The following is a 57,671-nucleotide window of genomic DNA, read 5'->3' on the forward strand; positions in this document are numbered from 1 at the left end:
GCGCCCGGGCAGGTCCGCCCGGCGGTTTTTTCTTTTGCGGCGCTGTGCGGGGGGGCGGGGGGGCCGGGCCCCCCCGTCCTGGCGTCGGGGGGGGGGGGGGGGGGCCCCCCCGCCCCCCCCCACCCCGGCCCTCGCTCATGTGAGGCAGGCCCCGGCCACGCCCCCGGTCGCCCTTCATGCGGTTGTCATGCGCGTGCCGCGCATCGTTCAGCGGTCGGGTCGCCCCGCCGGTGAGCCTCCCTCTGTCCGCGAGGCCACCGACGCAAGGGAGTTCGCCCATGACCGGACCAGCGCTGCCCGATCGCCGACGCCTTCTCGCGGCGGGCGCCGCGGTACTCGGTGCCGGCGCCACCGCTCAGTTATGGCGGCCGCGGTCCGCGCGCGCCGCCGAACCCCCGTTGCCCGACGGCGTGTTCAGCCGCGGGGTCGCCTCCGGGGACCCGCTGCCCGACGGCATCGTGCTGTGGACCCGGCTCGCCCCCGACCCGCTGAACGGCGGCGGCATGCCCGCGCGGGCGGTCCTGGTGGAGTGGGAGATCGCCGAGGACGAGCGGTGCCGCACCGCCGTACGGCGCGGCACCGCCCAGGCGCTGCCGGCGCGCGGACACACCGTCCACGTCGACGTCCGCGGACTGGGTGCCGGCCGCACGTACTGGTATCGCTTCCGGGCCGGCGGCCAGGTCTCACCCACCGGGCGCACCCGGACGGCTCCCCCGCGGACCGCTCCGGCGGACACCTGCGCATCGCGCTCGCCTCCTGCCAGAACTGGCAGAACGGCTACTTCACGCCGTACGCCGACATGCTCGACCAGGACCCGGACATCGTCCTGTTCGTCGGCGACTACATCTACGAGTCCCGGCCCTCCGCCACGGCGGTGCGCCGCCATGAGGGCAGCGACGAACCGTACAGCCTGGTCCAGTACCGCAACCGCCACGCGCAGTACCGCACCGACCCGCACCTCGCCGCGATGCACGCCGCCGCCCCCTGGGTGGTGACCTTCGACGACCATGAGGTGGACAACGACTACGCGGGCGAGGTCCCGCAGGACCCCGACAAACAGTCCCACGACGCCTTCACGGCCCGGCTGGCCGCCGCCTGCCAGGCGTACTACGAGCACATGCCGCTGCGGACGAGCGCGATCCCCACGGGTGCGCACATCCAGGTGTACCGGCGCCTGGAGTTCGGCCGCCTGGCCCGGCTCAACGTCCTGGACACCCGGCAGTTCCGCAGCAACCAGGCGACCGGCCAGGAGGGGTGCCCAGGACCCCTCGATGACCATGCTCGGCGCCCGGCAGAGGAAGTGGCTGCTGGACGGACTGCACCGCTCGCCGGCCCACTGGAACCTGGTCGCCTCGCTGATCATGATGGCCGAGACCGACCTGCAGGCCGGCCCGGGCGAGCTGTGGTTCTACGACGCCTGGGACGGCTACCAGACCGAACGCAACGCCCTGCTGAGGGAGTTCGCGAGGGTCCGCAACCCGGTGGTGCTCTCCGGCGACCGCCATCTGACGATGATCAGCGAACTCAGGCGGAACTTCGCCGACCCCGGCTCCGCCGTGGTGGGCGCCGAGTTCGTCGGCACCTCGATCTCCAGCGGCGGTGACCAGGACCTGGACGCCTTCCACCGCGAGTGGGATCCCCGGATCGCGGACAACCCGCACTGGAAGCTGATCGACGCCCACCGCGGCTACCACCTCTTCGACATCCGCCCCGACGGCATCGACACGAGGGTGCGGGTCCCGGAGACCGTGCTGCGACCGGAGGCCGCCTCCAGCACCTTCGCCCGGCTGCGGGTCGAGTCGGGTGTGCCCGGCGTGCGGCTGCTGTGAGCCGCGGCACATGAAGCCGTACGACAGGAGCCCGGGACGCGTCCGTGTCCCGGGCTTCTCTCACCTTCGTCTCAGGGAAACCTCTTACCCTTTCCTCGACCCCTGTCCGCCGACAGGGCGGTCCGCCCCGCGCGCGGTCACCGAACGCTGCGGCGCGCATGCCCTCGGTGAGCAGTCCCTGTTCCCGCCCGTCGTGACCGGAATGCAACACGGGGAAAGCGCGGCGATATCGCGCGAGAAACGTGTGGAGTCACTCACAGCAAATCCGGACAATTCGACCTGACCTCTCGGTAATGACGGAGGGTGAAAGGTAAATAACAGGTTGCGCGCACATATGCATCAGGCGGCGCTCACCTTGCACTTCGCTTACCGAAAGTGGGACCATTCGAAGGTTCCCTGAAGCCCCGAGGTAGGTCACCTGTGTCTGAGCGCATAGCCAAGCCCCGTACCACCGCAGTGATCCTGGCTGGTGGCACCGGTCAGCGCGTGGGTCTGTCGATTCCGAAGCAGCTGCTGAAGATCGCCGGCAAGGCGGTGATCGAGCACACGCTGACCACCTTCGAGAGCGCCGACTCCATCGACGACATCATCGTGCTGATGGCTCCGGGCTATGTGGCGGACGTCGAGAAGATCGTCGCCAAGGCGGGCTTCACCAAGGTGACGCACATCATCGAGGGCGGCTCGACCCGCAACGAGACCACCGAGCGCGCCATCACCCTGCTCGGCGAGGGCCTGGCCGAGGGCGAGGACCGCAACGTCCTGTTCCACGACGCCGTACGCCCCCTGCTGTCGCAGCGGGTCATCGACGACTGCGTCGCGGCCCTGGACCGCTACCAGGCTGTGGACGTCGCCATCCCCTCCGCGGACACCATCATCGTCACCCGCACACACGGCGAGGACGGCGAGTTCATCACCGAGATCCCGGACCGCTCCCGGCTGCGTCGCGGCCAGACCCCGCAGGCGTTCAAGCTGTCCACGATCCGCCGCGCCTACGAGGTCGCCGCCGGCGACCCCAACTTCCAGGCCACCGACGACTGCAGCGTCGTACTCAAGTACCTGCCGGACGTGCCGATCCACGTCGTGGCGGGTGACGAGTACAACATGAAGGTCACTCAGCCCGTCGACGTCTTCATCGCCGACAAGCTGTTCCAACTCGCCTCCACCACCGCGCCGGAGCAGAACGGCGAGGAGGTCTACCGGGAGCTCCTCACCGGCAAGACCGTCGTCGTCTTCGGCGGCTCGTACGGCATCGGTCAGGACATCGCCGAGCTGGCCCGCTCCTACGGCGCCACGGTGTACGCGCTGGGCCGATCCACCACCGGCACCCATGTCGAGAACCCGGAGGAGGTCGACGACGCGCTGTCCAAGGCGTACGCCGAGACCGGGCGCATCGACTACGTCGTCAACACCGCCGGCGTGCTGCGCATCGGCAAGCTCGCGGAGACCGACAACGCCACCATCGAGGAAGCGCTGAAGGTCAACTACCTGGCCCCGGTGCAGATCGCCCGCTCCTCCTACAAGTACCTCGCCGAGAGCGGTGGCCAGCTGCTGCTCTACACCTCCAGCAGCTACACGCGTGGCCGCGCCGAGTACAGCCTGTACTCCTCGACCAAGGCCGCCATGGTGAACCTCACCCAGGCCCTGTCCGACGAGTGGGCCGCCGACGGCATCCGCGTCAACTGCATCAACCCGGAGCGCACCGCCACCCCGATGCGCACCAAGGCCTTCGGCCAGGAGCCCTCGGGCTCGCTGCTGTCCTCCGAGGCCGTGGCGCGCGCCTCGCTCGACGTCCTGGTCTCCGAACTCACCGGCCATGTCATCGACGTGCGCCAGCAGGACCCGACGGCCGGTGCGGGCAGGGCTACCGGCTTCGACGCGGCCCTGGCCGCCGTCCTGGACCGTCAGGACGGCGTGGCGTAATCAGCGGTTCACCGGTGTTCCGGAACTCAGGCCTCTGTGATGGCGCGGCGAACGCGCGGGCACAGGGGCCTGAGCCGTAGAACTCCGGACCGGAAACACCGGAGACATTCCGTTCGGGATTTCTTCCGGTGGCCTTTTCCGGGACCTTCCCCGAGCCTCATTCCGAGTCTCTTTCCGAACCGCTTTCCCCAGTCCTTTCCATCTCTTTCCCGCTGCTTTTCGAAGCGGTTCATCCGTACCTCCACCGGCACTCCCCTCCAAGAGCAGGTTCCTCCGTGATTTCCACCGCTATACGCGTTGCCCGGGTGGGCAGTGCGGCCGAGCTGGCCGCGGCGGCCCTCATGATGCTGGGCTACCCCGCGCTCATGCTGGCCGCGCTCCTCCCGAGCGTCGGTGCCTTCGCGGCCGCGGCCGCAGTGACGTACCTGGCGGACCACTATCTGCACCGGCGCGGCAGTTATCTGATCAGTCGCCTCAGCAAGGTGCGGGCCGGTCTGTCCATCCGGTTCCTGATCCGGCAGCTGCTGCTGGTCCTGCTCCTGGCCCGGGCCCCCCTCGCGGACCTGGTCTTCTATGTGGCGATCGGGTGCTTCATCGCCTTCTACGCCTTCCAGGCCCCGCACGGCGCCCTGGTGACGCTGATCCGCAACCGCCGCCGGATGCCGGTCGCCACCCGCAACGTGGACCTCGGCTCGCGGATCCGCATCCCGGACGCCCCGCCGCGGGGGCTGCTCGACCGCGCCGCGGAGAAGATGCTCCACCTCGACCTGGTGGCGGTCGCCGGTCTGCTCGTCACGGCGGCCACGGGCACATCCGTCTACGGCTTCGTGGGCGCCGCGGTCACCCTGGCGCTGGCCTTCCTCTACGTCGCCGCGCTCGTCCCCTATGTACGCGGCAAGAAGACCCCGCCCAAAGCGGAGCGGGTGCTCGCGGCCGTCGACAGCTGGCTGCGCGAGTACCGCCCGGAGACGGTGCTGTACTTCTCGGGGTCCAAGGACTCCGCGTACCAGGTCAACATGTGGCTGCAGACGATGGAGCAGCTGGAGACCCGCCCGCTGATCCTCCTGCGCGAGCGCGTCATCCTGCAGAACCTCGCGCCCACCACGGTCCCCGTCATCTGCGTGCCCGGAGGAGTGAACCTGATGAACATGGACCTGTCCTCCGTGCAGGTCGCGCTGTACGCGGCGAACGTCGGCAAGAACATCCACATGCTGCGCGTGCCGACGATGAAGCACGTCTTCATCGGCCACGGCGACAGCGACAAGCTCGCCAGCGTCAACCCGTTCAGCAAGGTGTACGACGAGGTGTGGACCGCCGGCCGCGCGGGCCGCGACCGCTACGCCATCGCCGACGTCGGGGTCCGCGACGACGACATCGTCGAGGTCGGCCGTCCGCAGCTCGCGCCCATCCAGCCCGCGGGGGGCGTGCCCGAGGACCGCATCCCGACGATCCTCTACGCCCCCACCTGGGAGGGCTGGGACGACAACCCGGGCAACACCTCGATCCTGCTGGCCGGCGAGAACATCGTGCGCACCCTGATCCAGGCCGACCCGCCGGTCCGCGTCCTGTACAAGCCGCACCCGTTCACCGGCACCCGCAGCGCCAAGGCGGCCGCAGCCCACCGGCGGATCACCGCCCTGGTCGAGAAGGCCGCCGCGGAGCGCGCCGCCGACCCGCGCTTCGCGACGGACGCCGCCGCCCAGACGCAGGCCAAGGCCGAGCTGGTGCGCATCGAGGCCCGCCTCGCCGAGCTGGCCGGGTCCACCGGGGACAAGGGCGACGAGGCCGAGGCGACCCGCGACGGTGTGGTCGACGTCGCGCGGCACGAGGAGATCGCCCGGCTGCGCGACGAGTGGAACGACGCCTACTGGCGCTCCTTCGGCAGCTGGGAGCACCGCGTCATCACGGGTGCCGAGCCGCGCCTGTACGACTGCTTCAACGTCTCCGAGGCGATGGTCTCGGACATCTCCAGCGTCGTCTCCGACTTCATCGCGAGCGGCAAGCCGTACGCCGTCACCGACTCCGCGGAGCTGGGCGTCGAGGAGTTCAAGCTGCAGAACACCGCGGTGCGCGCGGCCGTGATCCTGTCGAACTCGGCGCGCGAGCTGCCCGAGCTGCTGGCCGCCGTGCGCGCGCCGGAGGCCGACCCGCTGGCCGCCGACCGCCAGGATCTCAAGCAGTATCTCCTCGGGCCGGACGAGCCCACGTCCATGGAGCAGTTCAACTCCGCGGTGCACCAGCTGGCGCAGAAGGCCGAGGCCCGCAACCGCGGCCAGGAGGCCGGCACCCGGGCGGCCGTCGCCGGGAACGCGAACGCGGTGCCCGGCCAGCGCACCGCCGGCCAGGCGAGCGACGCGGTCAAGGGCTGACCGCGACGGGACACGGGGCCCGGTGACCGAGGACTCCTCGGTCACCGGGCCCTTTCCTGTTTCTTACCGAAGCCGCATACGGTGTTTTCTGTATGTTCACCATGTGATCTGCGCCACGAAACCTTCGGGCAAAGGCAACCCCTGTGCGCCGGCGGCTGTCTTGTCGGCAAGCGATCGATGCGATACGGGGATATCCCGTGACGAGGGGGAAGCGTGACCGTTGCGCAGCCTGATGTGAGTGTGATCATCGGGGCGTACGAGGCGATGCCGTACCTGGTCGACTGTCTGCGGTCCGTAGAGGACCAGACCCTCGACCCCGCACGCATCGAGGTGATCGCGGTCGACGACGGTTCGACGGACGGCACCGCGGACTACCTGGACGAGTTCGCCGAGCGGGCCCCCATGACGGTCACCGTCATCCATCAGAAGAACTCCGGCGGCCCCAGCGGTCCCCGCAACGTCGCCCTCGGCGAGGCGCGCGGACGGTACGTCTTCTTCCTCGACGCGGACGACCGGCTCGGCACCGAGGCGCTGGAGCGCATGGTCACCATGGCCGACGAGCAGGGGACGGACGTCGTCCTCGGCAAGGTCGTGGGCGTCAACCGCACCGCCCCGAAGTCGATGTGGGGCAAGACCCTGCCGCGCACCGACGTCTTCTCGTCGCAGATCAAGTTCACGCTGAGCGCGCAGAAGCTCTTCCGCCACGAGCTGCTCACCCGGCACGGCATGCGGTTCGACGAGACGCTCAAGACCGGCGAGGACGCGCTGTTCACGATGGAGGCGTACCTCCGCGCGGACGGCATCTCCGTGATCTCCGACTACACCTGCTACTACCTGGTCGGACGCGACGACGGCAAGCACGTCACCAAGAGCGGCAGCTACACCCTGCGCTTCGACTCCGCCCGCGCCCTCATGCGGCTGATCGCCGACATGGTGCCCGCCGGACCGCGCCGCGACTCCCTGATGCTGCGCCCCTTCCTCATCACTCTGCTTCCGCAGTTCGGCCCCGGCTTCCTGACGGACAGCGAGGAGGTCCGCGCCCACAAGCTGGAGCTGGCCAAGCCGCTGATGGACGCGCACTGGCACGAGGGCATCGCCCGCCGGCTCAAGGTCAACGAGCGGCTGCGGCTGCACCTGGTGGCGCGGGGCCGGGCCGATCTGCTCGCCGACGTCGTGCAGTTCGTGAAGGCGAAGAAGGCCCCCACCGCGCACCTGGACGCCCGCGTCGGCAAGGCGTATCTCGCCTACCCGCACTTCCGCGACCGCGCGGCCGGGCTCCCGGACGACTGGTTCGTGCCGACGACCCGCGAGACGGTCACCATCGAGGCGTTCAAGGCGACGACGTCGGTCGCCTTCCCGCGGCTGCGCAAGGCCGCCCGGAAGGTGCTCAAGGTGCGCCGCGCGGCCTGAGGTCCGAGACCGGCTGTGAGCCCCCGGTCACTCCCCGGTGGTCCGCCCACTGGACCGGTGAGCGATGCCCGGCCCCCTTCGCGTAGATTGCGGGGCGGGGCAGCCGCATCGACGTGAGGGAACCGAGGGCAAGGTGGCAGGGGCAAGGCAGGCCGTGAGCGAGGCCCACAGGATCGTCGTCAAGGTGGGCTCTTCCTCACTGACCACGGCCGCGGGCGGGCTCGACGCCGACCGGGTCGACGCCCTCGTCGACGTCCTCGCCAGACACCGAAAGCAGGGTGTGGCCCAAAAGACCGCGGTCGAAGGCGGCGGCGGGAGACGGGTGGGCGGGGGAGAGAAGGAGATCGTCCTCGTCTCCTCCGGCGCCATCGCGGCCGGCCTCGCCCCCCTCGGGCTGCGCCGCCGCCCCCGGGACCTGGCCCGGCAGCAGGCCGCCGCCAGCGTCGGCCAGGGCCTCCTGGTGGCCCGCTACACGGCCTCCTGCGCCCGCCACGGCATCCGCGTCGGCCAGGTGCTGCTCACCTCCGACGACACCAGCCGCCGCGCCCATCACCGCAACGCCTCCCGCACCCTCGACAAGCTCCTCGCGATGGGCGCCCTGCCGATCGTCAACGAGAACGACACGGTCGCCACGGACGAGATCCGCTTCGGCGACAACGACCGGCTCGCCGCGCTCGTCGCCCACCTCGTCCACGCCGACCTGCTGGTCCTGCTGTCGGACGTGGACGGTGTCTACGACGGGGACCCGAGCAGGCCCGGCACCTCGCGGATAGCTCAGGTGAGGGGACCGGAGGACCTGGCGCACGTGGAGATCGGCAGCGCGGGCAAGGCGGGCGTCGGCACCGGAGGCATGGTCACCAAGGTCGAGGCGGCCCGGATCGCGGCGGCGGCCGGCATCCCCGTGGTGCTCACCTCCGCCGTGCACGCCGCCGACGCCCTCGCGGGCCGCGACACCGGCACCTACTTCCACCCGACCGGCAAGCGCTCCGCCGACCGGCTGCTGTGGCTGCAGCACGCCTCCACCCCGCAGGGCGCGCTCACGCTCGACGACGGGGCCGTGCGCGCGGTCGTCGAACGCCGCACCTCCCTGCTGCCGGCCGGCATCGCGGCGGTCGAGGGCGAGTTCACCGCCGGAGACCCCGTGGAACTGCGTGACAGCCAGGGGCGGGCGGTGGCGCGCGGGCTCGTGAATTTCGACGCCAAGGAGATCCCCCGGCTGATCGGCCGCTCGACGCGGGAACTGGCACGCGAATTGGGCCCCGCCTACGAACGCGAGGTCGTCCACCGGGACGACCTGGTCCTCCTGCACCCCTAACGGCTCGAAAAGCCCGCCTCGCGGGCCGGTCCGGTGGGGGACGTTCCGTAAAACCGCCCCGCGGACCCGTGCGGCCTGCTCAACTTTGTCTCGGGAACCCATTCCGCACGAGCACGGACACGAGCACTGCAAAGGAGGCCGTCGTGAGACGAGTGCGCCCTGGAGCGGCGACGTCCCGCGGTCGTGGTACCTCCGGCACCGTTCGCAGCGGTGCCCCCCGTGCGGCGGGCGAGGAGCGCGCACTGACCAGCGTCGCGGCCGGTCACGCCTGCGACGAGCCCGGCGATGTCCCCCGCCTGTGGCACGTCACGCTCAGCCTCGCCGGGGACGAGGCGCCGCTGACCGAGGTACGGCGCGCCCTGGAACAGCTCGCCCACGACCACCCCTTCCTGCTGACCAGCCGCTACGCGGGCGACCACGCGGAGATCCGCTACTGGGAGGAGGCCCGCGACCTCCACGACGCCGCCGCGGTCGCACTGCGGCTGTGGGGCGAGCACCGCCGCAGCGCGGGACTCCCGCCCTGGGAGATCGTCGGCCTGGAGGTCATCGACCGCGACACCTACCACCAGCGGGTCGCCGAGGGGCAGGGACCGCCACGGGCGACACCGGTCGGAGTTCACCCGTTTTGAGTGCGTCTCGGGGTGTAAGACGTCCGTCGGTCGGCCGCGCCCGGCGCACTACCCTTCCCTCATGACCACGCTCTCGCCGTACGACTCCATGTCCCCGGTCGCCCAGACCGCCTACCGGGCCCGGGCCGCCGCCGCCGACCTCGCTCCGCTGCCGCGCGCGGAGAAGGACGACGCGCTGCTCGCGGTCGCGGACGCTCTGGAGGTCCGTACGAGCGAGATCGTCGAGGCGAACGCCAAGGACATCGCCAAGGCCCGCGAGGCCGGCACCAGCGAGGCGATCATCGACCGGCTGACCCTCACGCCCGAGCGGATCCGCGCCATCGCCTCCGATGTGCGGGACGTCGCCGCCCTGCCCGACCCGGTCGGCGAGGTCGTCCGCGGCTCCACCCTCCCCAACGGCATCGACCTGCGCCAGGTCCGCGTTCCGCTCGGCGTCGTCGGCATCATCTACGAGGCCCGGCCGAACGTGACCGTCGACGCCGCCGCCCTGTGCCTGAAGTCCGGGAACGCGGTGCTGCTGCGCGGCTCGTCCTCCGCGTACGAGTCGAACACCGCCCTCGTGCGGGTCCTGCGTGACGCGGTGGGCGGTGCGGGGCTGCCCGCCGATGCCGTCCAGCTCGTCCCCGGTGAGAGCCGCGAGTCGGTGCACGAGCTGATGCGCGCCCGCGGACTGGTCGACGTGCTCATCCCGCGTGGCGGCGCCTCCCTGATCCGCACGGTGGTGGAGGAGTCCACGGTGCCGGTGATCGAGACCGGCACCGGCAACTGCCACGTCTACGTCGACGCCCAGGCCGACATCGACATGGCGATCGAGATCCTGATCAACTCCAAGGCCCAGCGGGTGAGCGTGTGCAACTCCGCCGAGACGCTCCTCGTCCACCAGGACATCGCCCCCGAGTTCCTGCCGCGCGCCCTGGACGCCCTCGCGGACGCCGGGGTCACCGTGCACGCCGACGCGCGGGTGATGGCCTACGCCAAGGACTCCCGGGCCACGGTGGTGGAGGCCACGCCGGAGGACTGGGACACCGAGTACCTCTCGTACGACATCGCCGCCGCGGTCGTGGACTCGCTGGACAAGGCCGTGCAGCACATCCGGCTGTGGAGCTCCGGTCACACCGAGGCGATCGTCACCACCTCGCAGCAGGCCGCTCGCCTGTTCACCCGACTGGTCGACTCGACCACGGTCGCCGTGAACGCCTCGACGCGCTTCACCGACGGCGGCCAGTTCGGCTTCGGCGCGGAGATCGGCATCTCCACGCAGAAGCTGCACGCCAGGGGCCCGATGGGCCTGCCGGAGCTGACCAGCACCAAGTACATCGTCACCGGCGACGGGCATGTACGGCGCTGAGCGGACGCTCAGCCAGGGGCCGTTCGTCGCCCCTGGCAACCACCTGTGAATCCCGTCTCGCCAGGCGGTTGAATTTCCTTACCGTCTGCCCAAATTGACCCCTCAGGTCTACTCTGGATCCGTGCCGGAGGACGTGGGGGGCACGCCGTTCGCTGACGGCCGGGAGCCCGACGACGACCGCGACCGCGGAGGTATGGACGAAGAGTTCGCCTCCGTGGTCTTCGACGAGGCCTTCGTCCGGGCGGCCGTGGTCCACGAACCGACGGCCGTGGAGAGACTCCTGGCCGCCGCACAGGCCCGCGCGGAGGCCCAGGAGACCGAGGCACGCCGGGCGCACAGCCGGGGCACCCACCCTGACGACGGATTCGGCCCCGACGGGGACGGCGTCTTCGGCCACCACCGGGAACTGGACGACCTGGACGACGCGGAGTTCCTGGAGGGCCGCTACGGCCCCTCGGGCGTCTGGGGCAGGCCGTACGGCAAGGCCGCCCGCTGGCACCGTCCGGTCGCCTGGATACTCGCCCTCGTGATGGGCATAGGCATGGTCGCGCTGGCCTTCACCGCGGTCTACCGGGGCGGTTCCGCGGGCCGACAGGAGGTCCCGCCGACCGCCCCGACGGGTCTGGAGCAGGGCCAGGGCACCAGCGTCGGCCCGGGCCCCTCGATCTCCGCGGAGAGCTCGCCCCCGGCCTTCTCGGCCGTACCGCGGACGCCCTGAGGTCCGCTCGGATTCCGTTCGAAAAACCTGGTGAGAACCTGTCAGAAGTTGTCGTGTACCAGGGCGTTTACCGGGGCTCCAGGAGACCTACTCTGAAAGTATGGGCGGGCCTGGAGACCCACCTGAGGGGACGCCCGAGGGTGCTCCCGGCGGTGGCGAGGACGAGTACCGATCCGTCGTGTTCGACGAGTCGTTCGTCCGTGCTGCCCGCCTCCAGGAGTACTCCGCCCAGGAGCGCATGGCCGACCACGCCCCGGCCGTACGCCGCCGCCCGGCGCTGCACCGCGGGCTGCCCCGGCAGGCGCTGATCCTCGTCCTGCTGATCGCGCTCGCCTTCGGCACCGCCGTCTACATGGGAGTGCGCCACCCCTCCCAGGTACCCAAGGCCCAGCTCGTCGAACAGCTGCGGATGACGGTGATACCGCTGGCCCCCCAGTCCGCCGTGCCCGGCGCCGTGAACCCCGAGGCCCTGTACGACCACAGCCCCGCCGCCCAGTTCCGCACCGGCGCCGAGGGCTTCACCCTGCCCCCCGTCCGGCGCACCGCGCACTTCTCCGAGAGCCAGGTCGTCGCCGCCGTCACCATCGCGAAGGACTACCTCGTGGCGTCCTCGCTCGACCCGGACGTCCTCACCGGCGACACCGTGCGGGGGGTGCGCCTCCTGGTCGCCCCCCAGCAGCTCGACCAGTTCGACCAGAGCTTCTACCGCCCCGCCGCGGACGGGAGGCACTCGCCCACCGGCTGGCTCGTCCGCTTCGACCCCGCGCATGTGCAGCTGGCCGACCACCGGATCCGCGTCCAGGGCACGCTGCAGGCGGTGGAGCCCAGCTCCGACGCCCTGGAAGTCACCGCCGACCACACTCTCGTCTACGCGCTGAAGCCGGCCGGCGCGGATGCGAGGGCGAAGGCCTCGCTGGTCACCGTGCGACGCGAGCTGACCTTCCGCTTCGACCGCGACGACCTGCGGACGCACCAGGCCGAGCTGCTCACCTCGTACGTCCAGGCGGGCCCGCTCGCCTGCGGCGGGGACACCGCGGACCACCTCAGCCCGCTGCTCGCGGGCCAGACCGCCAAGGCGGGGGCACCGCCCGGTACGAACCCGTACGAGACGGACAGTGCCACGGCCCTGTGCGGCACCCTGTCCTCCAGCGCGCAGCCGAGCGTCTGACGCCCGGAGAGACCCGGCGGGCGGCCGGGAGCCGCCGCCGGGCCCCGGCGGGTGCCACAGGGACCCCAGCGGGCGGCCAGAGCCCTGGGCGGCCGCCAGAGGCCGCGCTCGGCCCGCGCGGGCCGCTCAGCCCTTGGCGTTCCCGGTGTCGTCGTCCGGGTGGCTGTCGCCCGGGCGGCTGTCGTCGGGGCCGCCGTCCTCGTCACGCTGGTCGCTGTGGTCGCCGTGGTCGCGCGGGGTGTCCTTGGGGGCGCCGCTCGCGAAGCCCGTGAAGCCGCGCTTCACTCGGCCCCCGAGGTCGCCCGCGCCGCCCGCCAGGTCGCTGACCAGCTTCATCAGCGGGTCCTTGGACTGCTTCACATCGTTCGCGTAGTGGGCGGCCGACTGGCGGAAGGAGTCCGACACCGAGGTGTCCTTGTCCTCGCCGCGCCGGTCGTAGTGACCGTCCATGATCCGCTGGTGGTCACGGGACTCGGCCCACTTCTTCAGCTCGGCCGCACGGACCGCCGCGAAGGGATGCGTACGCGGCAGGACGTTCAGGATCTTCAGCACGGAGTCGCGCAGATCGCCCCCGGCCTCGTACTCCTCGGCCTGCTCCAGGAAGGCGTCCACGTTCATCTCGTGCAGATGGTTGCCGCCCGCGATCTTCATCAGCCCGCGCATCGAGGCCTGAAGATCCTGCCCGACCAGGAGCCCGGCCCGGTCGGCCGACAGCTCCGACTTGCGGAACCACTCCCGCAACGCGGTCACGATCGCCATGATCGCGAGGTTGCCCAGCGGGATCCACGCGACCCGGACCGCGAGATTGGTGAGGAACAGCAGGATGGTCCGGTAGACGGAGTGGCCGGAGAGGGCGTGCCCCACCTCGTGGCCCACGACCGCCCGCATCTCCTCCTCGTCCAGGAGCTCCACGAGTCCGGTGGTCACGACGATGATCGGCTCGTCCAGGCCGATGCACATCGCGTTCGGCTGCGGGTCCTGCGTCACGTACATCGGCGGGACCTTGTCCACGTCGAGGATGTAACAGGCGTCCCGCAGCATGTCGTCGAGGTGGGCGAACTGCGCGTCCGAGACCCGCACCGAGTCGGAGAGGAACAGCAGCCGCAGGCTCCGCTCGGGCAGCAGACCGCTGAGCACCTTGAAGACCGTGTCGAAGCCGCTCAGCTTGCGCAGGGCCACCAGGGCCGAGCGGTCCGCCGGGTGTTCGTACGTGCGTGAGGAGATTCCCGGAAAACGCCGGCGCCGCCTGCTCGGCACGGTGCCGTGCCCCTGGCCGGACGCGTTCTGCCCAAGACCGTCGTCGGACATGTGTTCCCCCATGTATCTGATGGCCGGATGGATCGCGGGTCCCTCGCGGATCGCGACCGAGCGACGAGCGAGGACCCTATGTGCCCCCGAAGCGGAGTCCAGCCTAGGCGGAGATACCGTGGCAGGGCAGCACACGTAAGGAGCGATCCCATGGAGCACATGTCCGCCGCCTGGCTCACCGAGGCCGCGCAGGCCGCCGATCGACAGGGCGCGGGCGATCTGCTCCGTGTCGTGCTGATCGTGATGGTCCTCGGCTGCGTCCTGACCGCGTGGTTCCTGCTGCGCGGCTACAAGCGCAAGTGACGGCCCGCGGGCGCACGGCCACCGACCGGCCGTGCCCCGCCCGGCGCCGGAGCCGGCCCGACCGGAGCCGGCCTGCCTCTGAGCCGGCCCTGAACGGCGGAGTCGGCCTGAACGGCGGAGTCGGCGTGATCGACGCGACGGCGCCCGCATACGATGAGCCGACGTCTTTATCCCGCCCACACCGGATAGGTTCTGCTGAAGATGAGCTTCCACAGCACCGCTGCCCAGTTGGCCACCCTCGCAGAGGGCGAGACCGAGCGCCACGCGAGCATCAGCCCCTTCATGACGGGCGGCGCCGCCCTCGTCATCCTGCTGCTGCTGCTGTGGATCACCACCCGCTTCAACCGCGACCGCTGAGTCCGGCACCGGGCCCGGCCCCGGCCGCCCGCGGGGGCCTGTCGGCCGGGACCTGTCGGCCGGGCCGGTAGGGTCTGCACGCATGGGAGAGCACCACATGCCCACCGGTCCGGCGAAGGGCACACGAACCGGCCCCGGCAGCGGCCCGTCCAACCCGGGCAAACGCCGGCTCGGCGTCATGGGCGGAACGTTTGACCCGATCCACCACGGGCACCTGGTCGCGGCCAGTGAGGTCGCCGCGCAGTTCCACCTCGACGAGGTGGTGTTCGTGCCCACCGGGCAGCCGTGGCAGAAGACCGACCGCACGGTCTCCGCGGCCGAGGACCGCTATCTGATGACGGTCATCGCGACCGTCGAGAACCCTCAGTTCTCGGTGAGCCGCATCGACATCGACCGCGGCGGCCCCACCTACACCACGGACACCCTGCGCGATCTGAAGGCCCTCAACCCGGACACCGACATCTTCTTCATCACCGGTGCCGACGCGCTGAGCCAGATCCTCACCTGGCGCTACACGGACGAGTTGTTCTCCCTGGCGCACTTCATCGGCGTCACCCGCCCCGGCCACACCCTGGCCGACCCCGGCCTGCCCGAGGGCGGCGTCTCGCTGGTCGAGGTTCCCGCGCTCGCCATCTCGTCCACAGATTGCCGTGCGAGAGTCGCCAAGGGCGAACCCGTCTGGTATCTGGTGCCGGACGGTGTGGTGCGCTACATCGACAAACGGCAGCTGTACCGCGGCGAGTGAGCCGAGAGGGGCACCGGTGAACGACCGATACGACGGGTACGCGGGCGGCGACCAGTACGAACTCGTCGGCTACGACGAGTTCGGGCAGCCTGTGTACCAGCAGGTGCCGACACAGCGCACCGCGCAGGGCTACGACCCCTACGGCACGCAGCAGCACCAGCAGCCCCCGGGCCAGCAACAGCCCCAGGGCTACGGCTACGACCCCTACGCGAGCGGTCCTCAGCAGCCCCGGCCGCCGTATCACCAGGGTCAGCAGCACTCCCCTTACGACACCGACACCGGCACGCAGCCGCCCACCGCGTCGTACGACTCCTACGCCCCGTACGACACCCCCACGGCCGGCGGCTACGATCCGTACGGCCGGCCCTCAACCAGCGGACAGCAGCCGCGTGTTGCCGAGCAGACGGCCTACATCCCCCAGCAGGCGGGCCCGGCCGACAGCGGTCCGGGACACGACGGCGACCCGGCGGGTGCCACCAAACGCGGTGCCGCGGGACGTTCCGGGACCGCCCCGAAGGATCCGCACGGCGACCGCGACGCGAGCAACGAGCAGTTCGCCTTCGCCGAGGAACCCGACGGCGACCCCGAAGACGTCATCGACTGGCTGAAGTTCACCGAGAACCGCACCGAGCGCCGCGAGGAGGCCAAGCGCCGCGCCCGCAGCCGGGTCGTCGCCCTGGTCGTGGTCGTCGCCCTGGCCGCCGTCGGCGGTGTCGGCTACCTCTGGTACGCGGGCCGGCTGCCCGGCACCTCCTCCGGCGGCAAGTCCGCCACGACCACGGCCACCGGCGCCCAGAACCGTGACGTGCTCGTCGTCCATCTGCACAACACCAAGGGCGGCGGCACCTCCACCGCGCTGCTCGTCGACAACACCACCCTCAAGCAGGGCGCCACCGTCCTGCTGCCCAACTCCCTCGGGCTGACCTCCGACGACGGCTCCACGACCACCCTCGCCAAGTCGGTCTCCGACGACGGCTCCTCCGGCACCAGCGACGCCATCGACTCCGCCCTGGGCACCAAGATCGAGGGCTCCTGGCGGCTCGACACCCCCTACCTCAACAACCTCGTCGAGCTGGTCGGCAACATCGATGTCACCACCGACGCCGACGTCCCCGACCCGGACAGCAAGAAGAAGGGCGGCTCCCCCCTCGTCCACAAGGGGCAGGACCAGACCCTCAGCGGCAAGATGGCCGTCGCCTACGCCACCTACCGCGCCCCCGGCGAGGCCCAGGACGCCCAGCTGGAGCGGTTCGGGCAGGTGATGCAGGGCGTGCTGCGCAAGCTGTCCTCGGACCCGCAGGCCGCGACGACCACCGTGCAGACGCTCGCCCAGATCCTCGACCCGCCACTGACCGACAAGGACCTCGGCAGCTTCCTCGCCAAGCTCGCCGACCGCGCCAAGGAGGGCGCCTACAAGACCGCGCTGCTGCCGGTCCGGTCAGACGGCACCGTCAACGACAGCGACACCGTGGTCAAGACACTGCTCGGCGGCACCGTGAAGAGCCCCCAGGCCGGCGACGCCGTGCGAGTCGGCATCCAGAACGCCACCGGCTCCAAGGCCACCGCGGAACAGGCCCGCGTCGCCCTCGTCAACGGCGGTTACACCTTCGTCGACGGCGGTACCGGAGCCGTCCAGACCGCGTCCCGGGTCACCTACGCCGACGACGGCGACAAGGAGAACGCGATCGAGGTCGCCAAGACCCTGGGCCTGCCCACCAGCGCCGTACAGAAGGGCAAGGTCACCTCGAACGCCGAGGTCTCCGTCGTCCTCGGGCAGAACTACAAGGCGAGCTCGTGACAGGGGCCACACACCGGGCGCGGGGTGTGCCCCGTTAATCACATGCGGTGGCGTCGGCGGTCCGTGAGACCCTTGAGGTATTACTGACCGCCGACCGAAAGCCTTGTAGTGACCGCCACGGACCGCTCTCTGGAACTCATCAACGCCGCCGCTCAGGCGGCCGCCGACAAGCTCGCGCACGACATCATCGCCTACGACGTCAGCGATGTGCTGTCGATCACCGACGCCTTCCTGCTGGCCTCCGCGCCCAACGACCGCCAGGTCAAGTCCATCGTCGACGAGATCGAGGAGCGGCTCCTCAAGGAACTCGGCGTCAAGCCGGTGCGCCGTGAGGGCGACCGCGAGGCCCGCTGGGTCCTGCTGGACTACGTCGACATCGTCGTGCACGTACAGCACAGCGAGGAGCGCGTCTTCTACGCCCTGGAGCGGCTGTGGAAGGACTGCCCCGAGCTGGAGCTGCCCGCCGAAGCCCAGGCCACCCGCGGCAAGGCCGAGGAGCACGCCCGGCTGCAGGCCGCCGGGGACGCCGCCGCGCTGAACGCCGAGCTGGGCGGGGAGCTGCGGTGACCGGCCCGGGCGCCGAGACCGGGAGGAAGGGCAGCGGCCGCCGCCTCATCCTGTGGCGCCACGGCCAGACGTCGTGGAACGTGGAGCGCCGTTTCCAGGGCTCCACGGACGTCGAGCTCACCGAGACCGGCGTCGGCCAGGCCCGCCGCTCCGCCCGCCTGCTCGCCTCCCTGAAGCCGGACGCCATCATCGCGTCCGACCTCAGGCGCGCCGCCGACACGGCCGCCGAGCTGGCCGCGCTCACCGGCCTGGAGGTCACCGCCGACGAGGGCCTGCGCGAGACGTACGCGGGCGTCTGGCAGGGGCTGACCCACGAGGAGATCATCGCCCGCTACGGCGACGAGTACGCCGCCTGGAAGCGTGGTGAGCCCGTCCGCCGGGGCGGCGGCGAACTGGAGACCGAGGTCGCCGACCGCGCCGCCCCCGTGGTGCTGCGGCACGCCGAGAAGCTCCCCGAGGACGGCACTCTCGTCGTGGTGAGCCACGGCGGCACGATCCGCACCACCATCGGCCGTCTCCTCGGTCTGGAGGCCCGCCACTGGGAGAGCCTCGGCGGTCTCTCCAACTGCTGCTGGTCGGTCCTCGGCGAGGGTGTGCGCGGCTGGCGACTTCTGGAGCACAACGCGGGCACCCTGCCGGAACCGGTCCTCGGCGACGACGACTGACACCGCCTCACCGGGCGCGGGACGCGGATTTCACTTTCTGGCAGGTCGCAGGCTAAAGTTCTTCTTGTTCGCCCCGCCGAGCGGGACGAAACACCGAGCGGCTTCGCCGCCGGGTAATGAGGGGCTATAGCTCAGTTGGTAGAGCGCCTGCATGGCATGCAGGAGGTCAGGAGTTCAATTCTCCTTAGCTCCACGGATCGGCACTCCTGAGTGCCAGAGATCGACAGAAGATCCCGTCCCACGAGGGGCGGGATTTTTTCTTGCCGGATTTCCGGCCACCCGTCACGTCCCGCTGTGTCCGGCCTCACACCGACCGGGGTCTGATCCGGCGTCACCTCATCGGTGCGGCGGAAAGGGACGCGACGGGCGGCCGGCCTGGCCGGCTCCCGGGCCGCGGCCCTCGGCACACCGTTCTCGAACTGCTTGAGTCACTTGGGGCCTCCGGGGCGTATACCTCTACAGACGCGCTCCTCCTGTGCACGTACACGCTGGCCCTGGCGGTCACGTCGGGGGCCGTGTCCGGACTGGTACGAAGGCGTCGCTGACCGTATTGGCCCGGCCGTGGCAGAATCAAACGGCCGGAAGGGGGCGCGGCCCGACGGGAGGGAGTAGCGATGCCTGCGAGCATCCGCGGGGAGGTCCACGATCTCCCCGCAGTGGCGGTGACACGTCGGAATGCGACCCTCCTCGACTGCCCTTACTGCGGCTCGGCCCATGTCGCCCAGGTCCTCGGCGACAACGGTGGCATCTCGTACGTGTGCACGGCCTGCGGCCACAGCTGGAGCTGATCGATGGGTGCACACAGGCGGAAGTGCGACTGGTGTGGCAGCGGCACACCGATTGTCCGGGACATGGAGCCGGTCAACCCGGACTACCAGTACTGGTGTGAGGAATGCGCGCGGGCGCTGATCATAAAAGGCGACCCGATCGAGACCTATCGGGAGCTGGAGGGCGAGCCGATCTACGGCCGCCTCCTCGACGAGCACTGCACGCTCAAACGGTTCTACTCGTTCGCCACGGCTTGACCCGGGGCGCGCCCGGCAACGGCCGCCGGCCCGCGTTCGCGCGCCCCACGGAAACGATTTGGTGTTCCACCCGGTGGACCGTGTAATGTTGGCGTCGCCGCCAGGGAGACCGGGCGGCACGGTGAAGACCCGGTTCCGCCGGGTGGCCACGAGGGGCTATAGCTCAGTTGGTAGAGCGCCTGCATGGCATGCAGGAGGTCAGGAGTTCAATTCTCCTTAGCTCCACAGGAGTTGAAGGCGGTCCATCCTCAGGATGGGCCGCCTTCGTCGTATGGACCGCCACCGGCCTCGTCGGAAGCGCCGCCTTCGCCCTGGGAGCCCGTGGAACGCCGACGGCGGGCCGCCCCTGAGAGGGGTGGCCCGCCGTCAGTGTCTTCGCGGTCGTACGCGGTCGTACGCGGTCGTACGCGGTCGTACGCGGCCGCGTCGGCCTCAGCGGCCGAGGGCCCGGCGTCCGCGGCCCTGCGACAGCACCGGGAGGTTGTTGCGGGACGGCGCCGACCGGGTGTCCTCCTCGATGCGCAGCGCGAGCGCGGGACAGCGGCGCACCGCCCGCAGCGCCTTGGCCTCCGCGTACAGCGGCACCGACGCCTGGGCGACCGTCGGGAAGCCGTCGGCTCCCAGTTCGAAGACCTCCGGGAGGATGTCCGCGCACAGGCCGTGGCCGCGGCACAGCGTCCAGTCGACGTAGATCTTCTGCCGGCTGGCGCCCGCCTCGGGCTCGGCCTGGCCGCCGCCTGGGATACCCGTGGGGGCCCGGCCGCCCTCGAAGAGCGGCAGCACGCCCTCCACGGGCCTGCCGCAGCCGTTGCCGAGGACATGCGCCGCGAGGTCGTCCGTGAAGGCCTTGATGGTCGATTCCAGGAACATCGCCGAGCCGTCGGGGTGCGAACAGGCACCACGTCTCTTCACGGCCTTGGCGACCTGCTTGAGGGCCTCCAGGGCGGCCGGACCGCCGCCGTTGAGGATGTCCTCCATACCGCGCGCCGCGGCGGGCAGTCCGAGGTAGCAGGGGCCGCACTGGCCCGCGCTCTCCTCGGCCAGCCACTTGGCCACCTGTAGCGATTCGCCGAGCGGACAGGTGTCCTGGCTGATGGGCAGGATCGCGCCGGCGCCGAGCGCGCCGCCGACGGCGTCCAGGTTGTTGCGCGAGATGATCGCCTCGTTGACGGTCGCCGCGTCGATCCACTTGCCGTGGTAGCCACCGGTCAGCACGCCCTGCGGGACCGGCGGGGCGCCGGCCAGCTGGAGCACGTAGCGCAGCGGGACGCCGGTGGGGACCTCGACCACCATGGGGCGGTTGACGGCGCCCGAGACGGTGAGCATCACGGTGCCCGGTTCGTCGTACAGGCCGGTGTTGCAGTAGCGCTCCGCACCGATCCGCGCGGCGATCGCCAGCTGGGCGAAGGTCTCGGCGTTCGACAGCAGGGTGGGTGCGCCGCCCACACCGCTCTGGGAGGCGCTGGTCTTGCGGCCGGGCGGGATGGCCGGCCCGCCGTCGATGGAGCGGACCAGCGACGCGGCGGCACCGGTGACCATGCGCACCGGGTTGCGCTGCACGCGCGCGCGTATCGGCGCGCCGCGGCGGTCGCTGAGGCCCCGCTCGGCCAGCGCCTGCTCCATCGAGCGTTCGGTGGAGGCCCGGGTCACGCCGACCACGAGCTGCCGGGCGCCGAGGGCCTCGGCGACCAGCAGCGCGCCGTCCAGGATGAGGTGCGGGGCACGGTTGATCAGCACCGTGTCCTTGCGGCAGGCCGGCTCGTCCTCGCTTCCGTTGACGACCACCACGGGCCTGATGCCCCGCCGGATGGCCGACTCGGCGACCGAGCGCAGCTTCTTGTGGAAGGGGAAACCGGCGCCGCCGCGCCCCTTCAGGGAGATCTGCTCGGCCAGTTGTGCGAGCTGTTCGCCGCCCACCGGTTCGAGCGGGCCGTGCACCTTGAGGTGCATCGGAAGGTCGAGTCTCTCGACAAGGTCAAAGCCCGACGTGAGCTGCGGAAGTCCGACCACGCGGACTTCCGGGACGTCGGGCAGGGCCTCGTTCACTTAAAAACCTCCGGAAGGCGCGTTCCAGGGTTCGCCGGTCCCCGGCGTGGAACCGGGGAGCGTTTCCGTCGCGGGACCGCTGTTGTACGTGTTGTTCGAGTTGTACGTGCCATGGGCGGCGTTCGTCTCACCCGTGTCGTACATCTCACTCGCGCCGTACCCGTTGTATCCCGAATTGCCGTAGGTCGGGATGTTGTAGCCGGTGTCCTGGAGCGGGTCGTACGCGGAGGGCGGCGCCTCGCCGACGGGTGGCGGGGAGGGGATCGGCCAGCTGCCGGAGGTGCTGCTCGCTCCGTCGACCCGGGGCATCGCCTCGGTGACCTGCATGTCGATGCGCTGGGTCGCGTCGGGGGTCATCGGGCCCTGTGCGGTCGGGGTGCCCGACATGGCCCGGTAGGCCGCCGCGAAGCCGTTGCCCGGCTCCGGGGTCATGGTGCGGGCAGGAGGGGCGTCGTAGGTGCGGGCAGGAGGGGCGTCGTAGAGGGGCGCGTCGTAGCGGGGTGCGGAGGGCTGCGGAGGGATCAGTCCCTCACTGCCGCCGCCACGGCCCGCGGAGCGCGCTCCGAAGCCCGCCAGAGCGGCCGCTGCCTCCGCGTTGCGGGCGCGGCTGGCGTCCAGCTCGTCCCGTCCGTACCGGTTGTCGGTCCCGATGATGGCGAAGATCTGGTCGGCGACCCTGCGCTTGAACGTGCGCGGGGCCGCACGCAGGCCCAGTGCCGCCATGACGCCGAGCAGGCACAGTTCGTACGACACCATGAAGAACGGCTTCGCCGCACGCCCCGCGAACAGGCCGTGGACCAGCGCGGCGCACCAGGACGGATAGGCCAGCATGTGCATCGCCCGCCAGCGCGCGGCGACCGGCGCCGGGGTGGCGAAGTTGCTGCGCAGGGCGCCGGTGACGCCGACGAAGATCATGAGCAGTCCGGCCAGGGAGCCGAGGCCGATGAGCCCGCCCGTGCCGCTGATGCCCGTGCTGAAGGGGATCAGTGCGGCGATCAGCACGGTGTGGTCGAGTGCCAGCTTGACTGTGATGTGCACCAGGAGGAACGCGATCGAGGCCACCGCGGTGGTCCGGTGCACGGCCTGCGCCACGATGCGCTGGCGGATGTTGAGGAAGATCCGGTCCTGGGCGACGAGTCCCCAGATCACGGAGCAGCTGAGGGAGACGAGCGCGAGAACGCCCGCTCCGAAGTTGAGGAAGTCCCGGACTGCGTTTCCGCCCGCGAGCACGACGACGGGTATGAGCAGCAGGACCACAGCCGACGCCACGCCGTAGGCCGAGCGGCCCGGCTTGGGTAGCGAGCTGTTACTACGTGGAGGGTTCATGGGGGCAACTCCGAACAGTTTCGGGAAGGCGGTCCCGCTGCCGCACTCTAAGGGGCTCCAAACCGAGCAGTACGAGGTTTGAGTTATTGCGTTGTTATCAAAGGGCGACGGGGCGGTGGCGATGTCCGAGTAGCTACTGTTACGCGAAGTAACAGTTGAACTTTGTTCAGCTTTTCGGGACCTTCACAACCTGACCGTCGGTGACTGAGTACGGTTCCGCCTCCCGTTGGGTTCAGTCGCCTTTGCATCCGGGCGTGCCGTCCCAAGCCCGTCGCGGTGCGCTACGGCCCTGGGGTACCCTGGCGCCATGCGTGCCGTACGCCTTCTGCTTAGCGGGCCGCGCTGATCAGTCCCGACCACCGGTGCATCGGATGGTCGGCATCGGCGCGGCGTCCCCTCCTGTGCGAGGGGATTTTTCGTTTCTTGGACACAGCCGCTGGCAGAGACGATCGATGGAGCTTTGAGGACCATGAGCGAGACGAACCCCGCTGCCCCCGCCGCCGCGTCGGCGGAGGCCGCGCCGCACCGCTACACGGCCGCCATGGCGGCCGAGATCGAGGCACGCTGGCAGGACTTCTGGGACGCCGAGGGCACCTACGAGGCGCCGAACCCCAAGGGTGACCTGGCCGGCGACCCGGAGCTGGTCGCCAGGCCCAAGAAGTTCATCATGGACATGTTCCCGTACCCCTCCGGTGCGGGCCTGCACGTCGGTCATCCCCTGGGCTACATCGCCACCGATGTCTTCGCCCGGTTCCAGCGCATGACCGGCCACAACGTCCTGCACACCCTGGGCTTCGACGCCTTCGGCCTGCCCGCCGAGCAGTACGCCGTGCAGACCGGCACGCACCCGCGCGTGTCCACCGAGGCCAACATCGAGAACATGAAGGCGCAGCTGCGCCGGCTGGGCCTGGGCCACGACAAGCGCCGGTCGTTCGCCACGATCGACCCGGACTACTACCGGTGGACCCAGTGGATCTTCCTGCAGATCTTCAACTCCTGGTACGACGAGGAGGCCCGCAAGGCCCGCCCCGTCTCCGAGCTGATCGCCCAGTTCGAGTCCGGCGAGCGCGCGGTACCCGGTGACCACGGGCGCGCGTGGAACGAGCTGACCGCCGCCGAGCGCGCCGACATCCTGAGCGAGTACCGCCTGGCCTACGCCTCCGACGCCCCCGTCAACTGGTGCCCCGGCCTGGGCACGGTCCTGGCGAACGAGGAGGTCACCGCCGAGGGCCGCTCCGAGCGCGGCAACTACCCGGTCTTCAAGGCCAAGCTGCGCCAGTGGAACATGCGCATCACCGCCTACGCCGACCGGCTGCTGGACGACCTGGACGGGCTGGACTGGCCCGAGGCCATCAAGCTGCAGCAGCGCAACTGGATCGGCCGCTCCGAGGGCGCCCGCGTCGACTTCCCGATCGACGGCGAGCACATCACGGTCTTCACCACGCGCCCGGACACCCTGTTCGGCGCCACCTACATGGTGCTGGCCCCCGAGCACCCGCTGGTCGACAAGTTCACCCCGGCCGCCTGGCCCGAAGGCACGCACGAGGTGTGGACCGGCGGGCACGCGACCCCGGCCGAGGCCGTCGCCGCGTACCGCTCGCAGGCCGGGGCCAAGTCCGACGTGGAGCGGCAGGCCGAGGCCAAGGAGAAGACCGGCGTCTTCACAGGCGCGTACGCGACCAACCCGGTCAACGGCGACCGCGTCCCCGTCTTCATCGCCGACTACGTCCTGATGGGCTACGGCACCGGCGCGATCATGGCCGTCCCGGCGGGCGACCAGCGCGACTTCGAGTTCGCCCGCGCCTTCGAGCTGCCGATCCACTGCATCGTCGAGCCGACCGACGGCCGGGGCACCGACACCTCGACGTGGGAGGACGCCTTCGGGTCGTACGACGCGAAGATCATCAACTCCTCCAACGACGACATCAGGCTGGACGGCCTGAGCGTCACCGACGCCAAGGCGCGCATCACCGAGTGGCTGGAGCGCAAGGGCATCGGCCAGGGCACCGTCAACTTCCGTCTGCGTGACTGGCTGTTCAGCCGCCAGCGCTACTGGGGCGAGCCCTTCCCGATCGTCTACGACGAGGACGGCGTCGCCCACGCGCTGCCCGAGTCGATGCTGCCGCTGGAGCTGCCCGAGGTCGAGGACTACTCGCCGCGCACCTTCGACCCGGACGACGCCGACACACAGCCGGAGACCCCGCTGTCGCGCAACGAGGAATGGGTCAACGTCACCCTGGACCTGGGCGACGGGCCGAAGAAGTACCGCCGCGAGACCAACACCATGCCCAACTGGGCCGGTTCCTGCTGGTACGAGCTGCGCTACCTGGACCCGCACAACAGCGAGAAGCTGGTCGACCCGGAGATCGAGCGCTACTGGATGGGTCCGCGCGAGGGCATGCCGCACGGCGGTGTCGACCTGTACGTCGGCGGCGCCGAGCACGCCGTGCTGCACCTGCTGTACGCGCGCTTCTGGTCCAAGGTCCTGTTCGACCTGGGCCACATCTCGTCGCCCGAGCCGTTCCACAAGCTGTTCAACCAGGGCATGATCCAGGCCTACGTCTACCGCGACAGCCGTGGCATCGCGGTGCCGGCCGCCGAGGTGGAGGAGCGCGACGGCGCGTACTACTACCAGGGCGAGAAGGTCACCCGGCTGCTGGGCAAGATGGGCAAGTCCCTGAAGAACGCGGTCACTCCGGACGAGATCGCCGCCGAGTACGGGGCCGACACGCTGCGCCTGTACGAGATGGCGATGGGTCCGCTGGACGTGTCGCGGCCGTGGGACACGCGCGCGGTGGTGGGCCAGTTCCGGCTGCTGCAGCGGCTGTGGCGCAACGTGATCGACGAGACGACCGGCGAGGTCACCGTCGTCGACGCCGAGGACGCCGACATCGACGCGGACACCCTGCGCGCGCTGCACAAGGCGGTCGACGGCGTGCGCCAGGACCTGGAGGGGCTGCGGTTCAACACCGCCATCGCCAAGATCACCGAGCTGAACAACCACCTGACCAAGGCGGGCGTGGCGCTGCCGCGTCCGGTCGCCGAGGCCGTGGTGCTGCTGATCGCGCCGCTGGCCCCGCACATCGCCGAGGAGCTGTGGCGCCGGCTGGGCCACACCGACTCGGTCGTCCACCGGGACCTGCCGGTCGCCGACCCGGCGTATGTCGTGGACGAGACCGTGACCTGCGTGGTCCAGGTCAAGGGCAAGGTCAAGGCGCGCCTGGAGGTGCCCCCCTCGATCTCCGACGAGGAGCTGGAGAAGGTGGCGCTGGCCGATGAGAAGGTGGTCGCCGCGCTGGGCGGTGCCGGGATTCGCAAGGTGATCGTGCGCGCGCCGAAGCTGGTGAACATCGTCACGGCGTAACCGCCGGCGGCCGGCCCGGTCCACGACGGTCACCGTCACGGCCGGGGTGCCGGTCCCGGCCGCGGTGTCGGGGTAGTTCCCTAAGGGCAGGTTCGGGGTTCTGACGGAACCCCGGACCTGCCTGCTGCGTTTACCGTGGAGAGCGGTGCAGCCACCGTCATGGCCGGCCGGAGGAGGAGCGTCGTGGAAACCGTGCTGACCGTCATCGCGCTCCTGTTCGTCCTGTGCGTCGCGCTCGGGGTGTATGCGACGGTGAAGGCGGTCGGCGCCGCCAAACGCGGCGTGGACCGCACGATCGCCCAGGCCCGGCGCACGGTCGAGGACACCACCCTGCGTGCCAGAACCCTCGCCCAGCCGGGTCCGGCAGGTGAGCTCGCGCAGCTCCGCCTGACACTGCGCACATCGATGCGGGCCACCCAGGACGCGCTGGACGCGGGGGTGACCGAGGACGAGTCGCTGAAGGAGTCGCTGGGCCTCTTCGAGCGCCTCAGCGTGCACGGACGCGAACTGGACGCCGAGCTGCGCCGCCTGGAGACCGAGCCGGACCGGGGCACGCTCGCCTCGCGGCTGCCCGACCTGCGCGAGCGCACGGAGCGGATCACACGGTCCGCGGACGCGCTGCGCTGGGCGGCACACGACCGGGCGCGCCGGTTCGCGGACGACGACCTGGACACCCTGAGCGCGCAGATCGACGTGGAGGCGGGCGCGTTGCGCCACTGGACCAAGGAGCGGCCGGCGTCGTCCGCCACCCCCTGGCCACAGGCACAGGCGCCCGAGGCCGCCGGCCCGCAGACCTGGCCGGAGACACCCGAGTCCCGTGCGACGCACGGGCCGTCCCGCCCCTCGCTCACCCCGCCCGGACAACGGCCCGTACACCCCTGGCAGAGAAAGCCCCGGCCCGAGAGCACCACATGATTCCGCCAAGGTACGACCAGGTCGGAGGGGCCGGACTGCCCCCCGCGCGTTCCGGCAGGTAACCTCCAGCACATGTCCCGCCATGTCGCTGTCGTCACCGATTCAACGGCCTATCTGCCGCCGCGGACGATCGAGCGCCACGGCATCACCGCGGTGCCGCTCACGGTGGTCCTGGGTGACCGGGCGCTCGAAGAGGGGACCGAGATCTCGGCCCGCTCCCTGGCCCAGGCCCTGCAGAAGCGACGGCCCGTCACCACGTCACGGCCCAGCCCCGAGACGTTCGCCGAGACCTACCGCAAGGTCGCCGAGGCGGGCGCGACCGACATCGTCTCGCTGCACCTGTCCTCCGAGCTCTCGGGAACGTACGACGCCGCCGTGCTGGCCGGGCGCAATGCCCCGGTGCCGGTACGGGTGGTGGACACCGGGATGGTCGCGATGGCCCTCGGCTTCTGCGCGTTGGCCGCCGCGGAGATCGCGGAGGCGGGGGGCACGGTCGACGAGGCGGTCACCGCCGCGCAGAAGCGGGCCGCGGACACTTCCGCCTACTTCTACGTCGACACGCTGGACTATCTCCGGCGGGGCGGCCGGATCGGGGCCGCACAGGCGCTGCTGGGCTCGGCGCTCGCGGTGAAGCCGCTGCTGCAGCTGAACAGCGGACGTATCGAGCTGCTGGAGAAGGTGCGCACGGCGTCCAAGGCGATCGCCCGCCTGGAGGAGATCGTGGCGGAGCGCGCGGGCAGCGGGCAGGTCGACATCGCGGTCCACCATCTCGCCGCCCCCGAGCGGGCGTCGGCCCTCGCGGACCGCCTGGGCGCACGGGTGCCCGGTCTGGGCGATCTGCATGTGAGCGAGGTCGGCGCGGTGATCGGGGCGCACACGGGGCCCGGACTGCTCGGGGTCGTGGTGTCGCCGCGGTGACTGCCCCTCCCTCGCGTGGGTGACGGAGTTATCCACAACTGGCAAGTAGTCCCCGGGAATTGACCAAGATCATCGCGAGGTCGGCGGTCTGGCCGATCCTCGCCGTATGGCACTTCGATCACGTTCACGCACGGTTGTCCCCACCAGCGGTCCGGGCCGCGGCCCCGGCTCCGACAGCCGCACCCGCCATCGCCCGCAACCCGCGCGGGTAGGTCCGCGGCGGCATCACAGGACCCCCTCGGCCGACACACTGCGCCTGCGCGCGGAGGCACTCTTCGCCCCGGCACCGACGGACGGGCGAACAGGGGGGAACGGCCCGCCGGGGATGGATCCGGCGGAGAAACCGGAAGTCTTCCCGGCGGCCGGCGGCCTGGCCCTCCCGGCGGCCGACGCCCCTGCCGTCCCTGCCGCCCCCGAGCCCCTGGGGACGGGCATGGCGTGGCGGGAGCGGTTGGGTCCCGCTCTGCGGGAGCGGATGCCCCTGTGGCTGCAGTCGAGGTGCGGTCTGGAACGCAGGAGCGTGGCCGCGCTGGGGGTGTTGCTCGTGGTGGCCGTGGTCTTCGCAGCGCAGCACTTCTGGTCCGGCCGGACGCAGCAGGTGCCCGCACCGGAGGTGGTACGGGCGGCGGCGCCGTACGGAGCCCCGGACGCACGCGCAGCCAAGCGGTCCGCGGAGCCCGTGGCAACGCCGGGCCCCCGGCCTGCGGGCGGGACCGGGCCGCCGGGTGCGGTGGTCGTCGTGGATGTCGCCGGCAAGGTGCGCAGGCCCGGACTGCTGAGGCTCCCGGCCGGGTCCCGGGTCGCGGACGCCCTGCGGGCGGCGGGCGGGGTGCGCCCGGGCACGGACACCGACGGCCTCAACCGGGCCCGGCTGCTGGTGGACGGCGAGCAGATCGTGGTGGGCGGCCCCGCACCCGCGCCGGGTCCGGACCCGGCGGCTGCGGCCACCGGCCGCTCCTCGGCCGGTACGGCACCCGCCGGTCCGGTTTCCCTCGGCACGGCGACCGTGGACCAGCTCGACACGCTGCCCGGGGTGGGACCCGTGCTGGCCCAGCACATCATCGACTACCGCTCCCAGCACGGCGGATTCCGCTCGGTCGACGAACTCCGCGAGGTCAACGGCATCGGCGAGCGCCGCTTCGCCGACCTACGGAATCTCGTCCGGCCATGAGCCCGCCGCAGAACCTGCGCGACATGGCCCCCAGCTCGCTCGGGGAGGCACACCCCCGCCAGGAGGGGCCGGTGGATCTGCGGCTGGCGGGGCCCGCGGCGGGAGCCTGGGCCGCGACCGCCTGGGCCCTGGGCGCGCCGTTCGGACGGGTCGCCGTCGTGGTGGTCGTCGCCCTGGCCGCGGCCGGAGGGCTGCTGCTGGTGGTGGTGCGCAGGGGCGAGGCCGGAGTCGGTCGCCGCCGGGTCCGGGGCTCGCGGTCGACGGTGTCCGCGGCGGCAGCCCTGCTCTGCGTCGCGGCAGCGGCGGCCTCCGCCGGGTTGCAGGCGGCGGATCTGCGGCGGGGGCCGATTCCCGCGCTGGCGCGTCGGCATGCCGAGGTGACCGCGGACATCGAGGTCACCTCCGATCCACGGCTCACCAGGCCCAGGCTCACGGGGGATCACCCGACGCCGATCGCCGTGCTGCTCGACGGAGAGGTCCGGCGGCTGACGAAGGCGGACGGAACGGTGGTGCTGACCCGGACGCCGGTGCTGATGGTCGTCGACCTGAACACCCGTGCGGCCCGGCGCGGTTCGGCGGACGCGACCGGGGGAGCCGTGCGGTCCCCGTGGCTGGCTCTGCTGCCCTCCACACGGGTGCGGGTCACCGCCGCGTTGGCCCCCGCGCTGACCGGAGGCGAGCGCGTCGCCGCCGTGGTGCGCCTACGAGACGCACCGCCCCAGGTGGTGAACGGCCCGTCCCCGGCGCAGCGGTGGGCAGGACGGTTACGGGCCGGGCTGCGTACGGCGACCGACGGGCTCGATCCGGACGCGCGGGCGCTGCTGCCCGCACTGGTCGTCGGAGACACCTCACGGGTCGCGCCCGAGCTGGACGACGCCTTCGAGCGGACGGATCTCGTGCATCTGCTCGCGGTGAGCGGGGGCAACTTCACGATCCTGCTGGCCCTGATCGTCGGCCCGGCCGGGCTGGCGCAGCGCGCGGAGCGCCGGGGGCTCGCGCCCCGGCTCGGTATCCCGCTCCGGGGAACGGCACTGCTCGGCGGAGTGCTCACACTCGGGTTCGTGGTCGTGTGTCGGCCGGACCCGAGTGTGCTGCGGGCCGCGGCCTGCGGGGCGATCACTCTGCTCGCCCTCGCGACCGGGCGCCGTAGATCCCTGATTCCCGCGCTGGCCGCGGCGGTGCTGCTGTTGGTGCTCTGGGAGCCCTGGCTCGCCCGGAGCTACGGATTTCTGCTCTCCGTGCTGGCGACCGGTGCCCTGCTCACCGTCGCCCCGCGCTGGAGCGCGGCGGTGCAGCGGCGGCGTGTGCCGCCGCGACCGGCCGAGGCGCTGGCCGCCGCGGCCGCCGCGCAGGCGCTGTGCGCGCCGGTCGTCGTGGTGCTGTCGGCGCGGGTGAGCCTGGTCGCGGTGCCGTGCAATCTGCTCGCGGAGTTCGCCGTGGCCCCGGCCACCGTGCTGGGGTTCGCCGCGCTGGCGGCGGCACCGGTGACGATGCAGGCCGCCAAGGGAATCGCGTGGTGCGCGAGTTGGCCCGCCGGATGGATCGCGGACATCGCGCGCACCGGTGCCTCGCTGCCGGGCGGCGCGGTGGACTGGCCGGGCAGCTGGGCCGGAGCGGCGCTGCTGGCGGTGGTGACGGGGGCCGTCGTCCTCGTCGGCCGGCGGCTGCTGCGGCGCCCCTGGGCAGCCGGGATCTGTGCCGCGGTGCTGCTGCTCGTGGTGGTGCGGCCGCCGCCGCTGACCCGGGTGATCACCGGGTGGCCGCCGCCGGGCTGGCGGTTCGCGATGTGTGACGTGGGGCAGGGAGACGCGACTGTGCTCGCGGCGGGCCGGGGCACGGCGGTGGTCGTGGACACCGGTCCCGATCCGGTGCTGGTCGACCGATGCCTGAGCGCACTCGGAGTCACCCGCATCCCCCTGCTCGTGCTGACCCACTTCCACGCCGACCATGTGGCCGGGCTGCCGGGAGTGCTGCGCGGCCGGTCGGTGGGGGCGATCGAGACAACCGGGTTCGAGGAGCCGCCGGAACAGGCGGCGTTCGTCCGCGCCCGGGCGGCGGCCCGGCACATCCCGGTGACGCGGGCCCTGGCCGGGGAGCGCCGCCGTGTCAACGCCCTCGACTGGCGGGTGCTGTGGCCACCGCCGGACCCGGCCCCCTCGCCGGACGGTCCGAACGACGCGAGCGTCGTCCTGTCCGTACGGTCGGCGAGCCTGACCCTGCTCCTGCTCGGCGACCTCGAACCTCCCGCGCAGGAGGCCCTGTTGAGATCGCCCGAGGGCGCCGGACTGGGGCCCGTGGACGTGCTCAAGGTCGCTCACCACGGGTCGGCTTTCCAATCCCCCGAGTTGATACGGAGGATCGCGCCGCGCCTCGCGTTGATCTCTTGCGGCAGGGACAACCCGTACGGCCATCCGGCATCGAGCACGGTCGCGGCCCTGCGGGACGAGGGCGCGCTCGTGCTACGGACGGACCGGGACGGCGCGATCGCGGTCGTCGGAGCGGGCGGTGAGCTGAGCGTCGCGAGAGACTGAGGCCATGGATTCCGCACAGGTTGACGCGTATCTCGACAGGATCGGCTCGGACCGTCCCGCATGGCCCACCATCGAGGTGCTGCGTGAGCTGCACCTCCGTCATCTGCAGACCGTCCCCTTCGAGAACCTGTCGGTTCATCTCAGCGAGGAGATCGTGCTGGAGGAGAAGCGCCTGTTCGACAAGATCGTCGGGGCTCGCCGAGGCGGCTTCTGCTACGAACTCAACGGAGCGTTCGCGGCGTTGCTGGTGGCACTCGGCTTCGACGTCACGCTGCTCGCGGGGCGGGTCCACGGGGAGAAGGGGCGGCTCGGGGTGCCGTACGACCACCTGGTGTTGCGGGTGCGGACGGTGGACGGGGGTGACTGGCTGGCCGACGTCGGGTTCGGGGCGCACAGCCACTTTCCGCTGGAGCTCGGGGCGCGGGGCGAGCAGCGGGATCCGGGCGGTGTGTTCCGGGTGATCGAGGCCGGGGCGGACGCGGCGGGGGTACGAGGAGGCGGGGGTTCGGCGGAGTCCTCGGACCTTGATGTGCTGCGGGACGGCACGCCGCGGTACCGGCTGGAGATGCGCCCGCGGGTGCTCGATGACTTTGTGAGCGGGGCCTGGTGGCACACCACCTCGCCGGTCTCGCACTTCGTGCGCTCGCTGGTGTGTTCACGGGTCACCGAGGACGGAGGACGGATCACGCTCAGCGACCGCCGTCTCACGGTGACCGCTCCGGACGGGCGGAAGGAGGTGTCGGACCTGGCGAGCGACGAGGAGGCGCTGGAGGTGTACCGGGAGCGGTTCGGGATCGTCCTGGAGCGGCTGCCGACGGTGCGGCAGGGCGGTCGGGACGACTGATCCGGCCACGACGTCAGGACGTGACGACGACGGCGCGTTCCGTGCGCGGGGCGGTCTGGCTCCCGGGGGCGCACCCCGGCGTCGGCGGTGTCCTTTCGTAGCGGAAAATGGCCGGGTGAGCGATGTGAGACATGTGCTGGTGCTGCCCGACCGCGACGCGGCGGAAGAGGCAGCGGAGGCACTCGGGGAGCGGTTCGCCCTGGATGAGGAACCGCGGATCGTACGGGACGCGCTGGCCGGTGAGGACGACGCCGAGGACGCGCAGTGGCTGGTGGTGCTGCGGGACGAGGACGAACGTCTCGCCCCGGAGGCGCTGGACACCTTCGCGGCCGAGTGGGACGGCTGGCGCGAGGAGCCTTAGGCCGCTCCCGCGCAGCCAGCCGTCAGCGCACGCGTTGTTGTGCTTTGGTGCTGCCGGTGGTGTTGGCCGGGGCCCCAGATGGGGCGGCGGCCGGCCGGTCCTGGTCCAGGTGCCCGCTCGGTCCTCGTGGTGCTCCGGTGTCGGCACTGGCGGTGGCGGGCCCAGGTGAGCAAGGCCAGCACACCCGTCAGCAGCGCCGCGTTGGCGCCGTACTTGGCCACGGGAGACACAGTGCCCAGCGGCTCGACCGCGAAGGAGAGTCCCACGTTGACCAGCAGGGCCGCGCTGCTGATGGCCAGTACATGGGCAGGGCCCCAGGAGGCTCGAGCAGAGTACGCCAGTATCAGTCCGCCGAGCAGTGCCGGCGCCAGCATGTCCGCGAACACACCCGGCCAGGTCGGCGGACGCAACTGGTGCACCAGCAGCAGCGCCCCGGCGAGCACCGCGGCCGCCCACGGCGGCCGTAGAGCACGGCCACGATGCCGATGCCGATGCCGATGTCGATGCCGATCCGGCCGAGCCACGGCCGCGTGGCGCAGCGCGGCGTGCAGGCCTCGACCACGGCGATCGGTGCCGCGAAGCTCCAGATCACATGTCCAGCCAGGAAGGTCAGGGGTGGTCCTGCGCTGATGCCCAGGACCGGTAGCAGTGTGGCTGCCCGCTCGCGGGGCCAGGAGGGCTCGTCGACGACGTGCGGGTTGAACAGGCTCTGGTCGATCAGCCCGGCCTCCACCAGCCCGAGGGCGGCACTCAGCAGCAGGATCGTGGGCCAGCCGCGGCCGGTGCGGCGGGTGACCTCGCGGATCAGCACAGTGGGTGCCCCGTAGAGCGGGGCGAGCAGGAGCAGCCCCGTCAGCAGTTCCCACGGACGGCCGATGATCTGGTCGTACCCGATGAGGTACGGACACCGATACCACCGCGACCTGGATCCAGACCCTGATCGGCTCGCTCTGCACCAGCGCGGCCACCACCGCCGGCTTCCGCCCGGCCGAGCAACTCGCCACGCTTCACCTCATCCTGCGCCGCTTCCCGCGCGCCGAGCCGTCCACGGAGGACGGTGCCGCCTAAAAGAGCCTTGGAGCTCCGAACAGCACGGGCGCCGTCCATCGCGGCGCCGCCCCGGAGGCCGGGCGGGCGGGGCGGTGCCGGGACCGCGATGTCAGTGGCGCGTGCGATGCTGTCCGTGATGGCCAAGAAGACCGCGAATGACGACCCTCTCGCCCCCGTCACCCTTGCCGTGGGCCAAGAGGACCTTCTGCTCGACCGTGCCGTGCAGGAGGTGGTGGCCGCCGCCCGGGCCGCCGACGCCGACACGGACGTGCGGGACCTGACCTCGGACCAGTTGCAGCCCGGCACGCTCGCCGAGCTGACGAGTCCGTCGCTCTTCGCCGAGCGCAAGGTCGTGGTCGTGCGCAACGCGCAGGACCTGTCGGCCGACACGATCAAGGAGCTGAAGGGGTACTTCGGCTCGCCCGCCGAGGAGATCACCCTCGTGCTGCTGCATGCGGGCGGAGCCAAGGGCAAGGGTCTGCTCGACGCCGCGCGCAAGGCGGGGGCGCGGGAGGTGGCCTGCCCGAAGATGACGAAGCCGGCGGACCGGCTGGCGTTCGTACGGGGGGAGTTCCGCGCGCAGGGGCGTTCGGCGACGCCGGAGGCGTGCCAGGCGCTGGTCGACGCGATCGGCAGCGATCTGCGGGAGCTGGCGTCCGCGGTGTCCCAGCTCGTCGCCGATGTCGAGGGCACGATCGACGAGGCGGTGGTCGGGCGGTACTACACGGGACGGGCCGAGGCGTCGAGCTTCACGGTCGCGGACCGGGCGGTCGAGGGACGTGCCGCGGAGGCGCTGGAGGCGCTGCGATGGTCGCTGGCCACGGGGGTGGCGCCGGTGATGATCACGAGTGCGCTCGCGCAGGGGGTGCGTGCGATCGGCAAGCTGTCCTCTGCCCGTGGCGGGCGTCCGGCGGACCTCGCCCGGGAGTTGGGCATGCCGCCGTGGAAGATCGACCGGGTGCGGCAGCAGATGCGGGGGTGGACGCCGGAGGGGGTGGCGGTCGCGCTGCGGGCGGTGGCCGAGGCCGATGCGGGCGTCAAGGGCGGCGGTGACGATCCGGAGTACGCCTTGGAGAAGGCGGTCGTCACGATCGCGAGGGCGGCCCGGTCCAGGGGCCGGGCGTAGCCCGAGGCCCGGGTATCGGCCGCGCGCCGGGCGTAGCCCGACGCTCCGGGCTCGTTCGCCGTGTTTGTACGGTGGCGCGCATGCCGAAGGCCCCGCCGTCCGTCCTGGGGAAGGACGGGAGGCGGGGCCTTCGGTCAAACTCGTGGGTCCGTGCCCGCGTGGCGAACGCAGGCCGCGCACGGACCCGGGTGCCGGGTGGGAGCGGATGAGAGAGGGCCCGCTCGGTTCCCTCCGGCGTCAAATCAAGTGTCAGCCCTTGAGGGCACCGACCTTGGAAGCCAGTGCCGACTTCTTGTTGGCAGCCGCGTTCTTGTGGATGACGCCCTTCGAGACGGCCTTGTCGAGCTGACGCGCGGCGGCGCGCTGGAACTCGGTGGCCTTCTCGACGTCACCCGCGGCGGCAGCCTCACGGGCCTTGCGGATCGCGGTGCGAAGCGAGGACTTGACGGCCTTGTTGCGCAGGCGCGCCTTCTCGTTCGTCTTGTTCCGCTTGATCTGGGACTTGATGTTCGCCACGAATGAGCCTTTACAGGTTCAGGCACGCGAGACGGACCGCCCCGCGCGCCGGTGATTTCTTGAAGACGTGTCTCGCGCTGAGAGGGCATGAGACACAGCCACCCAGGCTACCAGCCGCCTTCCGCCTCACCCAAACCGGTCTGCCGAGCGCCGCCCCGGCCTCCGGACGGCCCGCTCGCCCCCCTGCGCGCGCCGCTTCGCCCTCCGGACGGACCCTCTCGGCCCTTGAGCGCGCCACTTCACCACCCTCCACAACCCGAACGGGCGGCAATCCGGTCACAACGTATCCCTATATGCCCCCGCATATGCCCCCGCGCGCGCCGCTCCGGTCGACCTCCGCGCACCGCAAACCGGTAGCAAACTGGTCACAGCACCCCCGAGCGTGTCCCCGTGCGGTCCACCACGGCCGGTCCCGGCACGGCCCTCACCGGTCGCAGCCTCCCGCGCGTGGGACCATGGAAGCTACGTATCGATCCGACCCGAGACCGCAGACACTGCGGACGCCTCAAGAATCAGGACCCTGCGTGCCCGCGATCCCTAGCCATGTGCCCGAGCCGAGCCGTACCGACCCGGCGCTGATCCGCAATTTCTGCATCATCGCGCACATCGACCACGGCAAGTCCACGCTCGCCGACCGGATGCTCCAGCTGACCGGCGTCGTCGAGCAGCGGCAGATGCGCGCCCAGTACCTCGACCGCATGGACATCGAGCGCGAGCGCGGCATCACGATCAAGTCCCAGGCGGTGCGTCTGCCGTGGGCCCCGACCCACGATCCGGGCCATACGCATATCCTGAACATGATCGACACCCCGGGGCACGTCGACTTCACCTACGAGGTCTCGCGGTCGCTCGCCGCCTGCGAGGGGACCGTCCTCCTCGTCGACGCCGCCCAGGGCATCGAGGCCCAGACCCTCGCCAACCTCTACCTGGCGATGGAGAACGAGCTCACGATCATCCCCGTGCTGAACAAGATCGACCTGCCGGCCGCGCAGCCCGAGAAGTTCGCCGAGGAGCTCGCGAACCTGATCGGGTGCGAGCCCGGCGACGTGCTGAAGGTCTCCGCCAAGACCGGTCTGGGTGTCGAGCAGCTGCTCGACAAGGTCGTCGAGCAGATCCCGGCGCCGGTCGGTGTAGCGGACGCGCCCGCCCGCGCGATGATCTTCGACTCGGTCTACGACTCCTACCGCGGTGTGGTCACGTACGTCCGTGTCGTCGACGGGCAGCTCAACAGGCGCGAGCGCATCAAGATGATGTCGACCGGCGCGACCCACGAACTGCTGGAGATCGGCGTCAGCTCGCCCGAGATGCTCCCGGCCGACGGGCTCGGGGTCGGCGAGGTGGGCTATCTGATCACCGGTGTGAAGGACGTCCGCCAGTCCAAGGTCGGTGACACCATCACCAGCCAGGCGAAGGGCGCCGTGGAGCCCCTCGGCGGATACAAGGACCCCAAGCCGATGGTCTTCTCGGGTCTGTATCCGCTGGACGGATCCGACTACCCCGACCTGCGCGAGGCCCTCGACAAGCTCCAGCTCAACGACGCCGCGCTCGTCTACGAGCCGGAGACCTCCGCCGCCCTCGGCTTCGGTTTCCGTGTCGGCTTCCTAGGCCTGCTGCACCTCGATGTGGTCCGCGAGAGGCTGGAGCGCGAGTTCGGGCTCGACCTGATCGCCACCGCGCCCAACGTGGTCTACCGCGTGATCATGGAGGACGGCGAAGAGCACGTCGTCACCAACCCGAGCGAGTTCCCCGAGGGCAAGCTCGCGGAGGTCTACGAGCCGGTCGTACGGGCCACGATCCTCGCGCCCACCGAGTTCATCGGCGCGATCATGGAGCTCTGCCAGACCCGCCGCGGCACGCTGCTCGGCATGGACTACCTGTCCGAGGACCGCGTCGAGATCCGCTACACCCTCCCGCTCGCGGAGATCGTCTTCGACTTCTTCGACCAGCTGAAGTCCAAGACCCGCGGGTACGCGTCGCTGGACTACGAGCCCACCGGCGAGCAGAACAGCTCCCTGGTCAAGGTGGACATCCTGCTGCACGGCGACAAGGTCGACGCCTTCTCGGCGATCACCCACAAGGACCAGGCGTACGCGTACGGCGTCCGGCTCGTCGCCAAGCTGAAGGAGCTCATCCCGCGGCAGAACTTCGAGGTGCCGGTGCAGGCCGCCGTCGGCTCCCGGGTGATCGCTCGCGAGACCATCCGCGCCATCCGCAAGGACGTCCTCGCCAAGTGCTACGGCGGTGACATCTCCCGTAAGCGGAAGCTGCTGGAGAAGCAGAAGGAGGGCAAGAAGCGGATGAAGATGGTGGGTTCCGTGGAAGTTCCCCAGGAGGCCTTCATCGCGGTGCTCTCCAGCGACGACAGCGCAGGGTCCGCAAAGGGCAAAAAATAGCCGCTACCAGTGGTGCAAACCGGATGGAACAGGGCCCGTCGTACGTCGTACGGCGGGCCCTCGCGTCTGTCTTCGGCGGCTCCTCGAACGAAGCGAGTGACCTGCGCCCCTTACAAACCGGCTGGTCGGGCTCTACCCTGAACCCTGCTCGATGGTTACTCGCGAGTTAAACAACGCCTGCGAGTGGAAACAGCAGGAATGAGCCAGCCGCACCGACGCGGTGCCCGGAGGATGTCGTGAGCCACACACAGACTTTGATCGAGAACCGTCCGCCCTCTGTCGCGGCCCTCTTCCTGGAGCGTGTGGCGGCCACACCGGATGCCGAGGCCTATCGCTATCCGGTCCCCCCGTCCGCCGGCCAGGGCCCCGACGACTGGAAGTCGCTGAACTGGGGGCAGGCCGCCGAGCGGGTCCACGCGATCGCCGCCGGGCTGATCGAGCTGGGTGTACAGCCCGAGGAGCGGGTCGCGCTCGCCTCCTCCACCCGTCTGGAGTGGATTCTCGCCGACCTCGGCATCATGTGCGCGGGCGCGGCCACGACCACCATCTATCCGCAGACCAACGCCGACGAGTCGGCCTTCATCCTCTCCGACTCCGAGAGCAAGGTCCTTGTCGCGGAGAACGCCGACCAACTCGCCAAGGCCCTCGAGAAGCGCTCCGAGCTGCCCGAGCTCCACCATGTCGTCGTCATCGACCCGACGGGCGTCGAGTCCGGGGACTGGGTCCTCACTCTCGCCGAGCTGGAGACCCGCGGCGCGGCCTATCTGGCGAAGCACCCCGGGCTGATCAAGGAGCGGGTCGGCGCGATCACCAAGGACCAGCTCGCCACCGTCATCTACACCTCCGGCACCACCGGCCGGCCCAAGGGCGTGCGCCTGCCGCACGACAACTGGTCGTACATGGCCAAGGCCATCGCCGCGACCGGACTGCTCGGCGCCGACGACGTGCAGTACCTGTGGCTCCCGCTCGCCCACGTCTTCGGCAAGGTGCTCACCTCCGGGCAGATCGAGATCGGGCACGTCACCGCGGTCGACGGCCGCGCCGACAAGATCATCGAGAACCTTCCGGTGGTGCAGCCGACGTACATGGCGGCCGTGCCCCGCATCTTCGAGAAGGTGTACAACGGCGTCGCCGCCAAGGCCCGCGCGGGCGGGGCGGCCAAGTACAAGATCTTCCAGTGGGCTGTCGAGGTCGCCCGCGAGTACGCCAAGGTCACCCAGGACAACTTCCGGCGCACCGGCACCGCCTCCGCGCCCTACGCCCTCGCCGCCAAGCACAAGGTTGCCGACACGCTCGTGTACGCCAAGATCCGCGAGGCGTTCGGCGGCCGGCTGCGGGCCTGTGTCTCCGGCTCCGCCGCCCTCGCGCCCGAGATCGGTTACTTCTTCGCCGGTGCCGGCATCCACATCCTGGAGGGCTACGGCCTCACCGAGTCCTCCGCGGCCTCGTTCGTGAATCCGGGCGAGGCGTACCGCACGGGCACGGTCGGCAAGCCGCTGCCCGGCACCGAGGTGCGTATCGCCGACGACGGCGAGATCCTGCTGCGCGGTCCCGGCATCATGGAGGGCTACCACGGGCTGCCGGACAAGACCGCCGAGGTGCTGGAGGCGGACGGCTGGTTCCACACCGGGGACATCGGCGAGCTGTCGCCCGACGGCTATCTGCGCATCACCGACCGCAAGAAGGACCTCATCAAGACCTCCGGCGGCAAGTACATCGCGCCCGCCGAGGTCGAGGGACAGTTCAAGGCGGTGTGCCCGTACGTCTCCAACATCCTGGTGCACGGCGCCGACCGGAACTTCTGCACCGCGCTCATCGCCCTGGACGAGCCCGCGATCCTCGACTGGGCGAAGGAGAACGGCCTGGGGGGCAGGTCGTACGCCGAGATCGTCGCCGCTCCCGCCACGGTCGAGATGGTCGACGGCTATGTCCGGGAACTCAACGCCGGGCTCCAGCGGTGGCAGACCATCAAGAAGTTCCGGCTGCTGCCGCGGGACCTCGACGTGGAGCACGGTGAGATCACACCGAGCCTGAAGCTGAAGCGTCCGGTGGTGGAGCGGGAGTACAAGCACCTCATCGACGAGATGTACGCGGGGACGCGCGAGGCATAGGGGCCCACTCCCGGTCCCGTCCCGCGGTCGGGCCGGGTCCGGGGCCCCGAGGGGCATATTCCACCCAGGTCACCGCGGGCAGAGGACGTAGATCCGTTGCTCGAATCCGACCGTCTTCGAGCACATCCGTAGCACTGTTCTCACCCTTGGCGGCTCACTTCGGTAACTCGGCGCTTATGAGCGGGTCCGGTCTGTCACTCTGTCCGCATCGCCGGAGGCGTATTCGTCGGAGTTCACCGGAACCGCTCGGGGAGCCGTCCATGGGGGCCATTCCCACGCAACGGGAGACCATCTCCCGTGCCTCTGACATGCTCGCGCACGAGGGCGCGTCGCTGCACACGGTGGTGCGTACGAGGCTGCCGGGCGGCCCGCTCGCGCCGGGCGCCGCCCGCCGTTTTCTGCGCGCCGCCCTCTGTGCGTGGGCCGAGGCGGCCGAGCCCGACACCTTCACCGAGCGGCTGGCCGACGACGCCCTGGTCGTGGTCAGCGAACTGGTCACCAACGCGGTCGTGCACGCGGGCACCGACATCGACATCGCCTGCCGCCTCCACGAGACGGAGGACGAACCCCCCGGCCTCCTCGTCGAGGTCTCCGACCACCACCCCTCGCGCCCGGTACGGGACGACGCCACCGAGCACACCTACGACATACCCGAGTACGGCCGCGGTCTGCGCCTCGTCGGTGCGCTCGCCACCGCCTGGGGGATCACCTACCGCACCGCCACCAAGACCGTCTGGGCACAGCTGCCCCTCGACGGTGCCCAGGCCGCCGAGGACGGGATCGAGGTCTACGCCGGTGAGGACGTCCTGACGGGCGAGCTCGGCACGGCCGAGATCCTCGGGCCCGAACCCGCCGCCTACACCGAGCCCGGCCGCGGTGTGCCCGACCGGGACTGGCGGGGCCGCGGCGCGCTTTCCTTCCTCGCCGAGGCCTCCGACCTGCTCGCCGGACAGCTCGACGAGGATCTGGTCGCCGCGCTCACCGGGCAGCTCCTCGTGCCGCGGCTCGCCGACTGGTGCGCGGTGTGGCTGGAGGACGAGGCGACCGGCTGGCACGGGCCCGAGACGGCGGTCACCACCGGGCCGCGCCTGGCCCGGGTCTGGCACGGCAGCGAGAACCGCATCGAGGAGCTGCGCCGGGTGCTGGAGAAGGACCCGCCGCGGCTGCCGGAGTCGGTGCGTTCCCGGGCGGTGCCCGTTCCCTGGCCCGGGGAGGCGCTCGGCCCGCGCGGCGCGACCGGGGCGGCGCTCGCCTACCGGCTGATCGCCGGCGGCCGGCCGCTCGGCACGCTGGTCATCGGCCGTACGGGATTGCTGCGCTTCCCCGACGAGGTCACCGGGCTCGTCGAGGACCTCAGCCGCCGGGTGGCGCTCGCCATCGGGGCGGCCCGGCAGTACGCGCGCCAGGCCACCATCAGCCGGGTGCTGCAGCGGGGGCTGCTGCCCGGGGCCGTCGCCGAGATCCCCGGGGTGCGCAGCGCGCTCGTGTACGAACCGTGCGACAAGGGCGGCGGCCCCAGCGGCGACTTCTACGACCTCTTCCCGGCCGGCCGCGGACGGTGGTGCTTCGCGCTCGGCGACGTCCAGGGCAAGGGCCCGGAGGCGGCGGTCGTGATCGGGCTGGCCCGCCCCTGGCTGCGGCTGCTGGCCCGCGAGGGGTATGCGGTCCCCGACGTCCTGGACCGACTCAACCAGCTCCTCCTCGACGACGCCACGGAGACGGCGGACGCGGCGGCGCGGGCACTGGTGGCGGCGGGCGCCCCCGTGCCGGTCGCCGACGGCGGCTCCCATGCGCGCTTCCTCTCCCTGCTCTACGGCGAGCTGGTCCCCTTCGACGGCGGGGTGCACTGCACGCTCGCCTCCGCCGGGCATCCGCTGCCGCTGCTGCTGGGCCCGGACGGCGACGTACGGGTGGTGGCCCAGCCGCAGACCCTCCTCGGGGTCGTCGAGGACGTCACCTATGTGTGCGAGACGTTCGAGCTGTACTCCGGCGACACGCTGCTGTGCGTCACGGACGGGGTGACCGAGCGGCGCAGCGGATCCCGCCAGTTCGACGACGGGGACGGGCTCGCGGCGGCGCTCGCCGGCTGCGCCGGGCTGAGCGCCGAGCTGATCGCGGAGCGGATCCGGACCCTGGTGCACGAGTTCGGGAGAAAGCCCCCGGAGGACGACCTGGCGCTGCTGGTACTGCGCGCGGAGTGACGCGCCCCACCCAAGGCGCCCCACCCAACGCGTGGCTCACCCGAGGCGCGCCCCACCCGAGGGCGTGCCGTACCCGAGCCGTGCCCCCACCCGGGACGTGCCACCCCAAACCGGTCACGTCCCCGGTGCTGGACAATGGAGGACATGCCTTCCGCACTCCCCGACGGCGAGCCCGTCCCCCACGACGGCGCACTGCCCGCGCACGCCCTCGCCGGAGCCGCCGAGCGCCCCCTCGGGTTCTACCTCCATGTGCCGTACTGCGCGACGCGCTGCGGCTACTGCGACTTCAACACGTACACGGCGACGGAGCTGCGCGGCACGGGCGGGGTGCTGGCGTCCCGCGACAACTACGCACAGACGCTGATCGACGAGATCAGGCTGTCCCGCAAGGTACTGGGCGACGACCCGCGCGAGGTCCGCACGGTCTTCGTCGGGGGCGGCACGCCGACGCTGCTGGACGCGTCGGACCTCGTACGGATGCTCGGGGCGATCCGTGAGGAGTTCGGGCTCGCGGAGGACGCCGAGGTGACGACGGAGGCGAACCCGGAGTCGGTCGACCCGGCATATCTCGAAACCCTCCGGGAGGGCGGCTTCAACCGCATCTCCTTCGGTATGCAGAGCGCCCGCCCCCACGTACTGAAGATCCTGGACCGCACCCACACCCCGGGCCGCCCCGAGGCCTGTGTGGCCGAAGCACGGACGGCGGGCTTCGAGCACGTCAACCTCGATCTGATCTACGGCACCCCGGGCGAGAGCGACGACGACTGGCGGGCCTCCCTGGACGCGGCGCTGGGTGCGGGCCCCGACCATGTCTCGGCGTACGCGCTGATCGTCGAGGAGGGCACCCAGCTCGCCCGCCGCATCCGCCGGGGCGAGATACCGATGACGGACGACGACGTCCACGCGGACCGCTATCTGATCGCGGACGAGGCGCTCGGCTCTGCGGGCTACGACTGGTACGAGGTCTCCAACTGGGCCACGTCGGAGTCCGGCCGCTGTCTGCACAACGAGCTGTACTGGCGCGGCGCCGACTGGTGGGGCGCGGGCCCCGGCGCGCACAGCCATGTGGGCGGCGTGCGCTGGTGGAACGTGAAGCACCCGGGGGCGTACGCGGCGGCGCTGGCGGAGGGCCGCTCCCCGGGGGCCGGACGGGAGCTCCTGTCGGCGGAGGACCGCCGGGTGGAGCGCATCCTGCTGGAACTGCGCCTGAGGGAGGGCGTCCCGCTGTCGCTGCTGCGGGAGGAGGGACTCGCGGCCGCACGCCGGGCACTGACGGACGGGCTCCTGGAGAAGGGCCCGTACGACGAGGGCCGGGGGGTCCTCACCCTGCGCGGGCGGCTGCTGGCGGACGCGGTGGTGCGGGATCTGGTCGACTGATCACTCCGGTGGGCTCGCCTCCGGGCCCAGGACGTCGATGTCCGCGACGAAGCCAGTGAGCCCGTACCGGACTTGGTGGTCCTGGAGCGTGACCTCGTGCCCCGCTCCGGCCGCCTGCTGCCGTCGCCACTGATCACGATGGTCGTCGAGGTCGCTTCCAAAACCAGCGTCGCACGGCGAGTTCGGGACGTTCCCCGGAGTCAAGCCCCACCGCTGTCCGTGACGAAGTCGATCAGCTCCTCCACCCGCCCCAGCAACTCCGGCTCAAGGTCCTTGTAGGACCGCACCCGCGACAGGATCCCCTGCCAAGCCGCCCCCGTGTTCTCCGGCCACCCCAGCGCCCGGCACACGCCCGTCTTCCAGTCCTGACCGCGTGGCACCCGGGGCCAGCCGGGAATCCCCAGTGCCGCCGGCTTCACCGCCTCCCAGATGTCGATGTACGGGTGGCCGACGACCAGCGCGTGTTCGCTGGTCACCGACTCGGCGATACGCCACTCCTTCGTACCGGGCACCAAGTGGTCCACGAGCACACCCAGCCGAGCGTCCGGACCCGGTGCGAAGGACGACACGATCGACGGCAGGTCGTCCACGCCCTCCAGGTACTCCACCACCACGCCCTCGATGCGCAGGTCGTCGCCCCACACCTTCTCGACCAGCTCGGCGTCGTGGCGGCCCTCCACGTAGATGCGGCCGGCGCGGGCCACCCTCGCGCGCGCCCCCGGGACGGCCACCGAGCCCGAAGCCGTGCGCGTGGGACGCACCGGCGCGCTCGACGGGCGCACCAGGGTCACCACCCGGCCCTCCAGCAGAAACCCCCGCGGCTCCAGCGGGAACACCCGGTGCTTGCCGAAGCGGTCCTCCAGGGTCACCGTGCCCGCCTCGCAGCGGATCACCGCGCCGCAGAAACCGGTGCGCGGCTCCTCGACCACGAGACCGGGGTCCGCCGGGACCTCCGGCACAGGCTTGGGCTTCTTCCACGGCGGGGTCAGGTCCGGTGAGTACTGGCGCATTCGGATGACGATAGGAGAAGCCCGGCCGCGGGGGTTGAGGAAGACCTCACGACACGCCGAAACGGGACGCCAGTCCGTCGCGCTGCGCCCTGACGAACGCGGCGTCCACCACGGCACCGTGCCCCGGCACGTACACCGCGTCCCGGCCGCCCAGTTCGAGCAGCCGGTCCAGGGCCGCCGGCCAGTGCGCGGGGGCCGCGTCCGGGCCCGCCTGCGGCTCGCCGGACTCCTCCACAAGATCCCCGCAGAACACCACCGCCCGCTCCCCGGGGACGAGAACCACCAGGTCGTGGGCCGTGTGGGCCGGGCCCAGATGCGCCAGCAGCACCTGTACCCCGCCCAGATCCAGCGTGCGTTCACCCGACACCTGCTGGTGCGGGCGCACCAGCACATCCCCGGCCTCGGCCGCCTCGGCCGCGTCCAGACCGTGCCGCACCGCGTCCGTGACCAGCACGTCACGCTCGCGGACGAACACCGCGTCCGTGCCCACCGCCCCGAACACCTCCGCGCCCGCGAACGCCGCCGCCCCGAGGACATGGTCGAAGTGGGGATGCGTCAGCGCGAGATGTGTCACACGCAGGTCCCCGCCGAGCTGCGCGAGCAGCCGCCGTGTCGCGGTGCGGCCGCGCGCCCTCGCCGAGACTCGACCCGGCGTCGATCATGAGGGCCCCGTGCTCGCCGACCACCAGCCCCGCCGTGCAGTCCCATCCCGGCAGCCGTGTGCGCCCTGCCCGGGCGCCGAGCGCCTCCCACCCGGCCTCTTCCCACCACACTGTCATGGGGTGACGCTATCCGCAGGCGCCCGGGCGGACAGGACAGGGCGGGACAGGTCGGTACACCTCGGCACGGCACAGGTGCCCGCCCTTGCCGGGGGCGTACCCGACGGCCGTACACTTGGCCCGGGGATGCTGGCACTCACCCGCACAGAGTGCCAGGGGAAGCGTCAAGGGGAACGGATCGCTGGAGGTGTGCGCATGCTGAGTGAACGCAGGCTCGAAGTGCTGCGCGCGATCGTCCAGGATTATGTGGGCACCGAGGAGCCGGTGGGCTCCAAGGCGCTCACCGAGCGGCACAACCTCGGCGTCTCCCCGGCCACCGTGCGCAACGACATGGCCGCGCTGGAGGACGAGGGCTATATCGCCCAGCCGCACACCAGCGCCGGACGCATCCCCACGGACAAGGGCTATCGCCTTTTCGTCGACAAGCTCGCGGCCGTCAAGCCGATGACCTCGCCCGAGCGCCGCGCGATCCAGAACTTCCTGGAGGGCGCCGTCGACCTCGACGACGTCGTGGCGCGTACGGTACGTCTGCTCGCGCAACTCACCCGGCAGGTCGCCGTCGTGCAGTACCCCTCGCTGACCCGCTCGACGGTGCGGCACGTGGAACTGCTGGCGATGGCGCCCGCGCGGGTGATGCTCGTGCTGATCACCGACACCGGCCGGGTCGAGCAGCGCATGATCGACTGCCCCGCGCCGTTTGGAGAAACGTCACTCGCGGATCTGCGGGCGCGACTCAACAGCCGGGTCGCCGGCCGCCGTTTCGCAGACGTCCCGCAGCTTGTGCAGGACCTGCCCGAGGCCTTCGAACCGGAGGACCGGGGCACGGTCTCCACGGTGCTCTCCACCCTTCTGGAGACCCTCGTGGAGGAGACCGAGGAGCGGCTGATCATCGGCGGCACCGCCAATCTCACCCGCTTCGGGCATGACTTCCCTCTCACCATCCGCCCCGTGCTGGAGGCACTGGAGGAGCAGGTCGTGCTCCTCAAGCTGCTGGGTGAGGCGAAGGATCCAGCCATGCGGGTGCGCATCGGCCATGAGAACGCCCACGAGGGACTCAACTCCACGTCGGTCGTCTCCGTGGGCTACGGTTCGGGCGGCGAGGCAGTAGCGAAACTCGGCGTGGTCGGACCGACCCGCATGGATTACCCGGGAACGATGGGAGCGGTACGAGCGGTGGCACGGTACGTCGGACAGATCCTGGCGGAGTCGTAAGTGGCCACGGACTACTACGCCGTACTCGGCGTGCGCCGCGACGCGTCGCAGGAAGAGATCAAGAAGGCGTTCCGTCGGCTCGCCCGCGAGCTGCACCCGGACGTCAACCCTGATCCCAAGACGCAGGAGCGGTTCAAGGAGATCAACGCCGCGTACGAGGTGCTCTCGGACCCGCAGAAGAAGCAGGTCTACGACCTCGGCGGCGACCCCCTGTCCCAGGCGGGCGGCGCGGGCGCGGGCGGCTTCGGCGCGGGCGGCTTCGGGAACTTCTCGGACATCATGGACGCGTTCTTCGGCACGGCGTCGCAGCGCGGACCGCGCTCGCGCACCCGTCGGGGCCAGGACGCCATGATCCGGCTGGAGATCGAGCTCGACGAGGCGGCCTTCGGCACCACGAAGGACATCCAGGTCGACACGGCCGTCGTCTGCAACACCTGCAACGGCGAGGGCGCCGCGCCCGGCACGTCCGCGCAGACCTGTGACATGTGCCGCGGCCGCGGCGAGGTCTCGCAGGTCACGCGGTCCTTCCTGGGCCAGGTCATGACCTCCCGGCCCTGCCCGCAGTGCCAGGGCTTCGGCACGATCGTCCCGAACCCGTGCCCGGAGTGCGCGGGCGACGGACGGGTGCGCTCCCGCCGGACGCTCACCGTCAAGATCCCCGCGGGCGTCGACAACGGCACCCGGATCCAGCTCGCCGGCGAGGGCGAGGTCGGCCCCGGCGGCGGTCCGGCCGGCGATCTGTACGTAGAGATCCACGAGCTGCCGCACCAGACCTTCCAGCGCCGTGGCGACGACCTGCACTGCACGGTCACCATCCCGATGACGGCGGCGGCCCTCGGCACCAAGGTGCCGCTGGAGACGCTGGACGGCATGGAGGAGGTCGACATCCGTCCTGGCACGCAGTCCGGGCAGTCGATCCCGCTGCACGGCCGAGGCATCACGCATCTGCGCGGCGGCGGCCGGGGCGACCTGGTCGTGCATGTCGAGGTGCAGACGCCGTCGAAGCTGGACCCCGAGCAGGAGCACCTGCTGCGGGAGCTGGCGAAGCTGCGCGGCGAGGAACGGCCGCAGGGCCAGTTCCAGCCGGGACAGCAGGGTCTGTTCTCACGCCTGAAGGACGCCTTCAACGGGCGCTGACCCTCCGCGGACACCACACCGGCGCCGGTCCCATCGGACCGGCGCCGGTGTGCTTCCCGGGGTGCCGTCGGCTGCCGCTCCCGACCCCGTTCCGGCCGCCCGTGAGCACCCTCCCACCGCCCTGACCGGCGGACGTTTCCGGGAGCATATGCCAGCGGAAGCCCGGATTCGGACTTGTTCGAAGGACGTGACAACATGCCGTCATGTCCTCCGTGCCGACCGATCTCCTCCGCCATCCGATCGTGCAGGCCCCCATGGCGGGCGGAGCCTCCGTGCCGCAGCTGGTGGCCGCCGTGTCCGAGGCGGGCGGCCTCGGGTTCCTCGCCGCCGGTTACAAGACCGCCGACGGCATGTACCAGGAGATCAAGCAGCTCCGCGGGCTCACCGCGCGTCCCTTCGGCGTGAACGTGTTCATGCCACAGCCCGATCAGGCGGACCCCGCCGCCGTCGAGGTCTACGCCGAACAGCTCGCCGGCGAGGTCACCTGGTACAAGGCCGAGCTGGGCGACCCCGACAGCGGCCGCGACGACGGCTACGACGCCAAGCTCGCCGTCCTCCTCGACGACCCGGTGCCGGCGGTCTCCTTCCACTTCGGCGTCCCCGCCCCCTCGGTCCTTCAGTCCCTGCGCCGCGCGGGCACCTTCACCCTGGTCACCGCGACCACCGCCGAGGAGGCCCTCGCCGTGCAGGAGGCGGGCGCCGACGCGGTGATCGCACAGGGCGTCGAGGCCGGCGGCCACCAGGGCACCCACCGCGACAGCGCAGAGAACGACGGCTCCGGCATCGGGCTGCTGACCCTGGTCGCCCAGATCCGCGAGGCCGTACGCATCCCGATCGTCGCGGCCGGCGGCCTCATGCGCGGCAGCCAGATCGCCGCGGTGCTCGCGGCGGGCGCGAGCGCGGCCCAGCTGGGCACCGCGTTCCTCGCCACCCCCGAGTCCGGCGCGCACCCCCTGCACAAGCAGGCGCTGACCGACCCCCTGTTCGTCCGGACGGAGCTGACGCGCGCCTTCTCCGGGCGCCCGGCCCGCGCCCTGGTCAACCGGTTCATGCGGGAGCACGGACCGTACACGCCCGCCGCCTACCCCGAGATCAACCACCTCACCTCGCCGCTGCGCAAGGCGGCCGCCAAGGCCGACGACCCGCAGGGCATGTCGCTGTTCGCCGGTCAGGGCCACCGCCTGGCCCGTGACCTGCCCGCCGGACGCCTGGTGGAGGTCCTGGCGGCGGAACTCCGGGAGGCCGCGACAGCGTTGTCCACGGGCGGTGCCGGTCGATGACGGCGCCCGTGTTCGTCGTGGACCGGCTCGACGCCATCGGTCCGGAGTTCGTGCTCGACGGCCCCGAGGGACGGCACGCGGTCTCGGTGAAGCGGCTGCGGCCGGGGGAGGCCGTCGTCCTGACCGACGGCGCCGGACGCCGGGCGGAGTGCGAGGTCATCGGCACCGAGGGCAAGGACCGGCTGGTCGTCCGGGTGACCTCGGTGTCCGAGGAGCCGCCGCAGACACCCCGGATCACCGTCGTCCAGGCACTGCCCAAGGGTGACCGCGGCGAGCTGGCAGTGGAGACCATGACCGAGGTCGGCGTCGACGCGATCGTCCCCTGGCAGGCCTCCCGCTGCATCACCCAGTGGAAGGGCGACCGGGGGCTGAAGGCCCTCGGCAAGTGGCGGGCCACCGCCCGCGAGGCGGGCAAGCAGTCCCGCCGGGTGCGCTTCCCCGAGGTCGCGGACGCGGCGACGACCAAGCAGGTCGCGGCACTTCTTGCCGAGGCCGACTTCGCGGCGGTCCTGCACGAGAGCGGCGAGGACCCTCTTGCGGCCGTGGAACTCCCCACCGAGGGCGAGATCGTGCTGGTCGTCGGGCCCGAAGGAGGCGTCGCCCCCGAGGAGTTGACCCTGTTCGAGGAGGCGGGCGCGCGGGCCTTCCGGCTGGGGCACACCGTGCTGCGCACCTCGACCGCCGGCACCGCGGCGGCCGCGCTGCTGCTCGGCCGCACCGGACGCTGGTCCTGACCTTCGGGGGTACACCATGGAACTCGCCCAGGTACGGCTGCTGGTCTCGGACTTCGCCGCCTGCTACCGGTTCTACGCCGACGTCCTCGGCCTCAAGCCCCAGTCGGGAGCCGAGGACGGCCCGTACGAGAAGTTCTCTCCCACTGTCGGCTCGGCCGGCATCGCCCTCCAGGACCGGGCGATGATGGCCCGCGTCCTGGGCGAACTGGGCGACGCCGCGACGGGCCACCGCTCGCTCGTGGTGCTGCGCGTGGACGACCTGGACGCGTACTGCGAGCGCATCACCTCCCGTGGCGTGACCCTTCTGCACGGCCCGGCCCCCCTGACCGACCGTATGCGCGTCGCCCACCTCAAGGACCCCGAGGGCAACCTCGTGGAACTCCAGGAATGGCTTCTGCTGCGCGGCTGACGGCGCGTCGGGAGGCGTGACAAGGGGGCGCTCGGTGGCCCTATGCGCTCTACCGCCGGCGGCGGGAGAGTGGCAGGCTGCCCTCCATGGGGGCATTGAGGCGGATTCGGCGGCGCCCGCGGGGACGGCGGGCCCTGGCGGCGACCGGACTCGTGGCGGTCGCCATGGGCGCGGCCGTGGCGTGCCAGCCCGGTGACCTGAGCACCGTGGCGGCGGCGTACACCACCGACCAGACCGCGACCAGGGAGCTCCAGCGGCACCATGTGACCGTGCGCTGGCTCAGCTGCACGGGCGGCTACGGCACCGGCGGCACCGCCACCCGCTCCGCCGGCACACCCGCACCGACCCAGACCACCGTCGTCAGCGTCGACTGCCAGGGCAAGACCGGCGACGACAAGGACATCACCGTCAAGGGCAGGATCACCCGGGTCGTCGACGGCAGATGCGTCCGCGGGGACCTGCGGGCCACCGTGGGCGGCAGGCAGTGGTTCCATGTCAGCGGCCTCGGCAACTGCGACGCCGCCCCGACACCGACGTACCAGCAGCCCGGCACCTACCAGCCGGCCCCCGGCCTGCCCGGACCCACCGTCACCGTGACGAGGACCATCTGGTGCCAGGGCGACCCCACCTGCTGGCCCGTCCAGGGCAAATGATCCGTACGACCCCGTACGACCCAGCATGACGATCCGGGGCGACTGACAAAACCCCTGTCCGTGAACACACTTGCTGCTTAGGGTGACCTGGTGACTCAGTCCACATCGCCCGCGTACCTCCGCTTCCCGCATCTGCACGGCGAGTTGGTCGCCTTCACCGCCGAGGACGACGTCTGGGTCGCCCCGCTCGACGGCGGCCGTGCCTGGCGGGTCAGCGCCGACAACGTCCCGGTCAACCACCCCCGGATATCCCCGGACGGTCAGACCGTGGCCTGGACCTCCACCCACGACGGCGCTCCCGAGGTGTATGCCGCCCCGATCGACGGCGGCCCCGCCCAGCGCCTGACCCACTGGGGCAGTGGCAAGACCCAGGTGCGCGGCTGGACCCCCGACGGACGGGTACTCGCCCTCAGCACGGTCGGCCAGGCCTCCCTGCGCCGCACCTGGGCGCACGCCGTACCGCTGGACGGCGGACCGGCCACCACCCTGCCGTACGGGCCTGTCGGCGAGGTCGCCCACGGCCCGGCCACCGTGCTGCTGAGCGCGCCCATGGGCCGCGAGGCCGCCTGGTGGAAGCGGTACCGCGGCGGCACGGCCGGCAAGCTGTGGATCGAACGGTCCGCCGACGGCGAAGGGACCGGGGAGTTCGTACGGCTCCACGAGGACATCGACGGCAACATCGAGTACCCGTGCTGGGTCGGGGAACGCATCGCCTTCCTCTCCGACCACGAGGGCGTCGGAGCGCTGTACTCGTCGCTCGCCGACGGCTCGGACCTGCGCCGCCACACCCCCCTCGACCACTTCTACGCCCGGCACGCGGCCACCGACGGAACCCGGGTCGTGTACTCCTCCGCCGGTGAACTCTGGCTCCTGGAGGACCTGGACGGCGCCGAGCCCCGCCGGCTCGACATCCGGCTCGGCGGACAATGTGTGGATCTGCAGCCGTATCCGGTGAGCGCGAGCCGCTGGTTCGGGGCCGCCTCGCCCGACCGCACCGGACGCGGCAGCGCGATCTCGGTGCGCGGCGCCGTCCACTGGATCACCCACCGCTCCGGGCCCGCCCGCGCGCTCGCCGCCGGGCACGGGGTACGGGCCCGGCTGCCGCGCACCTTCCGCGCGGACGGCGAGGAGTGGGTGGTGTGGGTGACGGACGCGGAGGGCGACGACGCGCTGGAGTTCGCGCCCGCCACCGGAGTCGCGCCCGGCGCCACCCCCCGGCGGCTCGCCGGCGGGCGCCTCGGCCGGGTGCTCGGGCTCGCGGTGGCCCCCGACGGCAGCCGGATCGCGGTCGCCGCGCACGACGGGCGGGTGCTGCTCGTCGAGCGGGACAGTGGCGAGGTGCGCGAGGTCGACCGCAGCGAGGACGGCGAGGCCGACGGGCTCGTCTTCTCCCCGGACTCGGCCTGGCTGGCCTGGTCGCACCCCGGCCCCCGCCCGCTGCGCCAGCTCAAGCTCGCCAACACGGCCGATCTGTCGGTCACGGAGGCGACCCCGCTCCGCTTCCGGGACTACGCGCCCGCGTTCACCCTGGACGGCAAGCACCTGGCGTTCCTCTCGGCACGCTCCTTCGACCCCGTCTACGACGAGCACGTCTTCGACCTGGCCTTCGTGGGCGGTTCCCGGCCGCACCTGATCACCCTCGCCGCCACCACCCCGTCCCCCTTCGGGCCTCAGCGGCACGGCCGTCCCTTCGAGACGCCCGACAAGGACGAGACACCCGACAGCGAGGGCGCCCCCGCGACCCGGGTCGACCTGGAGGGACTCGCCGACCGGATCGTGCCGTTCCCCGTCGAGGCCGCGCGCTACTCCGGCCTGCGGGCCGCCAAGGACGGCGTGCTCTGGCTGCGGCACCCGGTGCGCGGAGTCCTCGGCACCTCACGGGCCACCCCCGACGACCCCGATCCCCAGTCCGAGCTGGAGCGCTACGACCTCGTCCAGCAGCGCATCGAGCATCTCGCCTCGGACGCCGACCACTTCACGGTCAGCGGCGACGGCAAGCGGGTGCTGCTGTGGACCGACGGCAAGCTCAAGGTCGTACCGAGCGACCGCCGCGCCCCGAACGACGACGACAGCGATGCCAACATCACCGTGGACCTGTCCCGGATCCGGCAGACCGTCGACCCGGCGGCCGAATGGCGGCAGATGTACGACGAGGCCGGCCGCCTCATGCGCGACAACTTCTGGCGGCCCGACCTCGGCGGGGTCGACTGGGACGGTGTGCTGGACCGGTACCGGCCGGTCCTGGAGCGCATCGCCACGCACGACGACCTGGTGGACCTCCTGTGGGAGGTGCAGGGCGAACTGGGCACCTCGCACGCGTATGTCACACCGAGCGGCTACGGGTCCGGCGCGGACCGCCGGCAGGGACTGCTCGGGGCCGACATCTCCCGGCACCCGGACGGCAGCTGGCGCATCGACCGGGTGCTGCCGTCGGAGACCTCCGACCCGGACGCCCGGGCGCCGCTCGCCGCGCCCGGCGTGGCGGTACGGGCCGGGGACGCGATCGTGGCGGTCGGCGGCCTGCCGGTGGGCCCGGTGGCCGGGCCGGGACCGCTGCTGGTCGGGACGGCGGGCAAACCGGTGGAGCTGACCGTCTCGCCCGCGGGCGGGGGCGATCCACGGCATGTCGTCGTCGTGCCGATCGCGGACGAGGAGCCGCTGCGGTACCACGCGTGGGTCGCGGACCGGCGGGCGTATGTGCACGAGAAGTCCGGCGGCCGGCTCGGCTATCTGCATGTGCCGGACATGGTGGGCTCCGGGTGGGCGCAGCTCCACCGCGATCTGCGGATCGAGGTCGTCCGGGAGGGACTGGTCGTGGACGTCCGGGAGAACCGGGGCGGCCACACCTCCCAACTGGTCGTGGAGAAGCTGGCACGGCGGATCGTGGGCTGGGACCTGCCGCGCGGACTGCGGGCGTACAGCTACCCGGAGGACGCTCCGCGCGGTCCGGTCGTCGCCGTCGCCAACGAGTTCTCCGGCTCGGACGGCGACATCGTCAACGCGGCGGTCAAGGCGCTCGGCATCGGGCCGGTGGTCGGGACGCGGACCTGGGGCGGTGTCATCGGCATCGACAGCAAGTACCGGCTGGTCGACGGGACGCTGGTGACCCAGCCGAAGTACGCGTTCTGGCTGGAAGGTCCCGGGTGGGGCGTGGAGAACCACGGGGTCGATCCCGACATCGAGGTGGTCCAGACTCCCCAGGATCACGCGGCCGGGCGGGACGTCCAGCTCGACGAGGCGGTGCGGCTGGCGCTGGCCGCCCTGGAGGAGCGCCCGGCGAAGCGTCCCCCGGAGCTGCCGACCCTGTGAACCGCCGTACCGCGGCGGAGGTTTTCCGGCCCCGCCCGCCCTCCGGCCCCTTCCGGACCGGCGGGCGGGCGGCGCCCGATACGATGCCGTCGTAGTGATCAGCCCGTGTGAGGAGGAGGCACGCACATGGCGGGAGAGCCGCAGGAGGACTGCCTGTTCTGCAAGATCGTCGCGGGGCACATCCCGGCGACGATCGTCCGGGAGACCGACACCACGATCGCCTTCCAGGACATCAACCCCCAGGCACCCACGCACATACTGGTCATCCCGAGGCTCCACCACCGGGACGTCGCGACCCTCGCCGCCGCCGCACCGTCCGTGGCCGCCGATGTGCTCCGCGAGGCCGGTGAGGTCGCCGCGCAGGAAAAGCTGGAGAGCTACCGCGTCGTCTTCAACACCGGCAGCGGCGCCGGGCAGACCGTCTGGCACGCCCACGCCCATGTGCTCGGCGGCCGCGGTCTGCAGTGGCCCCCCGGATGACGCGCCATGTCGGCCCGTGAACTGGTGGTGCTCGGCACCGCCAGCCAGGTCCCGACCCGGCAGCGCAACCACAACGGCTATCTGCTGCGCTGGGACGGCGAGGGCATCCTCTTCGACCCTGGCGAGGGCACCCAGCGGCAGATGCTCCGCGCCGGCGTCGCCGCCCACGATCTGCACCGGATCTGTGTCACGCACTTCCACGGGGACCACGCGCTGGGGCTGGCCGGGGTCATCCAGCGGATCAACCTGGACAAGGTGCCGCACGAGATCACCGCGCACTACCCGCGGTCGGGGCAGCGGTTCTTCGAGCGGCTGCGGTACGCCACCGCCTACCGCGAGACCGTTTCGCTGACCGAGGCACCGGTCGCCGAGGACGGGGTGCTCGCGACGACCGGGGCGTACACGCTCGAAGCGCGCCGGCTCTCCCACCCCGTGGAGTCGTTCGGCTACCGGCTGATCGAGCCCGACGGGCGGCGGATGCTGCCCGAGCGGCTCGCCGAGCACGGGATCACCGGCCCCGACGTGGGCCGTCTCCAGCGCGAGGGCTCCCTCGGCGGTGTCCTGCTGGAGACCGTGAGCGAGGTGCGGCGCGGACAGCGGTTCGCGTTCGTCATGGACACCCGCCTCTGCGAGGGGGTGTACGCCCTCGCGGAGGGCTGCGACCTCCTCGTCATCGAGTCCACCTTCCTCGACGAGGATGAACAGTTCGCCGTCGAGTACGGCCATCTGACGGCTGGTCAGGCGGCGCGGGTGGCCCGGGAGACCGGGGTGCGGCACCTGGTCCTCACGCACTTCAGCCAGCGCTACTCGGAGCCGGAGGAGTTCGAACGGCAGGCGCGGGCCGCCGGGTTCGAGGGAGAGCTGACCGTGGCGCACGACCTGCTCAGGGTGCCGGTCCCGAAACGGCCCTGACCAGGCCTTACGATGCTTTGATGCCCCTCCCCAAAGCTGAACTGCACCTTCACGTCGAAGGCACCCTGGAGCCGGAGCTGGCCTTCGAGCTGGCCGCCCGCAATGCCGTCGAACTGCCGTACGCCGACACCGACGACCTGCGCAAGGCCTACGCCTTCGAGGACCTCCAGTCCTTCCTGAACCTGTACTACGAGCTGATGGCCGTGCTGCGGACCGAGCGGGACTTCGAGGATCTCGCCAACGCGTATCTGGAGCGGGCCGCCGCACAGGGCGTGCGCCACGCCGAGATCTTCTTCGACCCGCAGGCCCATATCGCCCGGGGTGTCCCCATGGGGACGGTCGTCGAGGGCCTGTGGCGCGCGCTCGGCCGCAGCGAGGAGAACCACGGCGTCTCCACCCAGCTGATCATGTGCTTCCTGCGGGACGAGTCCGCCGACTCGGCGATGGAGACGCTGCGGGCCGCCGAGCCCTACCTCGACCGGATCGTCGGCGTCGGCCTCGACTCCGCCGAGGTCGGCCACCCGCCCGCCAAGTTCCGCGAGGTGTACGAGGCCGCCGCCGCCCTCGGGCTGCGCCGGGTCGCGCACGCGGGCGAGGAGGGGCCGCCGGAGTACATCACCGAGGCCCTCGATGTGCTCGGCATCGAGCGCGTCGACCATGGTCTGCGCTGCATGGAGGACCCGGCGCTGGTCGAGCGGCTGGTGCGCGAGCGGGTGCCGCTCACGCTCTGCCCGCTGTCCAACGTCCGGCTGCGCGCGGTCGACGTCCTGGCGGAGCACCCGCTGCCCGCGATGCTGGACGCCGGACTGCTGTGCACCGTCAACTCCGACGACCCGGCGTACTTCGGCGGCTACGTGGCGGACAACTTCCACGCCGTGCACGACGCCCTCGGGCTGAGCACGGAGCGGATGCGCGAACTGGCCCGCAACTCGTTCCTCGCCTCCTTCCTGGACCACGACGAGGAGCGGCGGGCCCGCTACCTCGCCGAGGTGGACGCGTACGAGTTCACCGGGAACTGAGGGCCTCCGGTCCCGGCTACGGGGTTCCGGGTCCCGGCGCGGCCGTCGTCTGCCGGGGCCCGGCCGTGCCGTAGGCCCCCCGGTCCGGGGCCGCCGGTGTGTCGAACGGGATCTCCACGACCGGCTGTTCGCAGGCGCCGGCCGGCGCGACCGCGCCCACCGCGCCGCCCGACGGCACTGCGGCCACGGCGGCCGGAGCGCCCCCGCGGCGGCGCACGGCGCCCGGCAGGAGCGGGCGTCCGCCCGGCTGCCGGGCCACGGCGGCCAGCGGGAGGGCGATCGCCAGCAGGCCGGCCGCGAGGATCGTGCCCATGGCCGGAAAGCCCGCCCGCGCGGCCAGCACACTGCCGGTGAGGGGACCGGCCGCGGTGCCGAGCGAGGACGCCGAGCCGACGAGGACGGCCCAGCGGCCGCGCCGGTCCAGGGAGGCGGCGAGGCCGATCAGATACGACAGCACGATCGGATAGAGCGCGTTCCAGGCGATCTCACCGGTCGCGAAGGTGCCGAGGCCGGTGGCGGAGGCGCTGAGGGTGATACAGCCGGCGATGAGCGCGGTGCCCGCGCCGACGGGGAGCGCACGGCCGAGCCGCGGCCCGAGCATGCCCGCGCCGATCACGCCGAGCAGGCCGGCGCCGAGCGCGACGGCGAAGACCAGGCCGACGGTGACCTCGCTGAGGTGTGCCTGGGTGAGGCCGATGCGCCCGCTGACGCCCCACAGGGAGTTCTGGGCCAGGGACCAGCACAGGATGCCGCCGGCCAGTACGAGCCCGGGGCCGCGATGGGGCAGCCGGCCCGTTTCGCGGGGAGCCGTGGCGGCGCGCGCGGGGGAGGAGAGGCGGCCGGTCGCGGGCCACACCAGCAGGGCGGTGAGCGCGATCGCGGCCAGCGGAAGGCCGTGGCCCGGGCCGAGGTGGGGGACCGTCAGATAGACCGCCCCGGCGAGCGCGGAGACGCTCAACAGGCCCAGGGTGGAGGCTTGGTGCGGATTTCGCTGCGCGGCGATGCCGGTCGCG

Annotated in this window: 46 protein-coding genes, 2 tRNA genes and 2 pseudogenes (1 of these 50 running past the window's edge); 41 read left to right on the forward strand and 9 right to left on the reverse strand. The window is 71.6% G+C overall.

Annotated features, from left to right (window positions below; all coding sequences use genetic code 11):
• The first annotated feature begins 278 nt into the window (after positions 1-278).
• The 9 genes and pseudogenes from AB0L95_RS27990 (at position 279) to AB0L95_RS28030 (ending at position 12,706) form a co-directional block, all read left to right on the forward strand.
• A pseudogene (locus AB0L95_RS27990) lies at positions 279-1,829 on the forward strand (alkaline phosphatase D family protein).
• A 420-nt stretch (positions 1,830-2,249) separates the two neighbouring features.
• On the forward strand, positions 2,250-3,749 hold the full coding sequence (locus tag AB0L95_RS27995; protein ID WP_365165927.1) for a bifunctional cytidylyltransferase/SDR family oxidoreductase: 1,500 nt from the start codon (positions 2,250-2,252) through the stop codon (positions 3,747-3,749).
• Between the two features lie 275 nt (positions 3,750-4,024).
• A complete protein-coding gene (locus tag AB0L95_RS28000) occupies positions 4,025-6,118 on the forward strand; it encodes a hypothetical protein (RefSeq protein ID WP_365165929.1) in 2,094 nt (697 codons plus the stop codon).
• A 213-nt stretch (positions 6,119-6,331) separates the two neighbouring features.
• Entirely contained in the window at positions 6,332-7,528 is a 1,197-nt protein-coding gene (locus tag AB0L95_RS28005; protein ID WP_365165931.1) for a glycosyltransferase, read from the forward strand.
• 154 nt (positions 7,529-7,682) lie between these two features.
• Positions 7,683-8,843, forward strand: coding sequence for a glutamate 5-kinase (proB, locus tag AB0L95_RS28010; protein ID WP_365165933.1), 1,161 nt, complete (start codon positions 7,683-7,685; stop codon positions 8,841-8,843).
• 143 nt (positions 8,844-8,986) lie between these two features.
• Entirely contained in the window at positions 8,987-9,472 is a 486-nt protein-coding gene (locus tag AB0L95_RS28015) for a hypothetical protein (RefSeq protein ID WP_365165935.1), read from the forward strand.
• Positions 9,473-9,533: 61 nt separating this feature from the next.
• Entirely contained in the window at positions 9,534-10,820 is a 1,287-nt protein-coding gene (locus tag AB0L95_RS28020; RefSeq protein ID WP_365165937.1) for a glutamate-5-semialdehyde dehydrogenase, read from the forward strand.
• Positions 10,821-10,914: 94 nt separating this feature from the next.
• The gene (locus AB0L95_RS28025; RefSeq protein WP_365165939.1) at positions 10,915-11,538 is read left to right on the forward strand and encodes a hypothetical protein; all 624 of its coding nucleotides are present in this window, start codon (positions 10,915-10,917) and stop codon (positions 11,536-11,538) included.
• 100 nt (positions 11,539-11,638) lie between these two features.
• On the forward strand, positions 11,639-12,706 hold the full coding sequence (locus AB0L95_RS28030) for a hypothetical protein (protein ID WP_365165941.1): 1,068 nt from the start codon (positions 11,639-11,641) through the stop codon (positions 12,704-12,706).
• 126 nt (positions 12,707-12,832) lie between these two features.
• On the opposite strand, the gene AB0L95_RS28035 is transcribed toward AB0L95_RS28030, so the two are convergent.
• Positions 12,833-14,014, reverse strand: coding sequence for a M48 family metallopeptidase (locus tag AB0L95_RS28035; RefSeq protein WP_365165943.1), 1,182 nt, complete (start codon positions 14,012-14,014; stop codon positions 12,833-12,835).
• A 150-nt stretch (positions 14,015-14,164) separates the two neighbouring features.
• Here AB0L95_RS28035 and AB0L95_RS28040 point away from each other — a divergent pair, with 150 nt between their 5' ends.
• The 10 genes from AB0L95_RS28040 to AB0L95_RS28085 all read left to right on the forward strand — a co-directional run bounded on the left by AB0L95_RS28040 (position 14,165) and on the right by AB0L95_RS28085 (position 19,699).
• A complete protein-coding gene (locus AB0L95_RS28040) occupies positions 14,165-14,317 on the forward strand; it encodes a hypothetical protein (RefSeq protein ID WP_365165945.1) in 153 nt (50 codons plus the stop codon).
• Between the two features lie 201 nt (positions 14,318-14,518).
• Positions 14,519-14,674 carry a hypothetical protein gene (locus tag AB0L95_RS28045; RefSeq protein ID WP_355919806.1) on the forward strand — a complete coding sequence of 52 codons (156 nt, stop codon included), beginning with the start codon at positions 14,519-14,521 and terminating at the stop codon, positions 14,672-14,674.
• Positions 14,675-14,756: 82 nt separating this feature from the next.
• Positions 14,757-15,419: a nicotinate-nucleotide adenylyltransferase gene (nadD, locus tag AB0L95_RS28050; protein WP_365165947.1), complete on the forward strand. Its 663-nt coding sequence runs from the start codon at positions 14,757-14,759 to the stop codon at positions 15,417-15,419.
• Between the two features lie 16 nt (positions 15,420-15,435).
• Positions 15,436-17,217 (forward strand): LCP family protein, encoded by a 1,782-nt coding sequence (locus tag AB0L95_RS28055; RefSeq protein WP_365165949.1) that lies wholly within the window; start codon positions 15,436-15,438, stop codon positions 17,215-17,217.
• A 108-nt stretch (positions 17,218-17,325) separates the two neighbouring features.
• The gene (rsfS, locus tag AB0L95_RS28060; protein ID WP_365165952.1) at positions 17,326-17,784 is read left to right on the forward strand and encodes a ribosome silencing factor; all 459 of its coding nucleotides are present in this window, start codon (positions 17,326-17,328) and stop codon (positions 17,782-17,784) included.
• Positions 17,781-18,449: a histidine phosphatase family protein gene (locus tag AB0L95_RS28065; protein WP_365165955.1), complete on the forward strand. Its 669-nt coding sequence runs from the start codon at positions 17,781-17,783 to the stop codon at positions 18,447-18,449. Before rsfS ends, AB0L95_RS28065 begins: the two co-directional genes overlap by 4 nt.
• Positions 18,450-18,569: 120 nt before the next feature.
• A tRNA-Ala gene (locus tag AB0L95_RS28070) sits at positions 18,570-18,642 on the forward strand.
• Positions 18,643-19,063: 421 nt separating this feature from the next.
• Complete coding sequence (locus AB0L95_RS28075; protein ID WP_365165957.1) at positions 19,064-19,237, forward strand: hypothetical protein; 174 nt, start codon at positions 19,064-19,066, stop codon at positions 19,235-19,237.
• A 3-nt stretch (positions 19,238-19,240) separates the two neighbouring features.
• Positions 19,241-19,474 carry a hypothetical protein gene (locus tag AB0L95_RS28080; protein ID WP_016643127.1) on the forward strand — a complete coding sequence of 78 codons (234 nt, stop codon included), beginning with the start codon at positions 19,241-19,243 and terminating at the stop codon, positions 19,472-19,474.
• A gap of 152 nt (positions 19,475-19,626) precedes the next feature.
• Positions 19,627-19,699, forward strand: a tRNA-Ala gene (locus AB0L95_RS28085).
• 207 nt (positions 19,700-19,906) lie between these two features.
• On the opposite strand, the gene AB0L95_RS28090 is transcribed toward AB0L95_RS28085, so the two are convergent.
• Together AB0L95_RS28090 and AB0L95_RS28095 are read right to left on the reverse strand one after the other, a co-directional pair.
• Positions 19,907-21,520: an NADH-ubiquinone oxidoreductase-F iron-sulfur binding region domain-containing protein gene (locus tag AB0L95_RS28090; protein WP_365165960.1), complete on the reverse strand. Its 1,614-nt coding sequence runs from the start codon at positions 21,518-21,520 to the stop codon at positions 19,907-19,909.
• The gene (locus AB0L95_RS28095; RefSeq protein WP_365165963.1) at positions 21,521-22,846 is read right to left on the reverse strand and encodes a cytochrome b/b6 domain-containing protein; all 1,326 of its coding nucleotides are present in this window, start codon (positions 22,844-22,846) and stop codon (positions 21,521-21,523) included.
• A gap of 469 nt (positions 22,847-23,315) precedes the next feature.
• On the opposite strand from AB0L95_RS28095, the gene leuS reads away from it, so the two are divergent.
• From leuS to AB0L95_RS28130, 7 genes are all read left to right on the forward strand, one after another.
• Positions 23,316-26,210 (forward strand): leucine--tRNA ligase, encoded by a 2,895-nt coding sequence (gene leuS / locus AB0L95_RS28100; protein ID WP_365165965.1) that lies wholly within the window; start codon positions 23,316-23,318, stop codon positions 26,208-26,210.
• A gap of 183 nt (positions 26,211-26,393) precedes the next feature.
• Positions 26,394-27,125 carry a hypothetical protein gene (locus AB0L95_RS28105; RefSeq protein ID WP_365165968.1) on the forward strand — a complete coding sequence of 244 codons (732 nt, stop codon included), beginning with the start codon at positions 26,394-26,396 and terminating at the stop codon, positions 27,123-27,125.
• Between the two features lie 72 nt (positions 27,126-27,197).
• A complete protein-coding gene (locus tag AB0L95_RS28110) occupies positions 27,198-28,043 on the forward strand; it encodes a DegV family protein (protein ID WP_365165970.1) in 846 nt (281 codons plus the stop codon).
• A 106-nt stretch (positions 28,044-28,149) separates the two neighbouring features.
• Positions 28,150-29,214, forward strand: coding sequence for a ComEA family DNA-binding protein (locus AB0L95_RS28115; protein WP_365165972.1), 1,065 nt, complete (start codon positions 28,150-28,152; stop codon positions 29,212-29,214).
• The gene (locus AB0L95_RS28120) at positions 29,211-31,745 is read left to right on the forward strand and encodes a ComEC/Rec2 family competence protein (protein WP_365165975.1); all 2,535 of its coding nucleotides are present in this window, start codon (positions 29,211-29,213) and stop codon (positions 31,743-31,745) included. The genes AB0L95_RS28115 and AB0L95_RS28120 overlap by 4 nt, the downstream gene beginning before the upstream one ends.
• Before the next feature lie 4 nt (positions 31,746-31,749).
• Complete coding sequence (locus tag AB0L95_RS28125) at positions 31,750-32,589, forward strand: arylamine N-acetyltransferase (protein WP_365165977.1); 840 nt, start codon at positions 31,750-31,752, stop codon at positions 32,587-32,589.
• Between the two features lie 115 nt (positions 32,590-32,704).
• Positions 32,705-32,950, forward strand: a complete 246-nt coding sequence (locus AB0L95_RS28130) for a hypothetical protein (RefSeq protein ID WP_365165979.1) — start codon at positions 32,705-32,707, stop codon at positions 32,948-32,950.
• Here the strand turns inward: AB0L95_RS28130 and AB0L95_RS28135 are convergent.
• Positions 32,947-33,324, reverse strand: a complete 378-nt coding sequence (locus AB0L95_RS28135; RefSeq protein WP_365165982.1) for a hypothetical protein — start codon at positions 33,322-33,324, stop codon at positions 32,947-32,949. The two genes, AB0L95_RS28130 and AB0L95_RS28135, sit on opposite strands and share 4 nt — an antisense overlap.
• On the reverse strand, positions 33,294-33,761 hold the full coding sequence (locus AB0L95_RS28140; protein ID WP_365165985.1) for a hypothetical protein: 468 nt from the start codon (positions 33,759-33,761) through the stop codon (positions 33,294-33,296). The genes AB0L95_RS28135 and AB0L95_RS28140 overlap by 31 nt, the downstream gene beginning before the upstream one ends.
• A 375-nt stretch (positions 33,762-34,136) precedes the next feature.
• Between AB0L95_RS28140 and holA the strand changes: the two genes are divergently transcribed.
• Positions 34,137-35,126 (forward strand): DNA polymerase III subunit delta, encoded by a 990-nt coding sequence (gene holA / locus AB0L95_RS28145; protein ID WP_365165988.1) that lies wholly within the window; start codon positions 34,137-34,139, stop codon positions 35,124-35,126.
• A 249-nt stretch (positions 35,127-35,375) separates the two neighbouring features.
• Here the strand turns inward: holA and rpsT are convergent, their stop codons facing one another.
• Entirely contained in the window at positions 35,376-35,642 is a 267-nt protein-coding gene (gene rpsT / locus AB0L95_RS28150) for a 30S ribosomal protein S20 (RefSeq protein ID WP_365165990.1), read from the reverse strand.
• Positions 35,643-36,166: 524 nt separating this feature from the next.
• On the opposite strand from rpsT, the gene lepA reads away from it, so the two are divergent.
• The 4 genes from lepA to hemW all read left to right on the forward strand — a co-directional run bounded on the left by lepA (position 36,167) and on the right by hemW (position 43,724).
• A complete protein-coding gene (lepA, locus tag AB0L95_RS28155) occupies positions 36,167-38,035 on the forward strand; it encodes a translation elongation factor 4 (protein WP_365165992.1) in 1,869 nt (622 codons plus the stop codon).
• Between the two features lie 236 nt (positions 38,036-38,271).
• Entirely contained in the window at positions 38,272-40,146 is a 1,875-nt protein-coding gene (locus AB0L95_RS28160; protein ID WP_365165994.1) for an AMP-dependent synthetase/ligase, read from the forward strand.
• A gap of 260 nt (positions 40,147-40,406) precedes the next feature.
• Positions 40,407-42,347, forward strand: a complete 1,941-nt coding sequence (locus tag AB0L95_RS28165) for a SpoIIE family protein phosphatase (protein ID WP_365165996.1) — start codon at positions 40,407-40,409, stop codon at positions 42,345-42,347.
• A 144-nt stretch (positions 42,348-42,491) separates the two neighbouring features.
• Positions 42,492-43,724: a radical SAM family heme chaperone HemW gene (gene hemW, locus AB0L95_RS28170; protein WP_365165999.1), complete on the forward strand. Its 1,233-nt coding sequence runs from the start codon at positions 42,492-42,494 to the stop codon at positions 43,722-43,724.
• A gap of 200 nt (positions 43,725-43,924) precedes the next feature.
• Here hemW and AB0L95_RS28175 read toward each other — a convergent pair whose 3' ends face one another.
• Both AB0L95_RS28175 and AB0L95_RS28180 read right to left on the reverse strand, forming a co-directional pair.
• On the reverse strand, positions 43,925-44,734 hold the full coding sequence (locus AB0L95_RS28175) for a DUF3097 domain-containing protein (RefSeq protein WP_365166001.1): 810 nt from the start codon (positions 44,732-44,734) through the stop codon (positions 43,925-43,927).
• A gap of 46 nt (positions 44,735-44,780) precedes the next feature.
• Positions 44,781-45,513: pseudogene (locus AB0L95_RS28180) on the reverse strand (MBL fold metallo-hydrolase).
• A 195-nt stretch (positions 45,514-45,708) separates the two neighbouring features.
• Here AB0L95_RS28180 and hrcA point away from each other — a divergent pair.
• The 10 genes from hrcA (at position 45,709) to AB0L95_RS28230 (ending at position 56,658) form a co-directional block, all read left to right on the forward strand.
• On the forward strand, positions 45,709-46,725 hold the full coding sequence (gene hrcA, locus AB0L95_RS28185) for a heat-inducible transcriptional repressor HrcA (RefSeq protein ID WP_365166004.1): 1,017 nt from the start codon (positions 45,709-45,711) through the stop codon (positions 46,723-46,725).
• On the forward strand, positions 46,726-47,862 hold the full coding sequence (gene dnaJ, locus AB0L95_RS28190; protein WP_365166007.1) for a molecular chaperone DnaJ: 1,137 nt from the start codon (positions 46,726-46,728) through the stop codon (positions 47,860-47,862).
• A 203-nt stretch (positions 47,863-48,065) separates the two neighbouring features.
• A complete protein-coding gene (locus AB0L95_RS28195; protein WP_365166009.1) occupies positions 48,066-49,142 on the forward strand; it encodes a nitronate monooxygenase in 1,077 nt (358 codons plus the stop codon).
• Positions 49,139-49,876, forward strand: a complete 738-nt coding sequence (locus AB0L95_RS28200) for a 16S rRNA (uracil(1498)-N(3))-methyltransferase (RefSeq protein WP_365166012.1) — start codon at positions 49,139-49,141, stop codon at positions 49,874-49,876. Before AB0L95_RS28195 ends, AB0L95_RS28200 begins: the two co-directional genes overlap by 4 nt.
• Before the next feature lie 16 nt (positions 49,877-49,892).
• The gene (locus tag AB0L95_RS28205) at positions 49,893-50,285 is read left to right on the forward strand and encodes a VOC family protein (protein WP_365166015.1); all 393 of its coding nucleotides are present in this window, start codon (positions 49,893-49,895) and stop codon (positions 50,283-50,285) included.
• An 86-nt stretch (positions 50,286-50,371) separates the two neighbouring features.
• A complete protein-coding gene (locus AB0L95_RS28210; protein ID WP_365166017.1) occupies positions 50,372-50,938 on the forward strand; it encodes a hypothetical protein in 567 nt (188 codons plus the stop codon).
• Positions 50,939-51,028: 90 nt separating this feature from the next.
• The gene (locus AB0L95_RS28215; protein WP_365166019.1) at positions 51,029-54,247 is read left to right on the forward strand and encodes a S41 family peptidase; all 3,219 of its coding nucleotides are present in this window, start codon (positions 51,029-51,031) and stop codon (positions 54,245-54,247) included.
• 126 nt (positions 54,248-54,373) lie between these two features.
• Positions 54,374-54,727, forward strand: a complete 354-nt coding sequence (locus AB0L95_RS28220) for a histidine triad nucleotide-binding protein (protein WP_365166022.1) — start codon at positions 54,374-54,376, stop codon at positions 54,725-54,727.
• A gap of 6 nt (positions 54,728-54,733) precedes the next feature.
• A complete protein-coding gene (locus AB0L95_RS28225; RefSeq protein WP_365166024.1) occupies positions 54,734-55,639 on the forward strand; it encodes a ribonuclease Z in 906 nt (301 codons plus the stop codon).
• A 20-nt stretch (positions 55,640-55,659) separates the two neighbouring features.
• The gene (locus AB0L95_RS28230; protein WP_365166026.1) at positions 55,660-56,658 is read left to right on the forward strand and encodes an adenosine deaminase; all 999 of its coding nucleotides are present in this window, start codon (positions 55,660-55,662) and stop codon (positions 56,656-56,658) included.
• Between the two features lie 16 nt (positions 56,659-56,674).
• Here AB0L95_RS28230 and AB0L95_RS28235 read toward each other — a convergent pair whose 3' ends face one another.
• On the reverse strand, positions 56,675-57,671 hold the 3' portion of the coding sequence (locus AB0L95_RS28235; RefSeq protein WP_365166149.1) for an MFS transporter. It continues 299 nt past the right edge of the window; 997 of the gene's 1,296 nt are visible here — the last part of the coding sequence; its start codon lies beyond the right edge, outside the window; its stop codon occupies positions 56,675-56,677.

Origin of the sequence: Streptomyces sp. NPDC052036, from assembly GCF_040680495.1 — a bacterium.
In the GTDB taxonomy this organism is placed as follows: domain Bacteria; phylum Actinomycetota; class Actinomycetes; order Streptomycetales; family Streptomycetaceae; genus Streptomyces.

Excerpts from the sequence above, each read along its gene's own strand:
- AB0L95_RS28020 (WP_365165937.1), top strand. The coding sequence starts at position 9,534 with ATGACCACGCTCTCGCCGTACGACTCCATGTCCCCGGTCGCCCAGACC.
- AB0L95_RS28030 (WP_365165941.1), top strand. The coding sequence starts at position 11,639 with ATGGGCGGGCCTGGAGACCCACCTGAGGGGACGCCCGAGGGTGCTCCC.
- AB0L95_RS28035 (WP_365165943.1), bottom strand. The coding sequence starts at position 14,014 with ATGTCCGACGACGGTCTTGGGCAGAACGCGTCCGGCCAGGGGCACGGC.
- AB0L95_RS28040 (WP_365165945.1), top strand. The coding sequence starts at position 14,165 with ATGGAGCACATGTCCGCCGCCTGGCTCACCGAGGCCGCGCAGGCCGCC.
- AB0L95_RS28045 (WP_355919806.1), top strand. The coding sequence starts at position 14,519 with ATGAGCTTCCACAGCACCGCTGCCCAGTTGGCCACCCTCGCAGAGGGC.
- nadD (WP_365165947.1), top strand. The coding sequence starts at position 14,757 with ATGGGAGAGCACCACATGCCCACCGGTCCGGCGAAGGGCACACGAACC.
- AB0L95_RS28075 (WP_365165957.1), top strand. The coding sequence starts at position 19,064 with ATGCCTGCGAGCATCCGCGGGGAGGTCCACGATCTCCCCGCAGTGGCG.
- AB0L95_RS28080 (WP_016643127.1), top strand. The coding sequence starts at position 19,241 with ATGGGTGCACACAGGCGGAAGTGCGACTGGTGTGGCAGCGGCACACCG.
- AB0L95_RS28095 (WP_365165963.1), bottom strand. The coding sequence starts at position 22,846 with ATGAACCCTCCACGTAGTAACAGCTCGCTACCCAAGCCGGGCCGCTCG.
- leuS (WP_365165965.1), top strand. The coding sequence starts at position 23,316 with ATGAGCGAGACGAACCCCGCTGCCCCCGCCGCCGCGTCGGCGGAGGCC.
- AB0L95_RS28110 (WP_365165970.1), top strand. The coding sequence starts at position 27,198 with ATGTCCCGCCATGTCGCTGTCGTCACCGATTCAACGGCCTATCTGCCG.
- AB0L95_RS28115 (WP_365165972.1), top strand. The coding sequence starts at position 28,150 with ATGGCACTTCGATCACGTTCACGCACGGTTGTCCCCACCAGCGGTCCG.
- AB0L95_RS28120 (WP_365165975.1), top strand. The coding sequence starts at position 29,211 with ATGAGCCCGCCGCAGAACCTGCGCGACATGGCCCCCAGCTCGCTCGGG.
- AB0L95_RS28125 (WP_365165977.1), top strand. The coding sequence starts at position 31,750 with ATGGATTCCGCACAGGTTGACGCGTATCTCGACAGGATCGGCTCGGAC.
- AB0L95_RS28135 (WP_365165982.1), bottom strand. The coding sequence starts at position 33,324 with ATGCTGGCGCCGGCACTGCTCGGCGGACTGATACTGGCGTACTCTGCT.
- holA (WP_365165988.1), top strand. The coding sequence starts at position 34,137 with ATGGCCAAGAAGACCGCGAATGACGACCCTCTCGCCCCCGTCACCCTT.
- AB0L95_RS28165 (WP_365165996.1), top strand. The coding sequence starts at position 40,407 with ATGGGGGCCATTCCCACGCAACGGGAGACCATCTCCCGTGCCTCTGAC.
- hemW (WP_365165999.1), top strand. The coding sequence starts at position 42,492 with ATGCCTTCCGCACTCCCCGACGGCGAGCCCGTCCCCCACGACGGCGCA.
- AB0L95_RS28175 (WP_365166001.1), bottom strand. The coding sequence starts at position 44,734 with ATGCGCCAGTACTCACCGGACCTGACCCCGCCGTGGAAGAAGCCCAAG.
- hrcA (WP_365166004.1), top strand. The coding sequence starts at position 45,709 with ATGCTGAGTGAACGCAGGCTCGAAGTGCTGCGCGCGATCGTCCAGGAT.
- AB0L95_RS28195 (WP_365166009.1), top strand. The coding sequence starts at position 48,066 with ATGTCCTCCGTGCCGACCGATCTCCTCCGCCATCCGATCGTGCAGGCC.
- AB0L95_RS28200 (WP_365166012.1), top strand. The coding sequence starts at position 49,139 with ATGACGGCGCCCGTGTTCGTCGTGGACCGGCTCGACGCCATCGGTCCG.
- AB0L95_RS28205 (WP_365166015.1), top strand. The coding sequence starts at position 49,893 with ATGGAACTCGCCCAGGTACGGCTGCTGGTCTCGGACTTCGCCGCCTGC.
- AB0L95_RS28210 (WP_365166017.1), top strand. The coding sequence starts at position 50,372 with ATGGGGGCATTGAGGCGGATTCGGCGGCGCCCGCGGGGACGGCGGGCC.
- AB0L95_RS28220 (WP_365166022.1), top strand. The coding sequence starts at position 54,374 with ATGGCGGGAGAGCCGCAGGAGGACTGCCTGTTCTGCAAGATCGTCGCG.
- AB0L95_RS28225 (WP_365166024.1), top strand. The coding sequence starts at position 54,734 with ATGTCGGCCCGTGAACTGGTGGTGCTCGGCACCGCCAGCCAGGTCCCG.
- AB0L95_RS28230 (WP_365166026.1), top strand. The coding sequence starts at position 55,660 with ATGCCCCTCCCCAAAGCTGAACTGCACCTTCACGTCGAAGGCACCCTG.